Genomic DNA, 56,853 nt, shown 5'->3' with positions numbered 1-56,853 from the left:
CCAGAACTGACATCGGTATTACAAGCACGATCATCCAGGCTAGGTTGTAGACTATCAATTTTATAATAATCCATAGTCCCAATCCTTTCCCTACTAATCGGTCGGCGAATTTCATCAGGAACTGTAACAAGAAGATGCCGATGAGTGTAAATACCGAAAAAAGAAAAGGAGCCAGATGGTTTTTTAATATGTATTTTGTTAATATCATTTGTTATAAATTTATAGACATTCAAATTTACCAATAAATAAAGGCAGAATAAAAATTTTTTATCTACTAATTTACTTGAATCCCGCAGTTGTGAAAGTTAAATTTGAATCCATAAGATAATGGGCTTTGAGTCCCTAAAAGAAACTACCGGAGGAGTCGTGGATAATGTAATCAAATATTTGAATACGAATTTTGAAAATTCTTTGGAAGAACTAAAAGAATACCTGCGTATTCCGAGTATCAGCACATCATCAGAACATAGTAAGGATATGGTGAAATGTGCTGAGTTTCTGGCAAACAAACTGAGAAATATCGGTTTGACAAACGTCGAGGTATTCAGTACGGAAAAGCATCCAATCGTATATGGTCAATGGGTTGGGGCTCCGGATAAACCAACTGTTCTTATCTACGGTCATTACGACGTACAACCGGTCGATCCAATTGAAAAATGGTCTTTTCCGCCGTTCGAACCGAAGATTGAAAATGGAAAATTATGGGGGAGGGGAGCAAACGATAACAAAGGTCAACAATTTGCTCATTTAAAAAGTGTAGAAGCTTTTTTTAAGAACTATGGCGCACCGCCGGTTAATGTAAAATTTTTAATTGAAGGCGAAGAGGAAATCGGTAGTGGCAGTTTATCCAAATTTATTTCGAAACATAAAGAGCTTCTCTCATGCGACGCCATATTAATTTCCGACACAAGTATGTACGCTCCTGCAGTCCCGACAATTACATACGGTCTGCGAGGACTTCTTTATATGGAAGTCGAATTGATAGGGCCTAAAGCCGACCTTCATTCCGGAAGTTTCGGTGGAGCTGTTGTCAATCCAGTAAACGAACTGGCAAAAATCATTTCAAAATTGCACGATAAAAACGGACGAGTTACAGTGCCGAATTTTTATAAAGATGTAATGAAATTGACTGAAGCAGAAAAAGAAAATTTCAAACGCCTGAAATTTTCCGATGCAAAATTTGCAAGGGAGTTGGGAGTTAAAACTCTCTACGGCGAAAAAGGGTTCACCACACTGGAACGTCTATGGGTTCGACCAACTCTCGATTGTAACGGAATTGTTGGTGGATTTACAGGCGAAGGAGCAAAGACAATTATTCCATCGAGAGCCTCCGCAAAGATCAGCATGCGACTTGTACCGAATCAGAATCCTAAAAAAATCGCAGCAGATTTCACCAAGTATGTCAAAAGTCTGGCACACGAAGGAGTTATAGTAAACGTAAAGATGATTCATTACGGTTATCCAGTTGTTATTCCGCTTGAAGACAAAACTGTTCAAATAGCGGCCAAGGCAGTCTCGAAGGCTTTCGGTAAAAAAACTGTCTTTACTCGTGAAGGCGGTTCAATTCCTATTGTAGTCGAGTTTATGAATCAGTTAAAAGCCCCTGCAATTTTAATGGGATTAGGACTCGATACGGACAACATCCATTCACCAAACGAGCACTTTGTCCTTGATAATTTGAAAAAGGGGATGATTGCTTCTGCCTACTTTTTGAAAGATTTTTCGGAAATAAAAGGGTCATGAAATTAGTCAAATTATTGGTTCTCTCGCTAATATTAATTTCTGCTTGTACTTCCGAACAAAAAGAAGGAGGAGATGCTGCAACCTCATCCAGTAAAGAAAAAGAAATAAGAGAATACAATCTCGAAGTAGAAAAAGAAAGAACAAAAAACAGATTCCCGTGTGATACTATAGCGCTTGGTGAGTATATCATGGAAAATTATCCGCCCGGCACATATATACTTCAAAATGAACCATCAACAATTTACGGTATACCAAAACCGGCAGTTATTTATTTTAAGGACGGCGGAAATTTTGTTCTGACTCTGATTGTCCGTTCCAAAGAATCAGAAAGATTTGTAGAGAGAAAAAACGTACAGGGATACGAATCAAGTTTCATTAACCTCGACAGTACAAAACTCGGTACAGCATTCTTTTATTTGACCTTATTCGAATGCACCGACAACAACTTCGAAAAAATATGGGAAGCTGAAGTACCAATACACGGAGGCTTCAGTAAAATGTCGATTAAAACATGGCAGCCAAAAAATATTAAATATGTCGAGCTCTTTTATGAAGATGGGATAATTTCGGGACACAGAAAATATAATTTTTTCTTGATAGATGGCTGGCGCAAGCCACCACACTTGCTCGAAACCTACGTGGGTATTGTTCACAAAAGAACCCTTGCCAATATTAATAACGATAAATACCCAGATTATTATGAATACAGATTTATTGAGGACTCGCTCAAAATTCGTGTTCTGGATTCGATACCTTTCTACTGGAACGAAAATAAACAACTTTACGTTACAAAAGTAAATCCGCGCTGGTTTCGCAAATATTGACTGAGTATTAAACAAAAATGGTTGTGTATGTTTATTGGAACGAATAATCATTTAACAAAAAATATTAACGAAGAATATAAATTACTATACCATGGTGCAGGAGCCGTAAGCCTTGAGGAAAATATTACTAAGCTGGAAGGGAAAGAAACTCTGGATTTTTTACATAGAATTTCCACGAACAATCTTAAGGACTTAATCCCTGGCAAAAAAATAAATACACTTTTCTTGAATGATAAGGGGAGATTCATTGATCGAACCGTGTTACTTTATATTACAGATTTCTTCTGGCTGATTGGACAGCATGATCCGGACAAAAAGCTGTTGAACTGGATCAACAAGTATATTATTACTGAGGATATTAAAGCCGAAGACGTTACTTCTGAATATAAAATTATTACGGTTACTGGCGAGCAAAGTGCTTCGTATTTATCACTTATATTTGGACAAGAATTTCATTTAATCGATGATAACAATTTAATTATTACACAAACATCTGGATTCGATACAATATTGTTCAGAAATGTTGAAAAAGGAAATACTTTATATAAGATTGTAATAAAATCAAATCAGTACAAACAATTTTGTGAATATCTCCTTGAAAATAAAAGTGCATTCGACTTCGGCTTTGTCAGCGAAGATGCATTTAAATATTATCGTATCTTACATGGTATAGTTGGTAAGAATGAAATAACAATGGATTTTAATCCGCACGAAGTCGGACTAACTGGTGAAATTAGTTTTACAAAAGGGTGTTATATCGGTCAGGAAGTCATAGTCCGACTCGATACTTATGATAAAGTTCAAAGAAAGTTGGTCGGTATAAAAATCGAAGCGGAAATTCCTGATAAATCATACGAAGTTTACAATGCTGATGAATTAGCTGGAATTATTACAAGCGGCATCAATGTAGAAGGTAAATTTTATGGACTTGCAGTAATTAAGAAAAAATATTTAAACGACACTCCTCTTTATATCAAACACAAGGGAGAAGAATTTGAAATTGAGCTGAGGAAAATTGATTAATCGATGAAAATTTATACTAAAATCGGCGATAATGGTACAACATATTTACTCGGGGGTAAAAAAGTATTTAAAGACGATCTGAGATTAAATGCTTACGGAACAGTGGACGAGTTAAATTCTATTTTAGGATTAGCTATAACAGAAATTGAGAATTCGGAACTCATCGAAGTTTTACGCAGTATACAGGTCGAATTATTTGAGATGGGTACGGACTTGGCAACTCCTGCCGATTCAAATGTCAAAATAGATCGGTTCGAAATGGCAAGGTCTGAGCGCCTTGAAAGATTAATTGACAGTTTTGATGGTCGGCTACCTGTATTGAAAAATTTCATTTTGCCCGGTGGCAGTAAATCTGCAGCCTTGTTGCATTATGCCAGGACGGTTTGCAGAAGGGCTGAAAGAGAAGTTGCGGCATTAATGAAAACAGTTGAAATTGAGAATAATATTTTGGTATATTTGAATCGCCTTTCTGATTTGTTATTTGTATTAGCTCGATATTGTAATCAAATTAACGATACCCCAGAAATTATCTGGAAAAAATAATTTATGGGGGTGATATTGGCTTCGACGGAGCTATAGGTTCTTTGAACTGCACACCGTGTTGCCGTAGACACGTAAAACGACGGTAAAAAAAATAAATGGCGAATATAATTACGCTTTAGCTGCCTAATTAAAAAAAGGTAGCCGTTCTTCAAATTCTCTCGTACCGGGATTTGAACGAACGACGCTTAGGTACGATAGCCGAGCTGAGTGTCCGTGCAGGCGAGGCGAATTTTTAACGGACTGGTTTTGGGCGGAATTGTCTGTTTTTCCAACCGAAACGAGACAAAACCTAAACAGACTATGTGTGTAGACGTTCACTGAAATGTAGCTTCGGACCGGGGTTCGACTCCCCGCACCTCCACAATCCATTATTGTATTCCAAAACAAAATTCCTGCCTCAACGTCTAACAATCCAATAAATCAGGACGTATAATCGATGCGATTGCTCGAAAATCTTTTGTGGATTGTTATTGGAGGTGGAATTATTCTCTTTTTTGAATATTTCATTGCTGGTTTATTACTCTGTATAACAATTATAGGAATTCCTTTTGGCGTTCAACTAATCAAGATTTCTTTTCTTACACTCCTTCCGTTTGGCAAAGAAGTTGTACAAACAGAAAGGGGAAGTGGTTGTATATCAACATTTATGAATTTGTTGTGGATCTTAACTGGTGGAATACTAATCTCAATTACACATTTTATTTTTGCACTCCTTTGCGCAATAACAATAATCGGTATCCCTTTTACTACACAGCATCTAAAACTGGCGTCATTATCCCTTACTCCGTTTGGACATAATTATAAATGAAATAAGTCAGATACAAAATAAAATTCTAATGCAAGACTGAATGAATTTTTGAAAAAAGAATATAATTTTCTATAGAATCTATAAAATAGAACGAAAACAGTATTCTAATTTTTTGAGGATTAGCTAAAAAGTATGTTTATATTTTAATTTAACAAAAACAGATGTTCAAGTTATCTCAATACTTAGTATTCTTTATAAAAGACATTTATAAGCTATGTTAAAATTTCACGATGATTCTTCTTGCTGGTTATTAAACTTATTAAGAAGAAATTATGATTTAGTGTTCAGGGCAAGTAAGTCGCTTAATATTGAAAATCCAGTTTCGATCTTTCCAGCTCCCTTGCCAACTATTGTAATATCACCCATTAAATCAGTCGTTATTGTAAGTGCGTTTACCGAGCCCATTATTCCTGCTAATGGATGAGTCATTGGAACAAGTTCTGGTTTAACATAGGCTTTTATTCGACCATCCTTTTTTTCAATCGAACCGATTAATTTCCAGCGAGCATTTTTTCTTTTTGCTTCTTTAATATCTTCTTGGGTTATTTTCGTAATACCTTTGCATTTTACTTGATTGATATCGAGTTTAATGCCCATCAATACATTAGCCAGAATTGTTACTTTAGCCCGTGCATCGTAACCTTGTACGTCGTTTGTTGGATCGGCTTCTGCGTATCCGAGTTTTTGTGCCTCTTTGAGAGCTTCTTCATAACCCATGCCTTCTTCCATACGCGTAAGAATATAATTCGTTGTGCCGTTTAATATTCCTTTAAAAGCGCTTATATTATTTCCGGCAAGAGGACCTTTCACCAGGTTAATAACTGGAGTTCCGCTTAATACAGTACCTTCAATCATGAAACGTACACCATATTTATCTGCAAGTCGTTTCAATCTGTGGTAGGCAAGCGCGGCTGGTCCTTTATTACTTGTAACGATATGTTTCCTGTTCTTAAACGCAGTTTCGCAATGCTTAATGGCCGGTTGACCATTTTTCAGATTGGTGTATGCGAGTTCACAAACGACATTTGAATTAGATTTTTCGATTGTCTCAATTGCATCCCACTCAACTTTATCTTTAATAAATTTACCCTTTTCGTTTATTTCACGCAGTAATCTTTTAAGATTAAGTCCTTCGGGATTATATACTGTGCCGAATCTGATATCACTGACAGCAACAATTTCATAGTGGTAGTTATATTTTTTTGCCAGTTCATTTTTTTTGTTGATTAATATTTCACACAGCCCCTGCGCAACTGTGCCAAAACCAATTAAAGCAATTCTTTGTTTCATAATTGTTATTCTCTATTAATGATTGAGTGCAAAAATAAACTGAATTGTCCAATCTTCCAAAAAAGACACCGAGTATTTAGATATACATGTGGATGAATAATTATGCAATATTTTTTCAAAAAAAACTTGACATCTAATCAATTAACCCTTATAATTGCATTCGAGTTATGGCTGAAAATAAAAAACATATTAAAACCAATCAAATATCCGGCGGGCCACAAGCACACGCTAACAACAGCCTTTTTGTTTCTTTTAACTCATCTTTAGATACTAACCTTCTAGGGATTATCAATCTAATTATTATCAATATTATTAGCCTAGTGATTATACTAGGGTAATAATATTTAGTCAATCCCTAACCATAACATAAAATAACTTTTAAGATAATTTAGGGATTGACTAAACCCTAAAGGTATATCTAAAGTTATATTTCTTTACAAAGTTAGAGGATTGAAATGAGATCAGATTTAATTAAAAAAGGTTTCGACAAAGCACCGCATCGAAGCTTATTAAAAGCTACCGGTGTAATCAAATCGGATGAAGATTTTAATAAGCCATTCATCGGCGTGTGCAATTCTTATATTGATTTAGTTCCAGGTCATGTTCACCTTCAAGAATTTGGAAAAATAGTAAAAGAAGAAATTCGTAAGGCGGGCGGAGTGCCATTCGAGTTCAATACAATTGGTGTGGACGATGGAATAGCAATGGGGCATATCGGCATGCGTTATTCACTTGCAAGCAGAGAATTAATTGCCGATAGTGTTGAGACCGTTGCCGAAGCTCATCGACTCGATGGATTGGTTTGTATTCCGAATTGCGATAAAATCGTTCCAGGTATGTTAATGGCTGCCGTTAGACTTAATATACCTGCTATTTTTATTTCCGGTGGTCCAATGAAAGCCGGCTATACGCCATCAGGTAATGTCGTCGATCTGATCTCGGTTTTTGAAGGAGTTGGGAAGTATTCCACAGGTGAAATTAACGACGAGCAATTAAAAGAACTTGAAAACTTTGCATGCCCCACATGCGGCTCTTGTAGCGGTATGTTTACAGCCAACTCGATGAACTGTCTTATGGAAGCCCTTGGAATTGCTTTGCCTGGTAACGGCTCAATACTTGCCGTCGATTCTAAAAGACTTGAATTAGCAAAAGAAGCAGCACGTAAAATTATCGACCTGATAAATAAAGATTTAAAACCGAGAGATATTATTACCAAGAAATCGATACTTAATGCTTTTGCTTTAGACATGGCGATGGGAGGAAGTACAAATACAGTTTTGCATACTCTGGCGATTGCAAACGAAGCTGAAATCGATTTTGAATTAAATGAACTGAATAAACTGGCTCAAAAAGTACCATATATTTGCAAAGTATCTCCAGCAACAAAAAATGTCCATATGGAAGATGTAGACCGCGCAGGCGGGATATCTGCCATCCTCAAAGAAATTTCGAAGATAGAGGGATTGCTCTCTCTGGATTCCCCTACAGTTACAGGGAAAACACTTGGCGAGAACATTGCCAATGCAGAAATTAAAGACTTTAATGTAATAAGAACAATCGATAATCCTTTCAGCAAAACCGGTGGATTGGCGGTGCTGTTCGGTAATCTGGCTCCTTATGGAGCGGTTGTTAAAACTGGCGCTGTCGATCCAAATATGCTAGTCCATCGTGGACCTGCTGTTATTTTTAATTCACAGGATGAAGCTTTACAAGGAATAAGAGGCGGGAAAATTAAACCAGGTGACGTTGTCGTTATAAGATATGAGGGACCAAAAGGCGGGCCAGGAATGCCGGAAATGCTGGCTCCTACGAGCGAAATTATGGGAATGGGACTGGGAGATAAAGTCGCTCTGATTACTGACGGTCGATTCTCTGGAGGGACAAGGGGAGCTTGTATTGGACATGTTTCACCTGAAGCTGCCGATCGAGGTCCAATTGCAGCTTTAAGAAATGGCGATATAATTTCGATTGATATACCAAATTATAAATTAGAAGTGGAGCTCAGCCAGGAAGAAATCGAAAAAAGACTGGCTGAATTGCCTCCATTCATCCCCAAAATTAAAAAGGGTTATTTAGCCCGCTATTCAAGAATGGTTACTTCTGCTAATACCGGTGCAATATTAAATTTTAATGAAGATAAATGAAAGGGGTAATTATGAACACAAAAAAAAATAAAATGTCCGGTGCGGATATTTTCTTTGAATGTCTTAAGAGAGAAGGCGTAGAATATATCTTCGGGTATCCCGGTGGTGCTGTATTGCCTATCTACGAAAAACTCTATGACGTCGATTTCTTAAAACACATCTTAGTCAGACACGAACAAGGCGCCACACATATGGCCGAAGGTTATGCAAAAGCAACTGGGAAAGTTGGCGTTGTACTTGTAACTTCGGGTCCGGGTGCTACTAATACAGTCACAGGTATTACAGACGCTTATATGGACTCTGTTCCAATTGTCGTTTTTACAGGTCAGGTTCCCACACACCTGATTGGCAACGATGCATTTCAGGAAGCTGACATTTGCGGTATAACACGACCTATTACCAAGCACAACTTTCTTGTAAGAGATATTTCTGAACTTGCTTCTACAATAAAACAAGCATTTTATATCGCTTCAACTGGCCGACCCGGTCCTGTTGTAGTAGATTTACCGAAAAATGTAATTAACAGCATCACTGAATTTAATTACCCCGATAAAATAGAACTCAGAGGATACAAACCCAAGGTTTTCGGTCATCAGAATCAAATTAAAAAAGCCGCCATGATGCTTCAAAAAGCAAAAAGACCATTGCTTTATGTAGGCGGCGGAGTTATAATGTCAGGAGGACATCGGGAATTGTATCTCCTGGCAAAAGAAAATAATCTACCTGTTACAATGACTCTTCAAGGACTTGGTGCATTTCCTGGAACCGACCCTCAATCGCTTGGAATGCTCGGAATGCACGGCACTTACTGGGCAAATCAAGCGGTTAATCATTGCGACTTGCTCATTTCACTGGGAGCGCGTTTCGACGATAGAGTCACAGGAAAAGTTGATACATTTGCTCGCAATGCCTACAAAATTCACGTAGATATCGATCCTACTTGCATCGATAAAAATATTATTGTCGATTTGCCAATCGTAGGCGATGTTAAACATGTAATGGCAGAACTTGCCTCTGAAATTACACGTAAACCTGAACTGGATGAATGGTGGGAGCAGATCAATAAATGGAAGAGTGAATGCCCTCTCGAATACGATATGTCCGATGGTCGACTGAGAGCTCAATATGTAATTGAAAAATTGTCTGAACTTACGAAAGGCGAAGCGATTATTGTTACGGACGTAGGTCAAAATCAAATGTGGACGGCACAATATTACAAGTTCAATCATCCACGCTCACACATTACAAGCGGCGGACTTGGAACAATGGGCTTTGCCCTGCCTGCCTCAATTGGGGTAGCATTCGGCGTAAAAGACCGTCCTGTAATTTCAATCAACGGAGACGGCGGATTCCAGATGAATATTCAAGAATTGGTAACTGCCGTTTATTATAAACTGCCCATTAAAATAATTGTACTAAACAACAGTTTCCTCGGTATGGTACGACAATGGCAGGAACTTTTCCACGCCGAAAAATACAGTTTTACAGATCTCTCGGACAGCAATCCAGATTTTGTTAAAGTGGCCGAAGCTTTTGGCGTTAAAGCATATTCGACCGACAGTCCTCATAACGTAGAACACTTACTCAAGGAAATGCTCGACTATAACGATGGCCCCATAATGGTCGAATTCAAAGTTGCTAAAGAAGATATGGTATTCCCCATTGTGCCTGCGGGAGCTTCTATTAGCGATATGATTATTCGTAGATTAGATCCAAAGGAGATGGTCTAAAATGATGCACATAATATCTGCTCTCGTAGAAAATAAATTCGGTGCATTCAACAGAGTAGTAACAATGTTCAGCGCCAAAGGGTACAACATACATTCTATTTCCATTGGAGAAACAGAGGATCCCTCCATTTCCAGAATGACTATCGTAACAGAAGGTGAAGATAAAGTTATTGAACAGATTGTTAAGCAGTTGAATCGACTGATCGATACTATTAAAATTATCGACATGACCAATCAGCCGAAAGTGCAACGAGAATTGATGCTGATTACGGTTTATTATCAAAAAGGGACCCGTTCTGAAATTATTGATATTTGCGAAATCTTCAGAGGAAATGTAGTTGATATTAATAATAGAACAATTATGCTGGAAATTACCGGTCCACCAGAAAAAATTGATGCGGCTATAAATGTTCTCGAACCATTTGGAATAAAAGAGATTGCGCGTTCGGGAACAGTAGTGCTGCGCCGCGGTGAACAAATAAGAAAACTTACGAAAGAAAATGAAGGCGAACATAAAAAAATCAATGGAGATAAAAAATGAAAGTCTATTATGACCAGGATGCAAATCTGGATATCCTGAAAGGGAAAAAAATTGCTGTAATGGGATATGGTAGTCAGGGACATGCTCATGCTCTCAATCTAAAAGACAGTGGAATGGATGTCGGAATCGGATTGAGGAAATCTTCTGCAAGATGGAAAGAAGCCGAAGAAGCAGGTCTCAAAGTTTTTACAGTAGACGAAGCTGCTAAATGGGCTGACATTATTATGATTTTGTTACCAGACCAGAATCAGAAAGAAGTTTATGAAAGTCAAATTAAACCTTATTTAAGCGAAGGCAAAACTCTTGCTTTTGCTCACGGTTTTAATATTCATTATAAACAAATTGTGCCTCCTGAAAATATTGACGTTATTATGATTGCACCCAAAGGTCCAGGACACTTAGTACGCCGTACTTTTCAGGAAGGCAGCGGCACTCCATGTTTAATTGCAATTCAGCAGGATTTTTCTGGACAAGCGCGCAATAAAGCTCTGGCGTGGGCTAAAGGAATTGGCGGAACACGCGCTGGCGTTATCGAAACGACTTTCAAAGACGAAACCGAAACTGACCTTTTCGGTGAACAAGCGGTACTCTGCGGTGGTTCGGCTGAACTGATTAAAGCCGGTTTTGAAACACTCGTCGAAGCGGGCTATCCGGCTGAACTGGCTTATTTCGAATGTATGCACGAGCTAAAATTAATCGTCGACCTTTACTACGAAGGAGGTCTTAGTCGAATGAACTATTCCGTAAGCGATACGGCTGAATATGGAGGAATGACCAGAGGTCCTCGAGTAATTAATAGCGATACAAAAAAAGTAATGAAAGAAATACTGAACGAAATACAGAGCGGCAAATTCGCCGAAGAATGGATTGAAGAAAATAAAAAAGGTCAACCTACCTTAAATAAATTGAGAAAAGAAAATCAGGAGCATCCAATCGAAAAAATTGGAGCCAAATTAAGAAGTATGATGAGCTGGCTCAAAAAAAACTAAAAGGGGAAATTATGTATCGGATAGCATTATTACCGGGCGACGGCATCGGACCCGAAGTTGTAAATGCAGCAGTAAAAGTATTAAAAGCTGCAGGAGAAAAATTCAACACCGAGTTTGAATTTAAAACTGCACTTATTGGTGGCTCTTCTTATGACAGGTTCAAAACACCATTGACAGATGAAACTCTCGATATTTGTTATAGCTCCGATGCAGTTTTCCTGGGAGCCGTTGGAGGTCCTCAGTGGGAAAATCTTGAACATCATCTAAAACCAGAAGCGGCTTTACTAAAAATCAGAAAAGCTCTGGGACTCTTTGCCAATCTGAGACCTGCTCGGGTTTATAATTCCATGCTCGAGAATTCATCTCTAAAAGCCGATGTTCTTAGAGGCACAGATATATTGATACTCAGGGAACTTACGGGCGGCATCTACTTTGGCGAGCCTCGAGGTTATGACGACCAGAAAGGTTTCAATACAATGATTTATACAAAGGAAGAAGTTGTACGCATTGCGCATAAAGCATTTGAATTTGCAAGACAACGTAATAAAAAAGTTACTTCTGTCGACAAAGCCAATGTCCTAGAAGTATCGCAATTCTGGAGAAAAGTAGTAACAGAAGTTCATAAAGATTATCAGGATGTCGCCTTGAACCACATGTACGTCGACAATGCAGCAATGCAAATTGTAAGAGATCCCAAACAATTCGATGTGATTTTGACTTCGAATCTCTTTGGCGATATCTTGAGCGATATTGCCGCTATGATTACCGGTAGCCTTGGTATGTTACCTTCGGCAAGCCTCGGAACAAAATATGCGCTTTATGAACCTGTACACGGTAGTGCGCCCGACATTGCCGGTAAAGGTATTGCCAATCCAATTGCTGCCATTTCTTCAGCTGCGATGATGCTTAAATATTCTTTCCAGATGGACAAAGCTTCGGAGATTATCGAAAATTCAATCGAAAACGTTTTGTCGAAAGGATATAGAACTAAAGACATCTTTAAAGAAGGAACCAAACTTGTTTCTACAGAAGAAATGACAAATTTGATAATAGAAGAATTTGAAAAGATTGTGGCTACTCAAGCAATCAATGTTTTTACTTTATGAGATAGATATTAACGGAGTGTAAAATGAATGATAATAAAATATATATTTTCGACACAACTTTAAGAGACGGCGAACAGTCGCCCGGCGCATCTTTGAACGTTCACGAAAAAATTGAAATAGCACACCAGTTAGCAAAATTAAACGTGGACATAATTGAAGCGGGTTTTCCAATTTCATCGCCTGCTCAGTTCGAAGCCGTAAAGCGAATTGCTGAAGAAGTAAATTGCGTCATTGCAGCACTCTCGCGAGCAAATGAAAAAGATATAAAAGTTGCCGCTGAAGCTCTTGCACCTGCGCCACGCAAAAGAATTCATACTTTTGCAAGTACTTCCGACTATCATATACTCGGAAAATTCGGACACGAACGCTATGGCAGAACTCTCGAAGAAAAGCGACAAACAATTATCAAAATGTCATATGATGCTGTGACGTATGCAAAGACCTTTACAGACGATGTCGAGTTCTCGGCTGAAGATGCCGGCAGGACAGATATCGGTTACCTTGTCGATGTAATAGAAGCGGCAATCGAAGCTGGAGCAACAACGGTAAATATTCCTGATACGACAGGTTACACTCTTCCGTTTGAATTTGCCGCTAAGATAGCAGAATTGAGAAAGAGAGTTAAAAATATTGAGAAAGTAATTATTAGCGTTCATTGCCATAACGATCTGGGGCTTGCAGTCGCAAATTCGATTGCTGCAGTTCAAAGTGGAGCTCGTCAGGTTGAATGTACTATAAACGGAATTGGCGAAAGAGCTGGAAACGCTTCTCTGGAAGAATTCGTAATGGCGCTGAATGTAAGAAAAGACCTGCTTAATTTTTATACTGACGTAAACACTAAAGAAATTTACAATACAAGTAAAATGGTCTCGGCATTTACAGGACTTCTTGTACAACGTAATAAAGCTATTGTCGGAGAAAATGCCTTTGCACATGAATCGGGAATACACCAGGATGGAGTTCTGAAAAGACGCGATACTTATGAAATTATGACCCCAGAAAGTGTAGGAATACCTAAAAACAATATTGTACTGGGCAGACATTCAGGTAGACACGGACTTAAAGTTAGGCTTCAGGAACTCGGTTACAAAGTTAATGATGAAGAACTCCAGAATATCTACAAGGCATTTATCGAACTGGCAGATAAGAAAAAAGAAATATTTGACGACGATCTGAGAATGCTTATGGGTGACGAAATTCAAAAAGTAAATGAGAGTTATGAACTTGAGTACATCCAGGTTAATACAGGTTCAAATCTTATTCCGAATGCTGTCGTCAAGATAAATTATAACGGCGAGATCTATTCCGAGTCAGCAACTGGCGACGGGCCTGTCGACGCCGTATTCAATGCAATTGAGCGTGCTCTTTCGATCAGTTCAGAAGTCGAATCATACCAGGTGCGTTCTGTTACATCCGGACGCGAAGCTATGGGTGAGGTGATTATAAGGATTCGGAGCGGCAACAAATCGTTCATGGGAAGAGGCATTTCAACCGATATTATTGAAGCCAGTGCAAAAGCTTATTTAAATGCCCTCAATCAGAAAGAAAAATACTTCAGACAAACGTCAATCAAAAATAACGAATCAATTTCAGAAGTAATTTAATAAAGGAATAAATTATGGGTATGACTATAACCGAAAAAATTATGGCTAAGTCATCGGGTAAAAAAAGAGTAGAGCCTGGTGAAAGTATTTGGCTTAATGTAGATGTATTGATGACGCACGATGTGTGCGGACCTCCAACTATTGAAATCTGGAAAAGAGAATTCGGTGATAAAGCAAAAATATGGGATAAAGAAAAGCTGGTCATCTTTCCTGACCATTATATTTTTACGAAAAATCCTCAGGCAAATCGTAACGTTAATATTCTGAGAGAATTTGCCAGTGAATATGACGTCCCAAATTATTACGACGTAGGTACTGACCGATATAAGGGCGTTTGTCACATTGCACTTGCTGAAGAAGGATATAATTTACCCGGCACGGTTTTATTCGGAACCGATTCTCATACGTGTACTTCAGGTGCATTCGGTATGTTTTCAACGGGAGTAGGAAATACAGACGCTGCGTTTATCCTCGGTACCGGCAAAATTTGGGAAAAAGTACCTGAATCACTCAAGTTTATTTTTGAAGGTAAATTGCCAGAATATCTGACTGCCAAAGATTTGATCTTAATGATACTTGGTGATATTACTACAGATGGCGGCACATATAGAGCTTTAGAATTCGACGGCGAAGCTATCTTCTCGATGCAGATGGACGAAAGAATGACCTTGACGAATATGGCCATCGAAGCTGGTGCCATGAATGGCATAATTAAAGCAGATGAAATTACCGAAAAATATGTGAGAGAAAGAACCGATAAACCGTACGAAATTTTTGAAAGCGACCCCGACGCAAAATATCGAGAAATCTATCGTTATAATGTAAATAAAATCGAACCATTGGTCGCAAAGCCACATAGCCCCGATAATAGAGATACGGTCAGAAATGTTGCGGGCAGAAAACTTACCAAGTGTTATATTGGCTCGTGCACGGGCGGTAAACTCACCGATTTTTATAATGCTGCTAAAATTATTTTCGGAAGTGAAGTTAAAGTTCCTACTTTTATTGTACCTGGTAGCACTTACGTTGCCAAGCAACTCGAAGTGGAAACCATCAACGGAATTACATTGAAAGAAATATTTGAGAAAGCTGGCTGTATAATTGCTCAATCGTCATGCGCTGCTTGCCTGGGTGGACCTGCAGACACTGTTGGACGGGCTACGGACGGCGAGGTGATAATTTCGACTACCAACAGAAATTTCCCAGGCAGAATGGGTAGCAAGAAATCGGAAGTCTATCTGGCTTCACCATTGACCGTTGCTGCTTCTGCAGTAACAGGAGTAATAACCGACCCGAGAGAATTTTTATAAAATAATATTAGAGAATTAAAATGGAAAAAATAATAAAAGGTAGAGCATTTGTACTTGGAGACAATATTGATACCGACCAGATAATTCCTGCCGAGCATCTGGTCTATAGTTTAAGCGATCCGGAGGAAGCGAAAAATTATGGACGATTTGCACTTTCAGGAGTCCCTTTAAATCAGTCCGGGTTACCTGAAGGGGGAATTCCTTTTGTTGAAGAAAATCAGTATCAAACTAAATATCAGATTATAATTGGTGGTGCAAATTTTGGATGCGGATCTTCGCGCGAGCACGCACCTTTCGCGCTTCAAGTTGCAGGCGCTAAGGCAATTGTTGCCGAATCTTATGCGCGAATATTTTATCGCAATTGTGTTGATGGTGGCTTTGTTGTGCCCTATGAAACACCAGAAAAACTCAACGATAAAATAGAAACAGGAGATCAACTTGAACTCGATCTGAATGAGAATACATTGAAGAATTTATCTAAAAACGAAACTTATAAACTTCGACCGCTTGGCGATATTTTACCGATCATCGAAGCGGGAAATATTTTCGAATATGCCCGTAAAAATAATATGATTTAAACTAAGAGGATGAAATTATGCTAATAGAAATATTTGATACAACATTACGAGATGGAACACAGGGCGAAGGTGTAAACCTATCGGTTCAGGATAAACTCCTAATTGCTAAAAAACTCGATGAGTTCGGAATCGATATTATTGAAGGAGGTTGGCCAGGCAGCAATCCAAAGGACGAGGAATTTTTTAAGAAAGCAAAAGAATTGAACCTTCATCATGCACAGTTATGTGCTTTCGGCTCGACTGCCAGATCAGTTAAGAATGTTGAATCGGACTATAATTTGAATTCTCTAATTAATACTGAAACGCCTATTGTTACAATTTTTGGAAAAACCTGGAGACTCCATTCCGAAAAAGGTCTGGGTTTAACCGACTCTGAGAACGAAGAATTGATTTATAAATCCGTCAAATATTTGAAATCGCACGAAAGAAGGGTAATATTCGATGCGGAACACTTTTTTGACGGTTATAAGGATAGCCCCGAGTTTGCACTCAAAATGCTCGAAGCTGCTCTAAAAGGCGGTGCCGATACGCTGGTGTTATGCGATACAAACGGAGGTACATTACCTGAAGAGGTATATGAAATTACAAAAACTGTAAGGGAAAAATTTGACGTTAAAATTGGCATTCATGCTCACAACGACTCTGAACTTGCAGTGGCAAATTCGCTGGCTGCTGTAAGAGCCGGAGCTTGCCATGTGCAGGGTACAATCAATGGACTGGGTGAACGATGCGGCAATGCAAACCTCTGCAGTATCATTCCAAACCTGATTTTAAAAATGAACTATGATACCAATCAAAAATCAAATCTATCTAACCTAACTTCTGTTTCTAATTATGTTTATGAAATAATGAATCTCCATCCGAATACAAGAGCAGCATTTACAGGCAAATCTGCTTTTGCACACAAAGGTGGAGTTCACGTAAGCGCAGTTTTGAAAGAAAGTAGAATGTATGAACATATTGCTCCTGAGTTGGTAGGAAACAAACAGCGAGTTCTGGTTTCGGATTTATCGGGCCAGAGTAATGTCCGTTATAAAGCAAAAGAAGTTGGAGTAGACATCGGCGACGATAATGAACTGAGCAAGAAAATTGTCAATCATATAAAATCGCTTGAATACAACGGATATCAATTTGACGGTGCCGAAGCATCTTTTGAATTATTGCTCAGAGCCGAAACCAATGAATTTTCTCCTTTCTTTAAGGTACTAGATTCAAAAGTAAACGTTTTTTACGACGAAGAAGGTCATTCGAATGCCGAAGCAGTTCTCAAAATCGAAGTCAATGGAGAAATTGAACATACTGCCTCCGACGGTGATGGTCCTGTAAATGCGCTCGACAAAGCTCTGCGTAAAGCACTTATCAGATTTTATCCTGAAGTTGCCAACATAAAATTAGTTGACTACAAGGTTAGAGTTCTCGACGAAAAAGAAGGTACAGCAGCAAAAGTAAGGGTTATGATTGAATCGAGCGACGGTAAAGATGCCTGGGGAACAGTAGGTGTATCTACTAATATTATCGAAGCAAGTTTTAAGGCCTTAAGCGACAGTATAAATTATAAGCTTTTTCAGTATAACAAAAACAAACAATTAGCCGAAAAGTGAATCTGATTAAAAGGAAAATAAGCCTTCTTTGGGCTTATTTTCCGTTTAATTCTGAAAGTTCTTTCGAACGTTTTTCTGCATTCAATATCGCACTGGCAAAAATTTCGTCGAATCGATTTTCCTTCAATGTTTTTAAAGCAGCTTCAGTCGTACCCCCCTTTGAAGCAACTTTATTGATGAGCACATCGAGTTCGCTATCCGAATTATTCATTACATGAAAGGCTCCGTGCATAGTGTGCATTACTAATAAATTTGCCAGACTTTCGTCAAATCCCATTTTCTTTGCTGTTTCGGTCATTATTTTTACGATATAATAGAAATACGCAGGACCACTACCGCTCAGTGCTGTTACACCGTCCATCAGATTTTCATCTTCGATCATAAAAGTTCTGCCGGTCGTGTTAAGCAGGTTTTCCACTGTCGAAAGATGATGTACATTAGTTTCCGGAGTGGGAATGTAAACCGTAATACCCATTCCAAATTGAGCGGGCATATTTGGCATGGCTCTAACGATAAATTTATGCTCAAGTTTTTCCTTAAGAGTAACTAACCTTACTCCTGCTAAGATCGAAATCAATAGTGTATCTTGGGGTATTTTGCCTATTAAACTTTTAGCTAATCCCGTAAAGTCCTGGGGTTTTACGGAAAGTATTAATACATCGCTCTTTAATGTTTCATTTGATATTTGAGTGGTTACTTTGCCTAATTTTAATGAATTTAATTCTGCAGCGTGTTTGTCGTCCTTAGCAATTAATGTAAGGTCTTCAAAAGTGGTTTTGTGATATTGTAAAAAAGCACGTGCATAAGTCAAACCCATATTACCGCAGCCGAGTATTGTAATTTTCATTTTTCTACCGTAAAGATTATTAAACGGCGTAAATTTAGTAATTTTTCGAGAAATTTTATAAGTTTGTATCTCTTAAAACTACTAATGATTCAAAATAGCAGAAAAATCTATCTATATATTGCATTTTATTGAAAAGCGTTCTATATTTGATGCTCGCTTTTTGACTTTATGTGGATAGATATGTCTGGGCGGACGCCGGAGTTGGAGAGCCGGGGCGGACTGTAAATCCGTTGGCGAATGCCTTTGGGGGTTCGAATCCCTCGCCGCCCACTCGATTAAACTCGGTAATAATTATCGGGATTTTTTTTGCAGTTTAATGCTGTTCATTAAATTTTGATTTTCAATCTTCTGAAAAGCTGATTGAATGCGGGAGTAACTCAGTTGGTAGAGTCACAGCCTTCCAAGCTGTTGGTCGCGGGTTCGAGTCCCGTCTCCCGCTCACAAGTTTTTAATGCGAAAAACAGCTGGAAATTGTTCTTAAATAAATTTTGATGTAGCTTATCCGTTAACTGACGGAAGCAGGACATAGAATCAGCTATAAATTTTTCAAAATATTATTTTAAAATGATGCTGATGTAGCTCAGTTGGTAGAGCACTTCCTTGGTAAGGAAGAGGTCACCGGTTCAATCCCGGTCATCAGCTCTAATCAATATATATTTTTTTGTTTTAAAGGATTATTAATAAACCAAAGCAAATAAAATGGCCAAAGCAAAAAACATTAGACAGATAATTGTATTGGAGAGCTCTGCTGGAACTGGTTATCGTTACACAACAACCAAAAATAAACGGAACCACCCTGGCCGCGTAGAATACAAAAAGTACGACCCGGTCGTTAGAAAACACGTAATATTTAAGGAAACTAAATAATACGTCAGTAGCTCAATTGGCAGAGCAGCGGTCTCCAAAACCGCAGGCTGGGGGTTCGAGTCCCTCCTGACGTGCTAGACATAAAAATGTGCGATTATGAAAGAAAAAATTATCAACTTTGTCAATGATGTCGTCAAGGAGATGAAAAAGGTCACCTGGCCGACAAAAGAAGAATTGAAAGAGTCTACTGTGATTGTAGTTGTCGTATGTTTAATTTTAGCACTCTTTACATATGTTATTGATATGTCTCTTAATCAAATATTAAAAGGAATCTTTTAGAATTGGATACCCAGTTAGGTAAATGGTATGTAGTTAGAACTTTTTCGGGACACGAAAATAAGGTAAAAACTTTGATCGAAAACGAACTCCAGGACAATGAATATTTAAGAGCCCGAGTCTATGAAGTTTTGGTTCCAACCGAAAAAGTTTTCGAAGTTAAAGACGGGAAGAAAAAAACTAAAAAGAAAAATTTCTTTCCTGGCTATATACTATTGTGTGCCGACCTGGATGCTAAAGTTAAGGATTTTATCCTCAATACTCCTTCTGTAATGGGTTTTCTTGGCTCTCAAAAAACTCCAATTCCACTTCAACCCGATGAAGTAAAGAGAATTGTGGGGAGAATTACAAAAGACGAAGATGCCGAACGTACCGAAACATTATTTAGAGCCGGAGATTATGTTAAAATAATCGATGGACCTTTTAATAATTTTTCGGGAGTAGTTGAAGAAGTTAACGAAGAAAAAATGAAAATAAAGGTCATGGTTTCGATTTTCGGGCGTAAAACCCCCGTCGAAATTGACTTTGCTCAAGCAGAATTAGAGAAATAATTAAGGTAGAAAAATGGCAAAGAAAGTAGAAGGTTATATCAAGCTGCAAATTCCCGGAGGACAGGCAAACCCTTCGCCACCCGTAGGGCCTGCTCTTGGTCAAAAGGGCGTTAACATTATGGAATTTTGTAAACAATTTAACGCCAGAACAGCCGACAAGCAGGGGTTGATCATACCTGTTGTAATTACGGTTTATTCGGATAAATCATTTACATTTATAACAAAAACTCCTCCTGCTGCAGTGCTACTTAAAAAGGCATTGAAACTCGATAAAGGTTCGCCCGAACCAAATAAAACCAAAGTTGGAAAAGTTACCAAAGCGCAATTGCGCGAAATTGCAGAATTAAAAATGCCCGACTTAAATGCTAATGATATCGAACATGCAATGAGCATGATTGCTGGTACTGCAAGAAGTATGGGAATTACAGTTGAAGATTAACAAATAGTGGATGACGTTATGAAAGTTTCAAAAAGAATGAAAACTATAAAGGAAAAAGTCGAAGCCCAGAAAGAATATACTTTGAAAGAAGCTATTGATAAGTTAAAAGAACTCTCAAAGGTAAAGTTTGACGAAACTTTAGATTGTGCAATAAGATTGGGTGTCGATCCGAGACACGCCGACCAGATGGTCAGAGGCACGGTCTCGCTTCCTCACGGTACGGGAAAGGATGTCAAAGTTCTTGTTATTGCCAAAGCTTCTAAAGCAAAGGAAGCACTGGACGCTGGGGCCGATTATGCAGGATTTGAAGAATATCTCGAGAAAATTAAGGAAGGTTGGGCGGACGTCGACGTGATCATTGCAACTCCCGATTCGATGGCTGAGCTAGGAAAATTAGGAAAAATTCTGGGTCCCAAAGGTCTTATGCCCAATCCAAAAAGCGGTACTGTTACTCAGGATGTAGCTCAGGCTGTTAAAGAAGTTAAGGCTGGAAAAATCGAATTTCGTGTCGACAAAGCTGGTATTGTGCATACGGCACTCGGTAAAATTTCTTTTGATTCAGATAAACTAGTAGATAATGCCAGAGCTTTCCTCAATACAATTGTAAAGATGAAGCCCGCTTCTGCAAAAGGCCAGTATATTAAAAGTATTTATTTGTCTACTACAATGGGACCTGGTTTAAAAATTAGCAAAGACGAAGTAGCTTCCATCTAACAAAGATTACGCACTCACCCGTATATAATCTATACGGGTTTTATTTATAAATGCTTCTAAAGCCGAACGATGTAATAACTGATACGGGAGAATGATGAAAAAAGAGAAAAAATATGAGGTTGTAGAGCAGATTAAAGAACTTGTAAGTAATTCAAATGCAATCTATCTGGTAGACTATAAAGGAGTTAACGTTGAAGATATCAATAAACTCCGTTCTACATTCAGGAAAGAAGGTGTTACTTACAAGGTATTCAAGAATACGCTCTTCAAGAAAGCCCTCGAAAATTTAGGCGGTTACGAAAAGCTCTATGACCAATTAGTCGGAATGACTGGAGTGGCATTTGCTCGGGAAAATTACGTTGCCCCGGCAAAAATCATCAAAAAATATTTTGATGAAACTGGAAAATTCCAGTTCAAAGGATGCTACCTCGAGTCGAATTTTTATCCTGCCGACCAATTGAATACACTGGCTTCAATGCCGTCAAAAGAAGAATTGATTGCCGGAATTATCGGAAGTATAAACTCCCCGGCATCAGGAATCGTCGGCGCAATCAATGCTGTAATGCGCGACATAGTTAGTCTTGTTGACGAGATATCCAAGAAAAAAGCAGCATAATTTTTAAAGAAATAATTAAGAAATAGGAGATATAAAAATGTCAGAAAAAGTTGCAGAAATTGTTGAAAAAATCAAAGCCCTTACGCTTGTTGAAGCAGCTGAATTAAAGAAAGCTCTCGAAGATGAATTTGGTGTTACTGCCGCAGCTCCTGTTGTAATGGCAGCTGGAGTTGCTACTGGTGGCGATGCAGCACCTGCTGAAGAAAAAACTGAATTCGACGTTATTCTCGAAAATGCAGGTGCTACCAAGATTAACGTTATCAAAGTTGTCCGTGCTCATACTTCTCTTGGACTTAAAGAAGCGAAGGATTTGGTTGACAGCGCTCCAAAACCAATTAAAGAAGGCGTCTCTAAGGAAGAAGCCGAAAAAATCAAGAAGGAATTGGAAGAAGCTGGCGCTACTGTCACAATTAAGTAATTATACGATTTTCCTGGAAAATCATATTAATTTTCGAAGTGGTAAAACGGAATTGCCGGGTTACCACTTTCTTTCATTTAATGAAAGAGCTTAATAAATTATCGGAGGTTAGGATTGGAAAAACAAAAGATTAATAAAACTAACGGTCGCATAACGTTTGGTAAGATTTCGCCTGTTCTTAAAGTACCCGACCTATTGAACATACAACTTGAATCATTTGAAGAATTCTTGCAGCTTTCGGTGCCGCCTTCTCAAAGAGAAAACAAAGGACTGCAGGCTGTTTTCAATCAAAATTTTCCCATACTCGACAATAAAGAATTTTATCGACTCGACTTTATTGAATATCATATTGAAAAACCTCGTTTCTCGATTGCCGAGTGTGAGGAAAGGGGTTTAACTTATTCGGCTCCTTTAAAAGCCAAATTGCGTCTTTCGACAAGAGACAGTGAAACTGAAGAGTTTATCAATACAGTCGAGCAAGAAGTTTATCTGGGCAATCTCCCTTTTATGACAGAAAAAGGGACGTTTGTTATTAATGGAGCCGAACGTGTTATAGTCAGTCAGCTCCATCGTTCGCCGGGTGTCGCTTTCTCTCAAACGTTCCACCCAAACGGAACGCCAATTTATTCTGCTCGTATTATTCCATTCAGAGGTTCGTGGGTTGAATTTGCTACCGATATTAATAATGTGCTATATGTCTATATCGATCGAAGAAAAAAATTCCCTTCTACTACTCTTTTAAGAGCGCTCGGTTACGAAACTGACGAACAAATTCTTAATTTATTCAGCCTAATTGAAGAAGTTGCTGTTAAAAAACTTGACCCCGAAGTTCATTCTGGACGTATTGCCGCAGACGATGTAATCGATTTGCAGACCGGTGAAATTTATGTTTCGAAAGACGAACCATTGAACGAAGAGATAATCGATAATATTAAGAAGTCTTCGCTTCAAAAAGTAAAATTAATAACCTCCGAAACTTCGATAGAACAAGACCTTATTATAAATACACTCAAAAAAGATACGGCCAAAACAAAAGAAGAGGCTCTCTTTGCAATTTACAGACAATTAAGAACTGGTGAAGCTCCTGATCTCGAAACCGCACTGGGTCTTCTGGATAAACTCTTCTTCAGCGATAAAAGGTACGACCTTGGTGAAGTTGGCCGTTTTAGAATGAATGATCGACTTGGTCTCAATGTCGACGAAAGCATAAGAGTTCTTACCGTAGAAGATATCGTTGCAATTATGAAGAATATAATAATGCTCAAGAATGGAAATTTAAGCGTAGACGACATCGACCATTTGGGCAACAGACGTGTAAGAACAATTGGCGAGCAGCTGCAGCAACAATATAATATTGGACTTGCCAGAATGGCTCGTACGATTAAAGAACGCATGAATATGCGCGATAACGAGAATATGCAACCACAGGATCTGGTCAATGCCAGAACTATCAGTAGTGTAATTAATGCGTTTTTTGGTACGAACCAGTTATCCCAGTTCATGGATCAAACAAATCCTCTATCTGAAATTACTCATAAGAGGAGAATTTCTGCTCTTGGACCTGGTGGCCTTACTCGAGAACGTGCGGGTTTCGAAGTACGCGACGTTCACCACTCGCATTATGGACGACTCTGTCCAATCGAAACTCCCGAAGGTCCAAATATCGGTCTTATTTCTTCATTGACTATATATGCAAGGGTCAATCAATATGGTTTCCTTGAAACGCCATATCGAAAAGTAAAAGACGGCAAAGTAACCAACCAGATCGAATATCTCAGCGCAGATCAGGAAGATCAATATATTATTGCTCAGGCAAATGCTCCACTCGACGAACACGGTAGATTTATACTTGATAGAGTAAAATGCCGTTTTAAAGACGAATATCCTGTAGTGCCGCCGAGTGAAGTTCAATATATGGATGTTGCGCCAGCTCAAATCGTGAGTGCCGCTGCATCGTTAATCCCATTCCTCGAACACGACGATGCTAACCGTGCATTGATGGGTTCGAACATGCAACGCCAGGCTGTGCCGCTACTCGTTCCGGAAGCTCCAATCGTAGGTACCGGAATGGAATATAAAGTAGCACGCGATTCAAGAGCAGTAATTGTTGCTGAAAAAGACGGTGTAGTGGAATTTGCTGATGCAGAAAAAATTATTGTTTCTTATGATTCAGATCTGGACGAAGACGAAGCTCTTGTAAGTTTTGATAGCGAAAGAAAAGTTGAATATAAATTGACTAAATTTTCAGGCACTAACCAGGAAACATGCTTTAATCAAAAACCGCGAGTTGTTACTGGACAGAGAGTAAAAAAAGGCGATATACTGGCCGATGGTCCATCTGTTGAAAATGGAGAATTAGCTCTCGGCAGGAACATTTCCGTTGCATTCATGCCCTGGCGCGGATATAACTTTGAGGATGCTATTATTATCAGTGAACGACTCGTAGCAGACGACGTATTTACTTCAATTCATATAGAAGAATTTGAACTCCAGGTTCGTGAAACCAAACGTGGTCAGGAAGAATTAACCAGAGATATTCCTAACGTTAGCGAAGAAGCTACTAAGGATCTGGACGAAAACGGTATTATCAGAGGAGGCGCCGAAGTTAAAGAAGGCGATATTCTTATTGGTAAAATCACTCCAAAAGGCGAATCGGACCCAACACCTGAGGAAAAGCTGCTTAAAGCAATCTTCGGCGATAAAGCTGGCGATGTTAAAGATGCTTCTTTAAAAGCTCCTCCAGGACTCAAAGGTGTTGTCATTAAAACTCGTCTTTTTAGCAGGAAAAGGAAAGATGCTGACTCTAAGAAGCAAGAGAAAAAACAGCTCGATGCACTTGAGTCAGAATATCAGCGTAAAAAGGATGCTTATTATAATAAATTAGTCGAAAAGCTTACGACTTTGACGCTTGGAAAAACTACAACTGGAATTCGTGATCTCGACGGTAGTGTCGTGATACGAAGCGGAACGACGATCAAAGAATCGACTTTTTCAGATATCGATGATGTAACAAAACTCGATTATACAAAAGACTGGTTCGACAAAGCAAAAACAAATGAACTGGTTAAAAAACTTTACTCAAATTATTTTGATGTACTTGCTGAAATTGAGGAAGATTTCAAAAGAGAACGTCTCAAAATTCAATCTGGCGACGAATTGCCACCAGGAATTACACAATTAGCCAAAGTATATGTTGCCAAGAAGAGAAAGATTCAGGTTGGTGATAAAATGGCAGGAAGACACGGTAACAAAGGTGTCGTTGCCAAAGTAGTACCAGTTGAAGATATGCCTTATCATGAAGATGGAACACCCGTAGATATAGTTCTCAATCCTTTGGGCGTGCCTTCACGTATGAATATCGGGCAGCTTTACGAAACGGCTCTTGGCTGGGTCGGGAAAAAACTTGGTGTTAAATTTGAAACTCCAATTTTCGATGGTGCAGGTGTTAACGATGTAGAAGAATGGCTTAAGAAAGCTGGACTTCCCGAAGGAAGCAAAACCTGGCTCTATGACGGACGTACAGGAGAACGTTTTCACCAGAAAGTAACCTGCGGGTATATTTACATGATGAAACTCGGTCATATGGTCGACGACAAAATACATGCCCGCTCTATTGGACCTTATTCGCTCATTACTCAACAGCCATTAGGCGGTAAAGCACAATTTGGTGGTCAAAGATTCGGTGAAATGGAAGTATGGGCTCTCGAAGGATATGGCGCTGCTCACGTACTTCAGGAAATCTTGACGGTTAAAAGTGACGATGTAACTGGTAGAGCGAAAACTTATGAAGCGATTGTAAAAGGCGAAAACATTCCGGAACCAAATATTCCCGAAGCTTTCAATGTCATGATTAAAGAATTACAAGGTCTGGGTCTGAATATCAAAATTAATTGATTAACCGTGTGAGATTTATATTAATAAAAGTTTGAAGGAGAAATTATTTATGACATCTAAATTTCAAGAAACAAAAGTTAGAAATATAGAACGATTGACTATTAGCCTTGCTAGCCCTGATGATATATTATCGCGCTCACATGGCGAGGTGACTAAACCCGAGACGATCAATTACAGGTCGTTCCGCCCCGAAAAAGATGGTCTATTCTGCGAAAAAATATTCGGTCCTGTTAAAGATTGGGAATGCGCCTGCGGAAAGTATAAAGGGATAAGATATAAAGGGATTGTTTGTGATCGTTGCGGTGTTGAAGTTACTTTGAAATCGGTAAGAAGAGAACGGATGGGACATATTGCTCTGGCTGTTCCGGTTGTTCATATCTGGTTCTTCAAAGCCCTACCTTCGAAAATCGGTAATATTATTGGAATGACCACAAAAGAACTCGAACGAGTTATTTACTACGAATCGTATGTGGTACTTAATCCCGGACCTACTGGTCTTCAAAGAAAAGACTTGATTTCCGAAGATCAGTATTATGAGATAGTTCAGTCGCTGCCACACGATAATGATGCTCTCGAAGACGACGATCCGAAAAAATTCGTTGCTAAGATTGGCGGCGAAGCAATCAAAGAACTACTCAAAAGTATTGATATCGAAGCTACGTTTAAGGAATTAAAAGCACAGCTTGCAGATGAATCATCGCAACAGAAAAGGAATGACATTCTAAAACGACTACGCGTACTCGAAGCATTCAGAGAACGAGAAGGCAAAGTTCCTAATAAACCTGAGTGGATGGTACTGAGCGTAATTCCAGTTATACCGCCTGAACTCAGACCATTAGTACCTTTGGAAGGTGGACGCTTTGCCACGAGCGATTTGAATGACCTGTATCGTCGTGTTATTATAAGAAATAATCGTCTCAAAAGATTAATAGATATAAAAGCTCCCGAAGTAATTCTCAGGAATGAAAAGAGAATGCTTCAGGAAGCAGTTGATGCACTTTTCGACAATTCAAGAAGGTCAAGCGCAGTCAGAAGCGACGGTAACCGCCCGCTTAAATCTTTAAGCGATATGCTCAAGGGTAAGCAGGGACGATTCCGCCAGAATCTTTTAGGAAAAAGAGTCGATTATTCCGGACGTTCGGTCATTGTTGTCGGTCCAGAATTAAAACTTCACCAGTGCGGTTTGCCGAAGGATATGGCCGTTGAATTGTTCAAGCCATTTATCATTCGCAAGTTGATGGAGCGTGGACACTATAAAACAGTTAAAAGTGCAAGAAAAGCTGTCGACAGAAAAGAACCAATTATATGGGAAATACTGGAAAAATTAATCGAAGGTCATCCAGTACTGCTCAACCGAGCCCCCACATTGCACCGTTTGGGAATTCAGGCTTTTCAACCAGTCCTGATTGACGGCAAAGCAATTCAATTGCACCCGATGGTTTGTACGGCATTTAATGCCGACTTTGACGGCGACCAGATGGCAGTACACGTTCCACTGTCATACGAAGCTCAGCTTGAGGCATCGATTCTGATGCTCAGTTCTCATAACATCCTTTCGCCTCAAAATGGTATGCCAATCGTAATTCCAACTCAAGATATAGTTCTCGGATGTTATTACTTGACCAAATTCATGCCTGGAGCTAAAGGCGAAGGTATGATATTCGGTAGTATGGAAGAAGTGCTCATAGCATACAATTCAAAAGCTGTTGACCTTCACGCAAAAATTAAATTGAAATACGAAGGAGAATTAATTGAAACTACTGTAGGACGCGTTATTTTCAATCAGATAGTTCCAAGAGAAATGGGCTTTATTAACGAACTTCTGGTCAAGAAAATATTTAGCGGACTTATATATAAGATGTTTATGAAGCTTGGTAACGAAGTTACTGCCAAATTTATTGATGACGTTAAAGATTTAGGTTATAGATACGCCACGGCTGCAGGTATATCTATTAGTTTTAGTGATATGATTATTCCAGATGAAAAATCAAAATTAATTGAAGATGCAAATAAGAAAGTAATGGGAGTTCTCAGCGAGCACGAGCAAGGACTCATTACCGATGCAGAAAGATACAACAAGATTATTGATATCTGGACATTTACGACAAATAACGTTGCCCGTTCGTTGATGGAGAGACTAAAAAATGACCAGAATGGTTTCAATTCACTCCATATGATGGTCGATTCCGGCGCTCGTGGTTCGCAAGAACAGGTACGCCAGCTTGCCGGTATGCGTGGTCTTATGCAAAAACCACAGAAGAGTCTTTCAGGTCAATCCGGTGAAATTATAGAAAATCCAATTGTGGCTAACTTTAAAGAGGGGCTTTCTGTGCTGGAATATTTTATCTCCACGCACGGTGCTCGTAAAGGTCTTGCTGATACTGCTCTTAAAACAGCGGATGCAGGTTATCTTACAAGGAGATTAACAGACGTAGCTCAAGATGTAATTGTAACGGAAGAAGATTGTGGGACAATCCGTGGTGTATATATTACTGCATTGAAGGATGTTGAACTCGAACGAGAACCTCTTGCTGAACGTATCACCGGTCGCGTTGCTCAGGAAGACGTCTACGACCCAAGAACCGATGAACTGATCATCGAAGCCGGTGAAATGATTACGGAAGAGATTGCAGAAAGAATCGACGAAGCAAACATCGATCAGGTTTATATAAGAACCGTTCTTACATGCGAAGCACGCCAGGGAGTATGTGCAAAATGTTATGGAAGAAATTTGACAACAGGGCAGCTTGTGGAAATAGGAGAAGCAGTAGGAATTATTGCCGCTCAATCTATTGGCGAACCTGGTACCCAGCTTACTCTTCGTACCTTCCACTTTGGAGGTACATCATCTCGTATTGCAAGTCAGTCGCAGGTTGAAACAAACGTCGCAGGTAAAGTAAAATACGACAAAATAAATTTTGTAGAAAAAAATGATGTATTTGGACCAGTAAAAGTAGTTATCGGAAGACGTGGCGCAATTGGAATTTTTGATAACGACAACAGACAAATTAAGAGATACGAAATTCCTTACGGTGCCGAACTGATGGTCAACGACGGTCAGGAAGTTGAAAAGGGGACTCCTCTTTACAATCATGATCCTTATAACTCAGTTATTATATCAGATATAGGCGGTACAGTCGTATTTGTCGACTTGGTCGATAATATTACTTATCAGCAGGTAGCAGATGAACAAACAGGACACGTCCAAAAAGTAGTTATTGAATCAAAAGATAAAAATCTTACACCGAGTATTTTAATTAGAGATTCCAAAGGCAACGAAAAAGTATTTAATTTACCTACAAGAGCATATCTCTCTGTTGAGGAGGGAGAAGTGATCCAAGCTGGAACCGTACTGGCTAAGATTTCGAAATCGGCGGCAAAGACGCGAGATATTACAGGTGGTTTACCAAGAGTAACCGAACTTTTTGAAGCCAGAAGTCCACACGATCCTGCAATAGTATCCGAAATCGAAGGACGTGTTAAATTTGGAGCCAGGAAACGAGGCTCACGCGAAATAATTGTGGAATCATTTGACGGCTCTATCCAAAAAGTTTATTCCGTACCTTACGGAAAGCATGTGCTGGTTCAAGAAGGTGATGAAATTCCAGCAGGTGAAAAGATTACCGATGGTCCAGTTAATCCTCACGACATACTTAAAATTAAGGGTCCAAATGCCGTGCAGGAATATCTTGTAAACGAAATTCAGGACGTCTATCGCCTTCAAGGCGTAAAAATAAACGACAAGCATATTGAAGTAATAGTTAAACAAATGCTCCAAAAACTAAGAATAATTTCGTCAGGAGATACTAATTTCATTGAAGAAAGCCTTGAAGACAGAAATAAAGTAATCGAGGAGAACGAAAGAATCAAGAATATGGTCTATATCATTGACCCAGGACAGTCACGTTTCAAAGAAGGACAATTGATTCCACGTTCTAAGTACAGAGATATTAATGCAGACCTTACCAGGAAAGGGAAGAAACCGATGAAGGTACGCGATGCCGAACCAGCTACTTTTGACAATATATTGTTAGGCATTACCCAGGCTGCCCTTTCTACAGAAAGCTTTATTTCAGCTGCATCGTTCCAGGAAACTACAAAAGTACTTACAAATGCGGCCGTTGAAGCAAGGGTTGACAACTTGATTGGCCTTAAAGAAAATGTCGTTATGGGGCACTTAATTCCAGCTGGTACGGGTTTGAAAAAATATAGAAATATAATCTTAACAAGCGAAGAAGAAAAAGAAAAAGAAGAACAAAAAGTTGAAGAAAAAGAATCGATAAATTAATATTTGCTATAGACTTAACTTGACAATTGAAATATTTATCGATAAATTTTGAGTCTGAATTTTTATTAAAATGAAATAGACGTGGAGGATTTACGTGCCAACGATAAATCAGTTGGTTAGAAAAGGAAGAGAGGTAGTGACCTCTAAAAATAAAGCTCCTGCTTTAGAAGCTTGTCCTCAAAAGCGTGGAGTTTGTACCAGAGTTTATACTACTACACCCAAAAAACCAAATTCTGCACTCAGAAAGGTAGCCAGAGTAAGGTTGAGTAATGGTATTGAAGTTACTGCTTATATTCCGGGCGAAGGACACAACCTTCAAGAACACTCTATAGTCTTGATAAGAGGAGGCAGAGTTAAGGATTTGCCCGGTGTCAGATATCACATTATTCGAGGCACGCTCGACACCAGTGGTGTGGAGGATAGAAAACAAGGTAGGTCGAAATACGGAACTAAAAAACCAAAAGCTAAATAGTTATGAGAAAGAGAAGAGCAGAAAAAAGATATCTTAAACCGGACCCACGTTATAATGACGTGCTGGTATCTAAGTTTATTAATTATATTATGTGGGATGGTAAAAAATCCACGGCAAGAAGAATTGTGTACGAAAGTTTTGATATTATTGAAGAACGTACAAAAAAGTCAGCCTTAGAAGTTTTCAAAAAAGCAGTTCAAAATGTATCTCCATTAGTGGAAGTAAGAAGCCGTAGAGTTGGTGGTGCTACTTATCAGGTGCCAATGGAAGTAAGGCCCGAAAGAAGGGTAGCTCTTGCATTGAGATGGTTGAGAACGTATGCGCGTGAACGTAAAGATAAGTCGATGGCTCTTAAATTAGCTGCCGAACTAATTGCTGCTTCTAACGGCGAAGGAAACTCTGTTAAGAAAAAAGATGACACACATAGAATGGCAGAAGCTAATAAAGCCTTTGCCCACTTTAAATGGTGAAAAGGAGTAAGCTGATAAATTATGTCGAAAAGAGTTGAAATAAGTAAGGTTAGGAATATCGGCATTATGGCTCATATTGATGCCGGTAAGACGACGACGACGGAAAGGATTTTGTTCTATACTGGGAAAGTCCATCGTATCGGTGAAGTGCATGATGGAGCCGCTACAATGGACTGGATGGAACAGGAAAAAGAAAGGGGAATTACGATTACCAGTGCAGCTACCACTACAATGTGGGCTGGGCATCAAATAAATATTATTGATACACCTGGACACGTTGACTTTACAGTTGAAGTAGAGCGGTCTTTGAGAGTTTTGGATGGCGCCATCGCTTTATTCTGTGCGGTTGGCGGAGTCGAGCCTCAATCGGAAACGGTTTGGAGACAAGCTGACAAATATGGTGTACCAAGGATAGCTTTTGTAAATAAAATGGACCGTGTGGGTGCTGATTTTCATAATGCAGTTCAAATGATGCGAGATCGTCTCGGTGCAAATGCAGTTCCAATTACTTTGCCGATTGGCGAGGGTGATTTGTTTAGCGGAATTATCGATCTGATGACTATGAAAGCACGTATGTTCCATGAAGAAACTCTCGGAACAACGTACGAAGATGTTGAAATACCACAAGACTTGAAGCCTGTGGCAAATAAATATCGTACACAAATGCTCGAAGCAGTGTCTGAAGTCGACGATACTTTACTTGAAAAGTATATCGAAGGCAAAGAAATTACTCCTGAAGAAGTCCTCCGTGTTTTAAGGGAGGCAACTATTAAACTTAAAATTGTACCTGTCCTTTGTGGATCTTCGTTTAAGAATAAGGGCGTTCAGATGTTGCTTGATGCTGTTGTTAATTTCTTGCCCTCTCCACTCGATCTCGGTAATCTTGTAGCACATCACGTACATAAAAATGATCGTGTTGAAAGAAGAATTGATGAAAATGAAAAGTTCGCCGCTCTCGCATTTAAGATAATGACGGATCCGTATGTCGGTAAACTGACGTTTATTCGTGTCTATACCGGGACGCTTAAATCTGGTTCTTATGTCTATAACTCGGTGTCGGATAAGAAAGAAAGAGTAGGTAGAATATTGCAGATGCACGCAAATCATCGCGAAGATATGGAAGAAATACGTGCAGGTGACATTGCGGCTATCGTTGGCCTTAAAAACACGCGTACCGGTGATACACTTTGTACAGAAGATGACCCAATTATGCTCGAAAAGATGGCATTCCCCGAACCGGTAATCGAAATTGCCATCGAGCCCAAAACAAAATCCGATCAGGACAAGCTTTCGGATGCGCTGGCAAAATTATCAGATGAGGATCCTACATTTAGAGTTAAAGTAGACCAGGAAACTGGACAGACTTTGATCAGTGGTATGGGAGAATTACACCTTGAGATTTTGGTTGATAGAATGAAAAGAGAATTTAAGGTGGAAGCTAATATAGGTAAACCGCAGGTTGCTTACCGTGAAACTATCACTAAAACTGTCCAGGCGGAAGGTAAATTTATCAAGCAATCGGGAGGTAGAGGTAAATATGGCCATGTATGGCTGGAGTTATCACCAAATGAACCAGGTAAAGGATTTGAATTTGAAAATGCAATTGTTGGAGGTGTAGTACCTAAAGAATATATCAATCCTGTTATTAATGGTATACAGGATGCGATGAAAAATGGAGTATTGGCTGGCTATCCAGTAGTCGACGTCAAGGCTAAATTGTATGATGGCTCTTATCATGAAGTTGACTCGGACGAAATTTCTTTCCGTGTTGCAGCTTCGATGGCTTTCAAAAACGGTGCTCTAAAAGCAAATCCGATTTTACTGGAGCCAATTATGCAGGTTGAGGTTATTACGCCCGAAGAATATTTGGGCGATGTCATGGGAGATTTGAACTCAAGAAGAGGAAAAATAGAAGGTTTTTCAACAAGAAAAGATGCTCAGGTTATTAGAGCCCAAGTGCCCTTAGCACAAATGTTTGGATACGCTACTGTATTGAGATCCATGACCCAGGGACGTGCTATTTACACAATGCAATTTTCCCATTATGCTGAAGTTCCTAAGTCGGTGGCAGAAGAAATTATGGAAAAATCTCAATCGAAAAAGTCAGTTGAAGAATATTAATTAAATAAATTAAAATGAATATAAAATAACAAGGAGAGTAACTCGATGGCAAAAGAAAAATTTGATCGTAGTAAACCTCACGTCAATATTGGAACGATCGGACACGTAGACCATGGCAAAACAACATTGACTGCAGCAATAACCATGGCTCTGGCAAAAAGAGGGTTATCCGAAGCTCGTACTTTTGATAGTATTGATAATGCACCCGAAGAAAGAGAGAGAGGTATTACTATAGCAACGGCACACGTTGAATATTCTACAGAAAATCGTCACTATGCACATGTTGACTGCCCAGGTCACGCTGATTACGTCAAAAACATGATCACAGGTGCCGCTCAGATGGACGGTGCGATTCTTGTTGTTGCCGCTACCGATGGTCCGATGCCTCAAACAAGAGAACATATTCTTCTTGCTCGTCAGGTAGGCGTACCCAGAATAGTCGTATTCTTGAATAAAATTGATATGGTTGATGACCCCGAATTGATTGAACTGGTTGAAATGGAATTAAGAGAACTTCTCAGTAAATATGAATTCCCCGGCGATGAAATTCCTATAGTCAGAGGTTCTGCATTGAAGGCTCTTGAAGCTGGTACTGAAAATGCTCCTATTGATGATCCAAGATACCAATGCATCTGGGACTTAATGAAAGCTGTTGATGAATATATTCCAATACCACAAAGAGATATAGATAAGCCATTCCTTATGCCAGTTGAAGACGTTTTCTCAATTACAGGTCGTGGAACAGTTGCAACTGGAAGAGTTGAAAGAGGTCAGATAAAGTTAAATGAAGAAGTTGAATTGATTGGTCTCGGTCAGCACAAAAAGACTGTTGTTACTGGTATTGAAATGTTCCGTAAAGAACTTGATTCAGCTATTGCAGGCGATAACGCAGGATTGTTGTTAAGAGGTATCGATAAGAAAGAAATTGAAAGAGGTATGGTTCTCGCTAAGCCAGGTTCTATTACACCTCATAAGAAATTCGAAGGTGAAGTTTACATCCTGTCGAAAGAAGAAGGTGGTCGTCATACACCATTCTTCAACGGATATCGTCCACAGTTCTACTTTAGAACAACAGACGTTACAGGCGTTGCAAAATTGCCCGAAGGTACAGAAATGGTTATGCCTGGCGACAATGTTAGATTGTCGGTTGAATTGATTTCTGAAATTGCAATGGAAGAAGGTCTCCGCTTTGCTATCCGCGAAGGTGGTAGAACTGTTGGCGCTGGTGTTGTTACAAAAATTATAGAATAGTTATTTGAATAATAGATTAAGGGAAAGAGGAATCTTTCCCTTCTTTTTGCCTCGAAAGGCAAAGTACATTTAAGATATGATTTGTAAAAAGGAGAATTAAAAAAGTGCCCGGTCAAAAAATTAGAATTAAGTTGAAATCTTATGATCATATTCTGATTGATAAGTCAACTGAGAAAATTATTAAAACTGTAAAAAGCACGGGAGCTGTGGTCTCCGGACCAATACCGTTGCCGACAAAAAGAACTGTTTTTACCGTTTTGCGTTCGCCACACGTCGATAAAAAATCGCGTGAACAGTTCGAGATTAGGGCTCATAAAAGAATTATCGATATTCATAATTCAAACAATAAAACAGTTGATGCGCTGAGCAAGTTAGAAATTCCTGCCGGCGTCGATATTGAGATAAAGTTATAGGAAATTAAAAATGCCTGGATTGATAGCTAAAAAAATCGGAATGACTAACATTTTTAGTGAAGACGGTCAAGTAATACCAGTAACCGTTCTCGAAGCAGGTCCGTGTAAAGTATACGGTTTAAGGACTGTTGAAAAAGACGGTTATGAAGCGCTTCAGCTTGGGTTTGGTTCAAAGAAAGAAAAGAAAGTTAACAAACCCCAACTCGAAGTCTACAAAAAGCTCGGTCTTGTTCCGCCCCGATTCGTTAAAGAATTTAAAAACTTCGATATTACTCAATTTAAAGTCGGAGACGAAATTAAAGTTGATCTTTTCCAGCCTGGCGATAAAGTAAAAGTTACGGGTAATAGCAAAGGCAAAGGTTTCCAGGGTGTTGTAAAACGCCACGGATTTGGAGGTGTCGGTTCCTCTACTCACGGCCAAAGTGATAGAGAAAGAGCACCCGGATCAATTGGAGCTAGCTCTTTCCCATCCCGCGTTTTCAAAGGACAGAGAATGGCTGGAAGAATGGGCGGAAAACAGGTTACGATTAGAAATTTAAAAGTTGTAAAAGTTATACCGGAGCAGAATATAATTATGATAAAAGGTGCTGTGCCCGGTGCGGTTAATTCAATAGTTGCTATCAATAAATAAATGACGATCGAAAAATGAAAGTAGATGTTTATAAAATAGACGGTACAAAATCAGGCGAGCAGATAGAACTCTCGAAAGATATTTTTGAAATTGAACCGAACGACCATGTTCTCTATCTTGCTGTTAAAGCTTATTTAGCTAATCAAAGACAGGGGACTCACAAAGCCAAAGAAAGAAGTGAAGTAAGGGGTGGAGGTAAAAAACCGTGGCGCCAAAAAGGACGCGGAGGAGCAAGAGCGGGTTCGATACGCTCTCCACTCTGGGTCGGTGGCGGTCGAGTATTTGGACCAAAACCTAGAAATTACAGACAAAAATTAAATAAGAAGGTTGTTCAACTGGCGCGTAAATCTGCCCTTTCTTACAAATCGAAAGCTAATCAGATTATTGTTGTTGAGGATTTTGATTTCGAACAACCAAAGACAAAAAATTTTGTTGAAATTCTTAAAGCCTTGAATTTGAACGGCAAAAAGACTCTCTTACTTACTAACGGAACTTTGAAAAACGTTTATAAATCCGGTAGAAATATCGATAGAGTTTCGATTGTAGAGGCTAACAAAGCTTCCGTTTATGAATTGCTAAACAATCAAGTTTTGATGCTACAAAAGAGCGCTGTTCAATTGCTTGAAAGTACATTTAATTAAAATTTGGTATTGATATGAAAAGCATACTTATAAGACCTTTGATTACAGAAAAAATGACCTCGATTCAGGAAAAACATCCGAACAAATTTGGATTTATCGTGTCGGTCGACGCTAATAAAATTGAAATTGCTAAAGCTGTTAAAGAAAAGTTTAATGTCGACGTTGTTGCGGTCAATACGATGAGATATAAAGGAAAAAGAAGAACTCAGTTTACAAGGAGAGGTCGATTTGAAGGCAGAACGCCAAAATTCAAAAAGGCAATTGTGACGCTAAAAGAAGGTCAAAAAATAGATATATTCGGCGAAGTATAATCTGAGAGAATCGGAGTAAACTAAATGGCTATTAGAAAATTAAAACCAATTACACCAGGAACGAGATTTATGAGTGTCTCTTCATTTGAAGAGATTACTAAAACAGAACCAGAAAAATCGTTGTTGGCTCCACTGAAAAAATCCGGCGGACGCAACAATCTGGGACGTGTAACAGCACGGCATCGTGGTGGTGGACATAAACGACAATATAGAATAATCGATTTTAAACGCGATAAGCACGGTATTCCAGCTAAAGTCTTCTCGATAGAATACGATCCGAATAGAACAGCAAGAATCGCATTGTTACATTATGCAGATGGAGAAAAAAGATATATCATTGCTCCAGACGGCTTGAAAGTAGGTGATACTGTAATGTCGGGTAGCGGAGCTGAAATTAAAGTTGGAAACGCACTTCCACTTAAAGAAATCCCGATTGGTAGTTTTGTTCATAACGTTGAATTAAAGCCAGGTAAAGGCGGTCAATTAGGTCGTTCTGCAGGCGTATCGCTCCAATTGATGGCTCGCGAAGGTAAATACGCTCAATTGAAAATGCCTTCAGGTGAAGTAAGAATGATTAATGTGGAATGCATGGCCACTTATGGTACAGTTGGAAATGCAGATCATGAAAATATTAGCATCGGAAAAGCTGGTAGAAGCAGATGGCTTGGTATAAGACCTCATGTGAGAGGTGTTGCGATGAACCCGGTTGACCATCCTATGGGTGGTGGTGAAGGTAAAACATCAGGTGGTGGACATCCTGTTTCGCCCTGGGGTCAAAAAGCCAAAGGTCTTAAAACAAGAAAAAAGAAAAATCCTTCTAATAAATATATTGTAAAGAGAAGAAAATAGAGTAAGCTATGCCAAGATCAGTCAAAAAGGGTCCTTATATTGATGTCAAATTACTCAGGAAAATTAGGCAGTTAAACGAGACTAATCAAAAAAAGATAATTAAAACCTGGTCTCGTGCATCTACAATTTCTCCTGAATTTGTAGGCCATACAATTGCCGTTCATAACGGTAATAAAATGATCCCGGTTTATATTTCTGAAAATATGGTCGGTCACAAGTTGGGTGAATTTGCGCCCACACGAATTTTCAGAGGACATCCAGGAACAAAAGCAGAAAAAGCATCTAAAGCAAAGTAAAAATTAAGAATGTAATTGAGGTTTGGAATAATGGAAGCAAAAGCGACACACAAATATATCGGATCCTCGCCACGTAAAATGAGGTTGGTTGTCGATTTGATTAGAGGTAAATCAGTCGAACAAGCTATCGAGATTCTTCATTTTTCGCCCAAACATGCTTCAGTTGATGCTGAAAAAGTGTTACGTTCGGCTGTTTCTAATCTAATGAATAAAGATGAAAATACGAGCCACAATATTTCAGATCTTTACGTCAAAGAAGCTTATGTCAATCAGGGTCCAACTTTGAAAAGAATTATGCCTGCACCAATGGGCAGGGCTTACAGAATCAGAAAAAGATCAAATCATTTAACAATTGTTGTTGCAACAAAAAAGTAATCGGAGGAAGATTTGGGTCAGAAGACACATCCAATCGGTTTTAGAGTCGGAATAATTAGAGGCTGGGAATCGAACTGGTTCGAAAATAAGAGTTACGCCCCAAAATTAATGGAAGACTACGAATTACGGCGTTACATCAGAAAAAGACTTCAAAATGCAGGTGTATCTGCCATTAAGATCGATCGAACCTCGAAGAATGTTATATTGACAATTCATACTTCGCGCCCCGGCGTTGTTATTGGTAAGAGCGGTAAGGAAATTGCCCAGCTGGAAGAAGAATTGAAAAAGATTACTCAAAAAGAAGTCAAAGTCCAGATTTCGGAAATTAAGAGACCCGAATTAGATGCTTATCTTGTGGCCGAAAACATTGCAAAGCAGATTGAAGGAAGAATCTCTTTTAGAAGAGCAATGAAAACCGCAATTACTGCAGCAATGAGGATGGGTGCTGAAGGAATTAGAGTGATGTGCTCTGGAAGACTGGGCGGTGCCGAAATGGCTCGTACTGAACAATACAAAGAAGGCAGGATCCCACTTCATACTATAAGAGCTGATATCGACTATGCACAGGCTACTGCTCAAACAATATACGGCTCTATCGGTGTAAAAGTCTGGATCTGCCGTGGAGAAATTTTAGGTAAACGTTCATCCGAATAGGAGTTTAATTCCATGTTAATGCCAAAAAGAGTAAAATATCGTAAATCGCAAAGAGGTAGAAGAAGAGGTAAAGCAACCAGAGGACACCTTGTTAATTTTGGTGATTATGGCCTCAAGGCGCTTGAGCCAGCCTGGATTACAAGTCGTCAAATAGAAGCTTGTCGTGTTGCTCTGTCACGTAAAATGAAACGTGATGGTAAAGTCTGGATTCGTATCTTTCCCGATAAACCCGTCAGCAAAAAACCTCTCGAAACAAGAATGGGTAAGGGAAAGGGAGCTCCTGAATTCTGGGTGGCAGTTGTAAAACCGGGTAGAATTTTGTTTGAAATTAACGGTGTCGACAGAGAAACAGCTCACGAAGCTTTACAATTGGCTGCTCACAAGCTTCCAATTAAAACTAAAATTGTACAGAGAATCGATTTAGAATCATAAGGATTGATAAAATGAAGATTTATCAAATCAGAGAAATGTCAACAGAAGAAATTCAGAGAAGAATTCTGGAAGAGCATAAGAATTTAATCGATCTGAGATTTCAGCACGAACTGAAAAATTTAACAAACACAGCGCTGCTCAGAACCACACGCAAAGATATTGCCAAAATGAAAACGGTTCTTAAAGAGCGCCAGCTTCAGGAAGCAAAACAGAACGAATCAAAGGAAAATAAATAAGGAGCAAAAAGTTTTCCATGCAGACAAGAAATTATAGAAAAGTTAGGATCGGAACCGTAATTAGTAATAAGATGGATAAAAGTATCATCGTTGCGATTGAAAGACGTGTGGCGCATCCATTGTATAAGAAATATTTCAAAAAGACCACTAAGCTGATGGCTCATGACGAAAAAAATGAATGTGGCATCGGCGACAAAGTAAAAATAATGGAAACACGCCCTCTTAGTAAAAGAAAAACATGGCGTTTAGTAGAAATTATCGAAAAAGCTAAGTAAATAGAAAAAGCTCGACGGAGATCTGGGAATTATGATACAAGAAGAAACAAATTTAGTTGTTGCGGACAATTCGGGTGCGAAAAAAATCCGATGTATCCGCGTACTGGGAGGCAGCGGCAGAAGATATGCCAGTGTTGGCGATATTATTGTCGTTAGTGTAAAAGCAGCCATTCCAGGAGGTGCAGTGAAAAAAGGCGATGTGTCGCGTGCCGTTGTTGTTCGCACTAAAAAGGAAGTGCGTAGGAAAGACGGCTCCTATATCAGATTCGACGACAATGCGGCCGTATTGCTCAACAATCAGGGCGAACCGAGAGGTACTCGTATCTTCGGGCCTGTTGCAAGAGAATTAAGAGACAAAAAATTTATGAAAATAATTTCTCTGGCTCCAGAGGTTCTATAAGAGGATTGATGCTATGAAACTTAAAAAAAATGACAACGTAATTGTTATAACTGGTAACTACAAAGGGAAAACCGGTAAAATTCTGAAAGTTTTTCCCGCTGAAAATCGGGTGATTGTTGAAGGCGTCAATTTACGTAAGCGGCATACGAAGCCTTCTCAAAAAAACCCGCAGGGTGGAATTATCGAAAAAGAAGCTCCTATTCATGCTTCTAATGTAATGATTCTCGACCCTAAGACAAACGAGCCGTCGCGTATAGGAGCTAAAATCATAATCGATGAAAAAACTGGTAAGAAAAAAAGCGTTAGAATTAGCAAAAAAAGCGGCGAAATGCTGAGATAAAAATTTCGATAAGTTAAACGTCAAAAAGGATTGATATTTAAGATGGCAAAACAAAAAACTGAAAAACAGGAAAAAGCAGTAAAAAAAGCTGCTAAAGCCGGTGCCGAAAAGGAAACTGTTGTTGAAGAAAAAATTCCGGCTCGACTCAAAGAAAAATATATAAAAGAGATTGCTCCTAAGTTGATGCAGCAGTTTGGCTATAAAAACATTATGCAGGTTCCACGTCTGGCAAAAATTGTTATTAATATGGGTGTCGGTCAGGCTGTTCAGGACCCGAAAATTCTCGACGAAGCAGTTAAGGACCTTGAAACTATTACGGGTCAAAAAGCTTCGATCAGAACAGCCAGAAAGTCGATTTCGAACTTCAAGCTCAGAGAAGGAATGAAAATCGGTGCTAAAGTTACACTGCGCAGAGAAAGGATGTATGAGTTTCTCGATAGACTGATTACAATAGCATTTCCTCGTGTAAGAGATTTCAGAGGCATATCCGACAAATCCTTCGATGGCAGAGGTAATTATACACTCGGGATTAAAGAACAAATCATCTTTCCCGAAATTAATATCGACAAGGTAAGCAGAGTATTGGGTATGGATATTACTTTTGTTACGACCGCCAAAACAGACAAAGAAGCTTATGAGTTGTTGAGTGCATTTGGAATGCCATTTAGAAAAAAAGAAAATAATTAAAGGGAAGTCATGGCAAGAAAAAGTTTAATAGCACGTGAAGTTAAAAGAGCAAAACTGAGAGAAAAATACGCTCAAAAGAGAAAAGAATTGAAACAGAAAGGTGATTACGAGGCATTGCAGTTGCTACCACGTAATTCTGCTCCAACAAGAGCACACAATCGCTGCATGATAAGCGGCCGTCCCAGAGGATATTACAGAAAATTTGGAGTTTCCCGTCTCGTCCTCAGGGAAATGGCATTGAGAGGCGAAATTCCCGGTTTAAAGAAATCAAGTTGGTAATAGAAGGAGAATAAAGTAATGTTGACAACCGACCCGATTGCAGATTTTTTAACAAGAATACGAAATGCAATTAAAGCCAGAAAAAAATACGTCGATATTCCTTCTTCGAAGTTGAAAGAAGGATTGGCAGAAATATTAAAAGCTAACAAATACATTAAAGATTATAATGTCATCGAAGATAACAAACAGAACATTTTGCGTATTCATCTTCAGTACATTAATGGAATTCCTTCAATAACTGGCTTGAAAAAAGTCAGTAAACCGGGTCTTCGTATTTATGCCGGAAAAGATGAGCTCCCAAGAGTGATGAATGGATTGGGAATATCGATAGTTTCAACGTCAAAAGGTTTAATGACGGATAAACAAGCAAGAAAAGAATCAGTGGGCGGAGAAGTAATCTGCCAAGTTTGGTAATAATTGAGAGGTCTAAAAGTGTCACGAATAGGTAAAAAACCGATTCCAATTAAAGACGTTACCGTTACAAAAAATGGTAATCTTTTGAAGATTAAAGGTAAACTCGGCGAACTCCAGATGGAGATTCATCCGAATATTAACGTCGAAGTTACAAAAGAAGAAATTATCGTAACACGACCTAACGACGAGAAACAAAATAGAGCGCTTCACGGTCTAACCAGGTCGTTAATTAATAATATGGTTGTTGGAGTTACCGAAGGATTTTCGAAAACACTCGAAATCGTAGGTGTTGGTTATCGTGCCGAAGCAAAAGGCAACGGAATTTTATTGACACTCGGTTATTCGCATCCAATTTTCTTTATTCCACCGGAAGGAATTAAAATCGAAGTCGTAACTCCTAATCAATTGAAAATTTCAGGAAGCGATAAAGAACTTGTGGGACTCGTAGCAGCCAAAATTAGATCTTTCAGGAAACCCGAACCTTACAAAGGCAAAGGTATTAAATATTCAAACGAAGTTATCATAAGAAAGGCAGGCAAAACGGCCGGCAAATAATTAGGAGAGTGTGAAAAATGTTTTTAAAAGACACTACAAGAAGATTAAGAAAACGAATTAGAATCAGAAAAAAAATACACGGAACTCCTGAGTGTCCTCGTTTGAGTGTGTTTAAGAGTCTCAAACATATATATGCGCAATTAATCGACGATACTACAGGAACTACATTAGCTGCAGCTTCAACTTTATCTAAAGAGATTGCTGAGGAATTGAAAGGAGTAAAAGGAAAAGTTGAGAAAGGAAGAATTGTAGGAAAGTTGCTTGCAAAGATTGCAACCGAAAAGGGAATTACTGCAGCGGTATTTGACCGAAACGGCTATCCCTATCATGGCAAAGTAAAAGCGGTTGCGGAAGGCGCACGCGAAGGTGGTTTGAAATTCTAATGGGATTGCCGGATCGTCTAAAGGTAGGACAGCGGCCTTTGGAGCCGTATGTGGAGGTTCGAATCCTCCTCCGGCAGCTAAAAATAAGGTAATTCAAAAGGAGTGAAAATTGAACTTCAAATCGAAAAAAGTTAGCGGATTGGAAAACTTAAAAGAAAAAATCGTTCATATTAACAGAGTTGCCAAAGTCGTTAAAGGTGGTCGTCGCTTTAGTTTTAATGCTATTGTTGTAGTCGGCGATGGCAATGGACATGTTGGCGTTGGCCTGGGTAAAGCTAATGAAGTTACAGATGCTATCTCCAAAGGCATTGAGGATGCTAAGAAGAATGTATATAAAGTTCCTGTTATCAATGGTACGGTACCACATGAAATTATCGGAAAATTTGGAGCAGGCAAAGTTCTCATTAAACCAGCATCTCAGGGTACCGGGCTGATCGCTGGCGGCGGTGTAAGAGCAGTCCTCGAAGCTGCAGGTGTTCAGGACGTTTTGACCAAATCGCTTGGTTCATCTAATCCGCATAATCAGGTTAAAGCTACACTGGCTGCTTTATTGAATTTATGGGATGCTCGCTCGGTAGCTTTCAAAAGAGGTATGAAACTTAACGAGTTGTTCAGTGCAGAGTGAGGTTGACATGGCAAAGAAATTAAAAATTACACAAATACGAAGCATAATTGATCGTCCGAAACCACAAAAGCTTACTATCGAAGCTCTCGGTTTAGGAAGACCGAATTATCAGGTAATTCATAACGATACTCCTCAAATCAGAGGAATGGTAAGAAAAGTGTCTCATTTAGTAAAAGTAGAAGAAATAGAAGATTAACAGGGTGATACATGGACATCTTAAGTAATTTAAAACCTGCTAAAGGTTCTAACAAAAGGGAAAAAAGAATTGGAAGAGGTGAAGGTAGCGGACACGGTGGAACTGCTACTCGTGGTATGAATGGACAACGCTCGAGGTCGGGTGCAAAATTCAAAATCTGGTTCGAAGGTGGTCAGATGCCTTTGCAGCGCAGAGTGCCTAAACGTGGCTTCAAGAGTCCTTTTAAATTGACTTACCAGGTTGTTAATCTCGACCGAATTCAAAAATTAGTTGACGAAAATAAAATTGCAGGAGATGTTATTACTCCTTCAGTTTTGTATCAAAATGGTTTGATTTCGAAAGCTGCTGCTCCATATAAAATTTTGGGCAGCGGGGAAATTAAATCCAAAATAAATATTGAAGCTCACGCATTTAGCGCTTCGGCTAAACAAAAAATTGAATCAGTCGGTGGAACCATAAAAGAGATTAAAGCTTAATGGCAACTTTTCAAGAAACTTTCCGGAATATTTTTAAGATTCACGAGCTGAGGCAAAGGATCCTTTATACTTTAGCATTGCTTGTGATCGTAAGAATAGGCGCTCACATCACTTTGCCGGGTATCGATTCTCACTTGCTCGGCTCGGCTATGTCAAATTCTACTTCCGACAATCTCTTCGGATTATACGATTTGTTTGTCGGCGGCGCTTTCAGAAATGCAGCCCTGTTCGCTCTTGGTATAATGCCTTACATTTCAGCTTCGATTATTCTACAGCTGGCTGGAGCTGTTGTTCCTTATATTCAAAAACTTCAGCGTGAAGGAGAAGAAGGCAGAAAGAAAATTACTCAATGGACACGTTACGGAACAGTAATTATTTCTGCTTTTCAAGCCTGGGGCGTAACGATTCATCTTCTCAATATGAATTTTAACGGAGTACCTGTTGTCCCCGAAGAAGTTAGAGGGATTGGGTGGACATTCTCAACCATTGTATTTCTTGTTGCCGGCACAATTTTCATTATGTGGCTCGGCGAACAAATTACAGACAAAGGAATTGGCAACGGTATTTCTCTCATAATATTTATAGGTATTATCGACAGATTTCCTTATGCTCTACTCGACGAGTACAGATTACTTGCAGCAGGTCAGCGTAATCTCGTAATTGAAATTGTTATTCTTGCTTTTATGTTACTTGTTATTTCAGGTGTAATACTTGTTACTCAAGGCACAAGAAGAATTCCAGTGCAGTACGCAAAAAGAGTTGTTGGAAGAAAAGTTTATGGAGGCGTTACTCAATACATTCCTCTAAGAGTAAACACTGCAGGTGTAATGCCAATAATTTTTGCTCAGTCGATTATGTTTATTCCAAGTACACTCTTTTCATTTTTCCCGAATAACGAATTTATTGCGTCGATTGCGGGTTATTTTAATTATCAGTCGTTTACTTATTCTTTTATTTATGCTTTGATGATAGTCTTTTTCACCTATTTCTATACAGCAATTGCATTTAATCCGCAGGAAGTAGCAGAAAATATGAAAAAACAAGGCGGCTTTATTCCAGGTATACGACCTGGCAAGCAAACCGCCGAATTTATAGATAATATATTGACAAAAATAACTTTACCGGGTTCAATCTTTCTTGCTATTGTGGCAATACTGCCGGCATTTGTAGCAAAATTCGGCGTATCGGGAAGTTTTGCTTCATTTTTTGGAGGAACCAGTTTGTTAATTATTGTTGGCGTGGCACTCGACACACTTCAACAAATCGAGTCGCATCTGTTAATGCGCCATTACGATGGTTTTATGAAATCCGGTAAAATAAGAGGCAGAAGATTTTAATATTTTTTTTAGTGAATTGTGATTATAATAAAGACCAAGAAAGAAATTGATTATATAAGAGAAAGTTCTCAGATAGTTGCAGAAGTTCTTCAATTACTGAAAAATTATGTTAAACCGGGCATAACGACGCTCGAGCTCGATAAAATGGCTGAGGACTACATACTCAGCAATAATGCCCGTGCAGCATTTAAAGGATATTCGCAGGTCGGGTCGTTCGATTTTCCCGGCTCAATTTGTTCTTCGATTGATGATGAGGTTGTTCACGGAATACCGGGCAACAGAGTTCTTAAAGAAGGTGAAATAATTTCTATCGACGTCGGTGTAGAAAAGAACGGTTATTATGGAGATGCAGCTTTGACTGTAGCTGTTGGAAATATTTCGGAAGAAAAAAGAAAATTGATGGAAGTAACGGAGAAGTCACTCTATCTTGCTATAGAAGAAGCACGTGCCGGCAATAGAATTGGCGATATTGGTTATGCAGTTCAGTCGTACGTTGAAAGTTTTGGATATTCGGTTGTGCGTGATTTATGTGGACACGGCGTCGGTAAGCATTTGCACGAGGATCCCCAAATTCCTAATTACGGAAAAAAGGGAAGCGGTGCAATTTTGAAGAATGGTATGACAATTGCAATTGAACCGATGATAAATCTGGGAACTCATAAAGTTTTCGTAGAAGAAGATGGATGGACTGTAAAAACAATGGATGGTAAGCCGTCGGCTCATTTCGAGCATACCATTGCAATAATTGACGGTAAACCGGAAATATTAACTAAGTGCTGAATTATATGGCTAAACAAGGAGCAATAAAGATTGATGGAGTAGTAACTGAAACGTTACCCAATGCTCATTTCAAGGTTAGACTTGACAATGGGCATGAGATCCTTGCGCATATTTCCGGTAAAATGAGAATGCATTTTATTAAAATTCTGGTGGGAGATAAAGTAGCAGTTGAATTATCTCCTTACGATCTTAATAAAGGAAGAATAACATACAGATATAAATAAATGGAGCTACTATGAAGGTAAGAGCCTCTGTAAAAAAAATGTGCGAACATTGTAAAGTGATAAAAAGAAAGGGTGTAGTTCGAGTTATTTGCAAAAATCCTAAACATAAACAAAGACAAGGATAGGAGGAAGAGATTTGGCTCGTATAGCTGGAATTGATTTACCGAAACAAAAAAAATCGTTCATTGGATTAACCTATATTTATGGTATAGGTCGTAAGACCGCTTTGGATATATTGTCTAAAGCAGGCATCGATCCCGATAAGAAAATTGCTGAGCTTTCCGAAGAAGAAATTGCAAAGATTCGTGCAATCATGACTTCTGACTATAAAGTTGAAGGTGCTCTCAGGAGTGAAGTTCAGCAAAACATCAAACGCTTAATGGATATCGGTTGCTATCGCGGTTTGAGGCATCGTCGTGGTTTGCCTGTAAGAGGACAGAGAACGAGAACAAATGCAAGAACAAGAAAAGGTAAAAGAAAAACAGTAGCCGGAAAGAAAAAAGCACCGGCTAAGAAGTAATAATTAATTACGGAGATTCAAATTGGCTAAGGCAGGAAAAAAGACAAAAAAGAAAGTTCACGTTGATTCGGTCGGAGTAGCTCACATTAAAGCTTCGTTCAATAACGTGATTGTTACAATAACAGATATTTATGGCAATACAATTTCGTGGTCTTCTGCCGGTAAAAACGGTTTCAAAGGCTCAAGAAAAAATACTCCCTTTGCTGCTCAGGTTACCGCAGAAGCTGCTGCCAAAGAAGCTTACGACTTAGGTCTGCGCAAAGTAGACGTCTTAATTAAAGGTCCAGGTGCAGGCAGAGAAGCGGCCATAAGAGCTCTCAGCACCGCAGGACTGGAGATCCTTTCGATTAAGGATATTACTCCGATTCCGCACAACGGATGCAGACCACCAAAACGTAGAAGAGTATAACAGGAGAAAATTTAGATGGCAAGATATACTGGTCCAAGTTGCAAATTATGCAGAAGAGAAAGACAAAAACTATTTCTTAAAGGTTCTAAATGTCATTCCGAACGCTGCCCACTCGAAAAGAAAAATTATATTCCTGGTCAGCACGGTTTATCGCGCAGAGCCAAATTTTCCGAGTATGGCGTTCAGTTAAGAGAAAAACAAAAAGTAAAACGTATTTACGGATTGCAAGAAACACAATTCAAGCTCTATTTCTTCAGAGCAACACGTCAAAAAGGAATTACTGGCGCTAACCTTGTGAAATTGCTCGAAAGACGTCTGGACAACGTTGTTTATCGACTCGGTTTTGCACCTTCGAGAAAGGCAGCGCGACAATTAGTACTTCACAGGCATTTTACTGTTAACGGCAAAATTGTCGATATCCCATCGTATTTGCTCTTACCCGGTGATGTTGTTGCTGTTAGAGAAAAGAGCAAAAAACTTGACATTATCCATAACTCACTCAGAAGAACTAAAGATAATGCATATAGTTGGCTTTCTATCGACAAAGCTTCCCTCTCGGGTACTTTTATGAATATCCCCGAAAGAGAAGAGATTCCATTGAATGCCAACGAACAATTAATTGTCGAATTGTATTCTAAGTAATTTTATAATAATAGAGGATATATTAAATGAGCTATCCGTTAATTAAAATGCCCGATGGCGTAGTACAAGAAGAATCCTCCAAAAGTGCTACATTCGGAAGATTTACTATTCAACCTTTAGAGAGAGGATTTGGCGTTACATTAGGTAATTCGTTGAGAAGGGTATTATTATCCTCACTTCCGGGAGCTGCGATTACTGCCATTAAAATTGAAGGCGTGCTTCATGAATTCTCTACTATTCCAGGTGTTCAGGAAGATGTTACCGAAATTATCCTGAATCTCAAAAAAGTGCGTATGAGACTTCTCGATAAAAAGGCAACAGGCTGTCATGTATCGATAACCGGTGAAGGCGACTTCAAAGCAAAAGATATTCAAAAGGCATGCCCCGAAGTTGAAATTCTGAATCCAGATCTACATATCGCTCACTTAAATAAAGATGCTAAGTTAAATATTGAACTTCGTTTCGGCATTGGCAAAGGTTATGTGTCAGCGCAGGAACAGAAGACTCCTGATATGACTATCGGTACAATCCCAATTGACTCAATTTATACTCCAATTGTAAATGTCAAATACGACGTCGAGAACGTTCGTATCGGTGAACGTAACGACTATGAAAAACTTACTCTCGAAATTACTACCGATGGTTCAATTACTCCCGAAGAAGCACTTTCGACTTCGGGCAAGATTTTAAGAGACCACATTCAAATGTTCATTAATTTTGAAACTGAACCAGAAGAAGTAAAAGAAGAAACCGAAAGAGATGAAGAAGCTGAAAGATTGAGAAAAATTCTTTCAACAAGCGTTGACGATCTTGAATTGAGTGTAAGGTCTCATAATTGTCTCAAAACTGCCAATATCAAAACGCTCGGCGATTTAGTACGCCGCGACGAAAACGAAATGCTCCGTTTCAGAAATTTTGGACGCAAATCACTGGCAGAATTAAAAGAAATTGTTGAAAATTACGGGCTCCATTTTGGTATGGATGTCGATAAATATCTGTCAGAAAAAACCGATAAAAAATAATCATTAAAACTGCGAAGGTTCAATAATGAGACACAGAGTTAAAGGAAGAAAATTAAAAAGAACTTCGGAACACAGACTGGCTACTTTGAGAAATTTAGCTACTTCTCTGCTGAAACATAAAAAGATTAAAACTACTCTTGCAAAAGCCAAAGAGTTGCGCACTTTTGTAGAACCAATTATCACGAAAGCTAAGGTCGATACAGTCGCAAACCGCAGATATGTAGCTGCCGATATAAAAGATAAGGAAGTTGTAAAAGAACTCTTTACCTCGATTGTTAATAAAATTGGCGATAGGCCAGGCGGCTATACAAGAATTATTAAACTGGGTCAACGTAAAGGCGACGGTGCAGAACTAGCTTATATCGAATTGGTCGACTTCAGTGACATTGTAAAAGAAAAAGCTTCGAAAAAGAAAACTGAAAGTAAGACTAAAGTAGAAGAGAAAAAAGCAGAAGAAGTAAAGACCGACGAAGAAGTAAAAAAAGCTGAACCTCAGTCCGAAGTTAGCCAGGAACCCAAAGCTGAAGCCGGTGAAGAAACTTCTTCGGAAGAAAAGAAAGAAGAAAATTAGTCGATTCTCATACCAAATTTTAGATGCGTCCGGATTTCTGAATGGTTTCCGGACGTTTCTTTTTTAAATCATTGTTTCGGGTTTATGAAAAAAATAGAATTTGTTACGTCGGTTTTCAATATTAATGAAATACCGAAAGACGACTTGCCCTGCGTGGTGCTTTGTGGAAGATCTAATGTAGGGAAATCATCTTTTATCAATACTTTGTTTTATCCATTAAAAGTAGCACGAACAAGTTCAACTCCCGGCAAAACACGTTCAATTAACTATTATCTCGTAGAAAGAAAATTTTACATCGTTGATTTGCCAGGATTCGGCTATGCTAAAGTATCTAAAAGCGAGAAAAATTACTGGGAAAACCTCATCATTAATTTCTTCGACACTAATAAAAATATATCGACTGTTTTTCATTTGATCGATGCCCGTCATAAACCGCAACCGCTCGATTTAATGCTCAACGAATTTGTTCATTCAAGAGAGTTACCATATTTCTTGATAATGAACAAAGTGGATAAATTGAAACAATCTGAAATTACGGATGCAAAGAAAACTATTAAAGAAATATTTCCAGAAATTATTTTCGGAACAAACGCTTTCATCTTTTCAGCTGTTAAACATACCGGCAAAAAAGAAATAATAAAACTGCTTACATCTCTCTACTTATCATGAAAATTTCAGAAAACTTTATTATTATTGAATCAAAATTGTAAAAATTCTGAGCTAAGAGATGGGTATATCGTCGAAGTACAAAAAAAGAATTCTGACATTTATGTTAATACCCATCCTTTTAACCATCCTTTTTCTTACCGATGATTTTTTAACGAGAATTATTACCAGTTTAATTCTGGTAATATATATTGGATTTATAATTTTTCTACGTGATAACACTAAAGAAGTGTCCGAAGAGACTCACGATGAACCAATCCCATCATCAAGAACAGAAGAGTCGCTCGATCTCAATACAGATCATCAAACAGATGAGGGAGAAGGATTTAAGATTGTTTCGAATGTCAAAAGGATCGAAGTATTGACTACGGAAAATATGCGTGCCTATTTCCCTCCTAATAAAGGTCACCGTGAAGTTTTTAAACCATCCGATATCAAAGAAAATTTTCAAAAGATTGCGCTGGAAGAACTGCCGAAAGACGTTAGCCACGACGAACAATTCGGTTTCCTTCTTGAAAAAATATTGAGCGTATTGAAAGACGCCTTCATAGCTCACACGGCAGCATTTTTCTGGTACAACAAAAAACGACAACGTCTGACGCTCGAACGGTACGTGTCGAGTTCCTCAGCAATAACGCGTCAAAAGTTCGATCTCGAAGACGATATTCTCGGTAAGATAATTCAAAATGAAGAACCTGAACTATTGACTGACATTTCACCTAATGCAGAATCCGACGTTATCCGTTATTACAACGTTCCTCAGGGCATTAAAAGTTTTGTCGGTGTGCCTCTCTTCTACGGAAAAAATCTAACTGGGCTACTCGTACTTGATTCAAAAGATAAAGACGCTTTCGGTATTGAACAAATTTATTCTCTTGGAAAAATTGTAAGAGTCATCTCAATTATCATATCGCTTTTTGAAGACAAATTCTCGGAATCGCAAGCCGAACAGCGACTTAAAGCCCTGACAGAAATTTTGGAGAAAGACAGAAAATTCGAATCGGAAAAAGACATTTTTGAAGTGCTCGATAAAACAGTCGAAAAATTGCTTGACTGGGATGTCTTTACGTTTGTTCTTTATAATCCACTCGAACAAAAATTTAAGACTTCGCGTATTATCAACAAAACCTCATTGAAATACGTTGGCGAAAATCTGGAAGTGGAACTCAAAGATACGCTGGTCGGAAAATCAATTATGAGTTCTATTCCAGTTAAAATTGACGACACTACTCAAATAGACCTGCCACGATTTAACAGGAATGAGGACGTAAGTTTCGACGGCTCGTTTTTGGCGATACCGCTTATCTACGACGAGCAAAATTATGGAGTGTTATGTTTCGAGAGCCTCAAAAAAAATTATTATTCGAACAGTGAAGTTACATTTGTCAAGAATGCTACTAAAATTTTTGCATTTATTCTTTATTCACACGCATCGATTAATGTATTGAAAAACTTACTTGCCCACGATGTCGAGACAAAAGTTTTAAATTACCAGTCGTTTATAGAACGTTTAACTGTTGATCTGGTTCGTAGCAAAGAACTTGCATTGCCTGGTGCACTTGCCCTAATTAAAATCGATGATTTTATCGAAGAAGATTCGCTCTTCGATGGTAATCCATTTCCAAAAGTTTTGAAAGCTATCTCACAAATGATCCGTGATGAAATGACACCAATGAATTTAATTGGTCGTTTAAGTGAAAGGGTTTTTGCCGTTTACTTTTTCAATACGGCACCTAAAGACGTTTTCCTGTGGGCTGAGAAACTTCGTATTAAAGTGGCACGTAAGCCAATTTCGGTAGTTTCGAAACAGACAACTTTTACAATCTCGGTGGGTGTTGCTTCCACAACAAACAAAACGGATGTTGGTGAAATATTGTCCAATGCCGAGTTGGCGCTCAATAAAGCCCTCGAAAAAGGAGGGAACACCGTAAAAAGTTTGTGACAGTTTGTGGAAAATTTTATTGTAATAGTTTTAGACGGCGTAGGCATCGGAGAACTGCCAGATGCTTCAAGATACGGCGATCAGGGCAGCAATACTCTGGCAAACATGGCTGAATACGTGGGCGGCTTGAATTTGCCCAATCTCCAAAAGCTCGGTCTGGGCAATATCGAGTCGGTCAAAGGAATCGAGCCAGTTGACTCACCGTTAGCTTCTTTCGGTAAAATGATGGAAGTATCCATCGGTAAAGATTCAACAACAGGCCACTGGGAACTGGGCGGATTACATATTGATAAAGAATTTCCTCTCTATCCAAATGGATTTCCTCAATCTATTATCAATAAATTTATCGAAGAAACTGGAGTCGAAGGAGTTCTTGGTAACATTCCCGCTTCAGGCACAGAAATTATCGAAAGGTTAGGAGAGGAACATTTGAGAACTTCATTCCCAATAGTTTATACTTCTGCCGATTCCGTATTTCAAATTGCAGCTCACGAAGAAGTAATACCATTAGATAGACTTTATGAAATCTGCGAAATCGCAAGAAAAAATGTATTAACAGGTAAAGATGCAGTTGCGCGTGTTATTGCTCGTCCTTTTATCGGCACACCGGGAAAATTTACACGAACGACAAATCGAAAAGATTTCTCTCTCGATCCTTTCGGATATACCATTCTCGATTACTTATATTATAATAAAATTGATACGATTGCTATTGGTAAAATAAACGACTTATTTAATTACAGGGGAATAAAAATTGGTTACAAAACCAGATCAAATTCGGAAGGAATGGATAGGCTCCTGCAGGTGAGTGCGAATGTCAAATCTTCGTTTATTTTTGTAAATCTGGTCGACTTCGATGTCTACTATGGTCACCGAAACGACCCGTATGGTTTTGCAAGTGCTCTGAAAGAATTCGACGAATTTTTGCCGTTGCTCTTAAATCAGCTTGATTCCAGCGATCGTTTAGTCATTACTGCAGATCACGGAAACGATCCTACGACTCCGAGCACAGACCACAGCAGAGAATACGTTCCTTTACTTTTTTATTCAAAAGATGAAATAGCGCGCAATCTTGGTATTAGAAATACATTTGCAGACGTAGCCCAAACTGTAGCCCATTATTTCAAAGTTAACAACGATTTGAAAGGAAAAAGCTTTTTGTATGAATAAAGATAATTTAACGGAATTAATTTCATGTGCGGCACAACTTAACAAAGACAACACGGTAACATTAAGCGAATATGCCATTAAGCAAATTAATGATAAAAAAATTACCGAATTTTTTGTTACAATATTTTACGATGCAAGAAAGCTTGCAATACTCGAAGGTTATTCAGAAGAGCTTTTTGACAGAATTCAAAAAACTCAGGGAATTCCATATTCCACAGTTTATGATTTTTTAAGGACGAAGGGAAGTTTAAAAAAGGAAAATTTCGGGAAGGAATTCGTTTGGTATGAACATGGAAAATAAGAGAGAACATTATTTAATCGATACTGATATTTTGATAGAATACCTTGAGAGCGATGCAAGTGAGGATTCGATACTGGAAATTCTGATGAGACGAGGTATTTGTTTTACTACGGTAATAAATTCGGCTGAACTTTTTTTCAATTCGAACAACCAGGTGCGGGAAGAAGCGGTGAAACGTCTGCTCTCGGCGTTGAAAGTACTTGGCTTAAATTCAAGATATAGTTTGAACATTTCAAAATTTTTTAATAAAGTTGCGGGCGTCCGTGAAGCTTTAATTTGTTCTGTGGCATTAAACAACAAATTGCCATTGGTCACAAGACAGGTAGAAAAGTATTCGAATTCTGGCATCGAAATAATAGACGCGGCAAAAATTAAAACAGGGAGGTAGTTCTGCTACTCGGAAAGGTAATAGGAACAGTTTGGTCAACACGCAAGGACGAAAATCTTGTGGGCGCAAAATTTCTGATTGTCCGTGAATTGAATCTCGACTTAACGCCAAAAACATCAACGATAATAGCTGTCGATTCGGTGGGTGCAGGCATCGGCGAAACGGTTTTAGTAGCGCAGGGTAGTTCGGCACGACAAACAACTTTTACCAAAAACAAACCCGTTGACGCAGTAATTATGGCTATCGTCGATAAACTTGACGTCGCAATTAGCGATAATAAGTAGGTATTCTTTCTATGCACCTTGGAAAAGTAATTGGAACAATATGGGCTACAAGAAAATACGACGCCATTACAGGTTATAAAATGCAACTAATTCAACCTGTTAACTACAATCTGGAAAATATCAGTAGTCCTATTATAGCGCTCGATACTGTAGGTGCCGGACCTGGTGAAATTATTTTTTACGTAACCGCAAGCGAAGCTGTTATTCCGCTCGATGTAGAAATGGCTCCTGTCGACGCTTCGATTGTAGGTATTGTGGATTCTATTAATACTGATAAATAGATAGGGGAGAGGAACCTTGAAAATCACAAAACAATTTACAAACCGTGAAAGTATTTCTCTCGACAAATACCTGCAAGAAATCGGTAAAGTTGAATTGCTTACTCCAGAAGAAGAAATTGAACTTGCGATTAAAATAAAAAAAGGTGACCAGAAAGCTCTGGAAAAACTGGTCAAAGCAAATCTGAGATTTGTAGTCTCTGTTGCAAAGCAGTATCAAAATCAAGGCTTGTCACTTGGTGATTTAATTAACGAAGGTAATCTGGGATTGATTAAAGCAGCCAAGCGTTTCGATGAAACTCGTGGCTTTAAATTTATTTCATATGCAGTCTGGTGGATTCGTCAATCGATTCTTCAGGCGCTTGCCGAACAATCGAGAATTGTACGACTTCCACTCAATAGAGTAGGTGCACTCAATAAAATTGGTAAAGCCTACAGCAACCTGGTTCAGGAATTCGAAAGAGAACCGAATGCCGAAGAATTAGCTGAACAATTGAACATGGATGTTTCGGAAGTAGCAGACGCTATTAAAAATGCCGGCAGACATGTTTCAATGGACGCTCCTTTCAGTCAAGGTGAAGAAAATAGTCTGCTCGACGTCTTACCAAATGATGAAGTACCTTCGCCCGACCAAACCTTAATGTCGGAATCCCTGAAAAAAGAAATTGAAAGAGCGCTTTCAACATTGACCGATAGAGAAGCTGAAGTTATAAAACTTTATTTCGGACTCAACGGCGAACATTCTCTTACACTTGAAGAAATTGGCGAAAAGTTTAATCTTACGCGTGAGAGAGTTCGTCAGATTAAGGAGAAAGCAATTCGCCGTCTCAGACATACATCCAGGAGTAAAAACTTAAGAGCATATCTGGGATAATAATCGAATGTTCGGAAAAATAGTTATATCTCTTTTACTCATCTTTTCTATTATGATGACAGGGTGTGCTTCCACTTCATCTTCTGTAAGATACAATAAATCGACGGAGAAAAAAGAAGAAGTAAGTAAAAATCCAAGATTCACTTCAGAAGAGGATTCAAAAATTGATTCAGTAAGTTTGAGCACACCTGTTCAGAATAAGGAAATAGACGAATTTGACGAATTCCCCGAGGAGATAAATTCAGTAGACGTTAAGGAATTTATCGATGATTATAGAACATCGATAAGCTCCGAAGTGCCTCTTTCCTTCAGAGAAAAATTACTTCTCGAAGTCATAAAATATATTGATGCTCCATATAAATACGGTGGTAACTCCGATAGAGGCATCGATTGCTCGGCATTTACAAAGCAAGTATTGAGTGCTTTCTCAGTGGATTTACCTCGCACAGTCAGGGAACAATTCACGATAGGTATGAGTGTGGCTGAAAATGAATTGAAATTTGGTGACCTTGTGTTTTTCAATACTTCGAGGCGAGCTTACCCCGGCCATGTGGGAATTTATCTCGGGAACAGGGAATTTATCCATTCAAGTAGAACTTTAGGAGTGACAGTCTCTTCTCTCGACGAAACTTATTATAAAAAAAGATATGTCGGTGCCCGTCGACTTCCCCTCGCTCAATAACTTTTTGTGACCATTGCAATAATTTACACATTCCATTAATTTGTTGTACGTATTTAAAATATCATAGGAGTTGAAAATGGACTACAGAATTGAATCTGACAGCATGGGAGAAATTAAAGTCCCTTCAGACAAATACTACGGAGCGCAAACGGCAAGGTCGTTACAAAATTTTAAAATCGGGGGTGAACGATTTCCATTCGAATTAATTAGAGCGCTCGCAATTGTAAAAAAAGCCGC

70 protein-coding genes, 5 tRNA genes and 1 other RNA gene (2 of these 76 only partly in view) are annotated in these 56,853 nt (G+C 38.9%); 73 read left to right on the top strand and 3 right to left on the bottom strand.

From position 1 onward, the window contains the following. Positions 1-208 carry the start of an LptF/LptG family permease gene (locus ACUN8G_RS10650; protein WP_437347457.1) on the bottom strand. 1,148 nt of this gene lie to the left of the window's left edge, so only the first 208 of its 1,356 coding nucleotides appear in the window; it begins with the start codon at positions 206-208; its stop codon lies beyond the left edge, outside the window. Between the two features lie 158 nt (positions 209-366). Between ACUN8G_RS10650 and ACUN8G_RS10645 the strand changes: the two genes are divergently transcribed. The 6 genes from ACUN8G_RS10645 (at position 367) to ACUN8G_RS10620 (ending at position 4,941) form a co-directional block, all read left to right on the top strand. Continuing rightward, complete coding sequence (locus ACUN8G_RS10645) at positions 367-1,743, top strand: dipeptidase (protein WP_437347458.1); 1,377 nt, start codon at positions 367-369, stop codon at positions 1,741-1,743. Then, positions 1,740-2,567 (top strand): hypothetical protein, encoded by an 828-nt coding sequence (locus ACUN8G_RS10640; RefSeq protein ID WP_437347459.1) that lies wholly within the window; start codon positions 1,740-1,742, stop codon positions 2,565-2,567. The genes ACUN8G_RS10645 and ACUN8G_RS10640 overlap by 4 nt, the downstream gene beginning before the upstream one ends. 27 nt (positions 2,568-2,594) lie before the next feature. Then, positions 2,595-3,590: a CAF17-like 4Fe-4S cluster assembly/insertion protein YgfZ gene (gene ygfZ, locus ACUN8G_RS10635; protein WP_437347460.1), complete on the top strand. Its 996-nt coding sequence runs from the start codon at positions 2,595-2,597 to the stop codon at positions 3,588-3,590. A gap of 3 nt (positions 3,591-3,593) precedes the next feature. Continuing rightward, positions 3,594-4,133: a cob(I)yrinic acid a,c-diamide adenosyltransferase gene (locus tag ACUN8G_RS10630; RefSeq protein WP_437347461.1), complete on the top strand. Its 540-nt coding sequence runs from the start codon at positions 3,594-3,596 to the stop codon at positions 4,131-4,133. Positions 4,134-4,138: 5 nt separating this feature from the next. Beyond that, positions 4,139-4,497, top strand: a transfer-messenger RNA (tmRNA) gene (ssrA, locus tag ACUN8G_RS10625). A 72-nt stretch (positions 4,498-4,569) separates the two neighbouring features. Next, positions 4,570-4,941, top strand: a complete 372-nt coding sequence (locus tag ACUN8G_RS10620; protein WP_437347462.1) for a YccF domain-containing protein — start codon at positions 4,570-4,572, stop codon at positions 4,939-4,941. Positions 4,942-5,211: 270 nt separating this feature from the next. Here the strand turns inward: ACUN8G_RS10620 and ACUN8G_RS10615 are convergent, their stop codons facing one another. Continuing rightward, positions 5,212-6,231 (bottom strand): homoserine dehydrogenase, encoded by a 1,020-nt coding sequence (locus ACUN8G_RS10615; RefSeq protein WP_437347463.1) that lies wholly within the window; start codon positions 6,229-6,231, stop codon positions 5,212-5,214. A 455-nt stretch (positions 6,232-6,686) separates the two neighbouring features. Here ACUN8G_RS10615 and ilvD point away from each other — a divergent pair, with 455 nt between their 5' ends. From ilvD to cimA, 9 genes are read left to right on the top strand one after another with little or no spacing between them, the layout of a single operon-like run. After that, a complete protein-coding gene (gene ilvD / locus ACUN8G_RS10610) occupies positions 6,687-8,375 on the top strand; it encodes a dihydroxy-acid dehydratase (protein WP_437347464.1) in 1,689 nt (562 codons plus the stop codon). A gap of 11 nt (positions 8,376-8,386) precedes the next feature. Further along, the gene (gene ilvB / locus ACUN8G_RS10605; RefSeq protein WP_437347465.1) at positions 8,387-10,105 is read left to right on the top strand and encodes a biosynthetic-type acetolactate synthase large subunit; all 1,719 of its coding nucleotides are present in this window, start codon (positions 8,387-8,389) and stop codon (positions 10,103-10,105) included. Position 10,106: 1 nt separating this feature from the next. Then, the gene (gene ilvN / locus ACUN8G_RS10600) at positions 10,107-10,646 is read left to right on the top strand and encodes an acetolactate synthase small subunit (RefSeq protein ID WP_437347466.1); all 540 of its coding nucleotides are present in this window, start codon (positions 10,107-10,109) and stop codon (positions 10,644-10,646) included. Beyond that, positions 10,643-11,635 carry a ketol-acid reductoisomerase gene (gene ilvC / locus ACUN8G_RS10595; RefSeq protein ID WP_437347467.1) on the top strand — a complete coding sequence of 331 codons (993 nt, stop codon included), beginning with the start codon at positions 10,643-10,645 and terminating at the stop codon, positions 11,633-11,635. The genes ilvN and ilvC overlap by 4 nt, the downstream gene beginning before the upstream one ends. A gap of 11 nt (positions 11,636-11,646) precedes the next feature. Next, positions 11,647-12,741 carry a 3-isopropylmalate dehydrogenase gene (gene leuB / locus ACUN8G_RS10590; protein ID WP_437347468.1) on the top strand — a complete coding sequence of 365 codons (1,095 nt, stop codon included), beginning with the start codon at positions 11,647-11,649 and terminating at the stop codon, positions 12,739-12,741. Positions 12,742-12,764: 23 nt separating this feature from the next. Then, entirely contained in the window at positions 12,765-14,345 is a 1,581-nt protein-coding gene (locus tag ACUN8G_RS10585) for a 2-isopropylmalate synthase (protein ID WP_437347469.1), read from the top strand. A gap of 14 nt (positions 14,346-14,359) precedes the next feature. Continuing rightward, on the top strand, positions 14,360-15,655 hold the full coding sequence (locus tag ACUN8G_RS10580) for a 3-isopropylmalate dehydratase large subunit (protein ID WP_437347470.1): 1,296 nt from the start codon (positions 14,360-14,362) through the stop codon (positions 15,653-15,655). Between the two features lie 20 nt (positions 15,656-15,675). Then, a complete protein-coding gene (locus ACUN8G_RS10575) occupies positions 15,676-16,233 on the top strand; it encodes a LeuD/DmdB family oxidoreductase small subunit (RefSeq protein WP_437347471.1) in 558 nt (185 codons plus the stop codon). 17 nt (positions 16,234-16,250) lie between these two features. Next, positions 16,251-17,834, top strand: a complete 1,584-nt coding sequence (gene cimA, locus ACUN8G_RS10570) for a citramalate synthase (protein WP_437347472.1) — start codon at positions 16,251-16,253, stop codon at positions 17,832-17,834. 34 nt (positions 17,835-17,868) lie between these two features. Here the strand turns inward: cimA and proC are convergent, their stop codons facing one another. Then, positions 17,869-18,681, bottom strand: a complete 813-nt coding sequence (proC, locus tag ACUN8G_RS10565; protein WP_437347473.1) for a pyrroline-5-carboxylate reductase — start codon at positions 18,679-18,681, stop codon at positions 17,869-17,871. A 186-nt stretch (positions 18,682-18,867) separates the two neighbouring features. Between proC and ACUN8G_RS10560 the strand changes: the two genes are divergently transcribed. The 58 genes from ACUN8G_RS10560 to fumC form a co-directional block, all read left to right on the top strand. Then, positions 18,868-18,951, top strand: a tRNA-Tyr gene (locus tag ACUN8G_RS10560). Between the two features lie 96 nt (positions 18,952-19,047). Beyond that, positions 19,048-19,120, top strand: a tRNA-Gly gene (locus tag ACUN8G_RS10555). A gap of 130 nt (positions 19,121-19,250) precedes the next feature. Beyond that, positions 19,251-19,323 (top strand) — tRNA-Thr (locus ACUN8G_RS10550). 57 nt (positions 19,324-19,380) lie between these two features. Next, the gene (rpmG, locus tag ACUN8G_RS10545) at positions 19,381-19,548 is read left to right on the top strand and encodes a 50S ribosomal protein L33 (RefSeq protein WP_014854911.1); all 168 of its coding nucleotides are present in this window, start codon (positions 19,381-19,383) and stop codon (positions 19,546-19,548) included. A 1-nt stretch (position 19,549) separates the two neighbouring features. Further along, positions 19,550-19,622 (top strand) — tRNA-Trp (locus ACUN8G_RS10540). Between the two features lie 22 nt (positions 19,623-19,644). Beyond that, positions 19,645-19,827 (top strand): preprotein translocase subunit SecE, encoded by a 183-nt coding sequence (gene secE, locus ACUN8G_RS10535; RefSeq protein WP_445480938.1) that lies wholly within the window; start codon positions 19,645-19,647, stop codon positions 19,825-19,827. Between the two features lie 2 nt (positions 19,828-19,829). Continuing rightward, positions 19,830-20,375: a transcription termination/antitermination protein NusG gene (gene nusG / locus ACUN8G_RS10530; RefSeq protein ID WP_437347474.1), complete on the top strand. Its 546-nt coding sequence runs from the start codon at positions 19,830-19,832 to the stop codon at positions 20,373-20,375. Between the two features lie 13 nt (positions 20,376-20,388). Then, complete coding sequence (rplK, locus tag ACUN8G_RS10525) at positions 20,389-20,814, top strand: 50S ribosomal protein L11 (protein ID WP_437347475.1); 426 nt, start codon at positions 20,389-20,391, stop codon at positions 20,812-20,814. A gap of 18 nt (positions 20,815-20,832) precedes the next feature. Further along, positions 20,833-21,528, top strand: a complete 696-nt coding sequence (gene rplA / locus ACUN8G_RS10520) for a 50S ribosomal protein L1 (protein ID WP_437347476.1) — start codon at positions 20,833-20,835, stop codon at positions 21,526-21,528. Positions 21,529-21,622: 94 nt separating this feature from the next. After that, complete coding sequence (rplJ, locus tag ACUN8G_RS10515) at positions 21,623-22,144, top strand: 50S ribosomal protein L10 (RefSeq protein ID WP_437347477.1); 522 nt, start codon at positions 21,623-21,625, stop codon at positions 22,142-22,144. Positions 22,145-22,181: 37 nt separating this feature from the next. After that, entirely contained in the window at positions 22,182-22,562 is a 381-nt protein-coding gene (gene rplL / locus ACUN8G_RS10510) for a 50S ribosomal protein L7/L12 (RefSeq protein WP_437347478.1), read from the top strand. Positions 22,563-22,676: 114 nt separating this feature from the next. Continuing rightward, entirely contained in the window at positions 22,677-26,456 is a 3,780-nt protein-coding gene (rpoB, locus tag ACUN8G_RS10505) for a DNA-directed RNA polymerase subunit beta (RefSeq protein WP_437347479.1), read from the top strand. A 49-nt stretch (positions 26,457-26,505) separates the two neighbouring features. After that, a complete protein-coding gene (gene rpoC / locus ACUN8G_RS10500) occupies positions 26,506-30,744 on the top strand; it encodes a DNA-directed RNA polymerase subunit beta' (RefSeq protein WP_437347480.1) in 4,239 nt (1,412 codons plus the stop codon). A gap of 94 nt (positions 30,745-30,838) precedes the next feature. Next, a complete protein-coding gene (gene rpsL, locus ACUN8G_RS10495; protein WP_041355685.1) occupies positions 30,839-31,216 on the top strand; it encodes a 30S ribosomal protein S12 in 378 nt (125 codons plus the stop codon). Between the two features lie 2 nt (positions 31,217-31,218). After that, positions 31,219-31,686, top strand: a complete 468-nt coding sequence (gene rpsG, locus ACUN8G_RS10490) for a 30S ribosomal protein S7 (protein WP_437347481.1) — start codon at positions 31,219-31,221, stop codon at positions 31,684-31,686. Between the two features lie 21 nt (positions 31,687-31,707). After that, positions 31,708-33,807 (top strand): elongation factor G, encoded by a 2,100-nt coding sequence (gene fusA / locus ACUN8G_RS10485; protein ID WP_437347482.1) that lies wholly within the window; start codon positions 31,708-31,710, stop codon positions 33,805-33,807. A 45-nt stretch (positions 33,808-33,852) separates the two neighbouring features. Then, positions 33,853-35,058: an elongation factor Tu gene (tuf, locus tag ACUN8G_RS10480; RefSeq protein ID WP_437347483.1), complete on the top strand. Its 1,206-nt coding sequence runs from the start codon at positions 33,853-33,855 to the stop codon at positions 35,056-35,058. A gap of 104 nt (positions 35,059-35,162) precedes the next feature. Continuing rightward, on the top strand, positions 35,163-35,471 hold the full coding sequence (gene rpsJ / locus ACUN8G_RS10475) for a 30S ribosomal protein S10 (RefSeq protein WP_014854898.1): 309 nt from the start codon (positions 35,163-35,165) through the stop codon (positions 35,469-35,471). Positions 35,472-35,481: 10 nt separating this feature from the next. Continuing rightward, positions 35,482-36,102: a 50S ribosomal protein L3 gene (rplC, locus tag ACUN8G_RS10470; RefSeq protein ID WP_437347484.1), complete on the top strand. Its 621-nt coding sequence runs from the start codon at positions 35,482-35,484 to the stop codon at positions 36,100-36,102. A 14-nt stretch (positions 36,103-36,116) separates the two neighbouring features. Then, complete coding sequence (gene rplD / locus ACUN8G_RS10465; protein ID WP_437347485.1) at positions 36,117-36,743, top strand: 50S ribosomal protein L4; 627 nt, start codon at positions 36,117-36,119, stop codon at positions 36,741-36,743. A gap of 14 nt (positions 36,744-36,757) precedes the next feature. Then, the gene (rplW, locus tag ACUN8G_RS10460; protein WP_437347486.1) at positions 36,758-37,054 is read left to right on the top strand and encodes a 50S ribosomal protein L23; all 297 of its coding nucleotides are present in this window, start codon (positions 36,758-36,760) and stop codon (positions 37,052-37,054) included. A gap of 24 nt (positions 37,055-37,078) precedes the next feature. Next, complete coding sequence (rplB, locus tag ACUN8G_RS10455; RefSeq protein ID WP_437347487.1) at positions 37,079-37,903, top strand: 50S ribosomal protein L2; 825 nt, start codon at positions 37,079-37,081, stop codon at positions 37,901-37,903. A gap of 8 nt (positions 37,904-37,911) precedes the next feature. Further along, positions 37,912-38,199 carry a 30S ribosomal protein S19 gene (gene rpsS / locus ACUN8G_RS10450; protein WP_437347488.1) on the top strand — a complete coding sequence of 96 codons (288 nt, stop codon included), beginning with the start codon at positions 37,912-37,914 and terminating at the stop codon, positions 38,197-38,199. A 30-nt stretch (positions 38,200-38,229) separates the two neighbouring features. Then, a complete protein-coding gene (gene rplV / locus ACUN8G_RS10445; protein WP_437347489.1) occupies positions 38,230-38,574 on the top strand; it encodes a 50S ribosomal protein L22 in 345 nt (114 codons plus the stop codon). 12 nt (positions 38,575-38,586) lie between these two features. Further along, on the top strand, positions 38,587-39,228 hold the full coding sequence (rpsC, locus tag ACUN8G_RS10440; RefSeq protein WP_437347490.1) for a 30S ribosomal protein S3: 642 nt from the start codon (positions 38,587-38,589) through the stop codon (positions 39,226-39,228). A 12-nt stretch (positions 39,229-39,240) separates the two neighbouring features. After that, on the top strand, positions 39,241-39,660 hold the full coding sequence (gene rplP / locus ACUN8G_RS10435; RefSeq protein ID WP_437347491.1) for a 50S ribosomal protein L16: 420 nt from the start codon (positions 39,241-39,243) through the stop codon (positions 39,658-39,660). 11 nt (positions 39,661-39,671) lie between these two features. Next, positions 39,672-39,896, top strand: coding sequence for a 50S ribosomal protein L29 (gene rpmC, locus ACUN8G_RS10430; RefSeq protein WP_437347492.1), 225 nt, complete (start codon positions 39,672-39,674; stop codon positions 39,894-39,896). Between the two features lie 17 nt (positions 39,897-39,913). Further along, entirely contained in the window at positions 39,914-40,171 is a 258-nt protein-coding gene (gene rpsQ, locus ACUN8G_RS10425; RefSeq protein ID WP_437347493.1) for a 30S ribosomal protein S17, read from the top strand. Positions 40,172-40,202: 31 nt separating this feature from the next. After that, positions 40,203-40,571 (top strand): 50S ribosomal protein L14, encoded by a 369-nt coding sequence (gene rplN / locus ACUN8G_RS10420; protein ID WP_437347494.1) that lies wholly within the window; start codon positions 40,203-40,205, stop codon positions 40,569-40,571. Between the two features lie 13 nt (positions 40,572-40,584). After that, complete coding sequence (gene rplX, locus ACUN8G_RS10415; RefSeq protein ID WP_437347495.1) at positions 40,585-40,911, top strand: 50S ribosomal protein L24; 327 nt, start codon at positions 40,585-40,587, stop codon at positions 40,909-40,911. Positions 40,912-40,953: 42 nt separating this feature from the next. Then, positions 40,954-41,598 (top strand): 50S ribosomal protein L5, encoded by a 645-nt coding sequence (gene rplE, locus ACUN8G_RS10410; RefSeq protein ID WP_437347496.1) that lies wholly within the window; start codon positions 40,954-40,956, stop codon positions 41,596-41,598. A 9-nt stretch (positions 41,599-41,607) separates the two neighbouring features. Then, positions 41,608-41,877 (top strand): 30S ribosomal protein S14, encoded by a 270-nt coding sequence (gene rpsN / locus ACUN8G_RS10405; protein WP_437347497.1) that lies wholly within the window; start codon positions 41,608-41,610, stop codon positions 41,875-41,877. Positions 41,878-41,895: 18 nt separating this feature from the next. Next, a complete protein-coding gene (gene rpsH / locus ACUN8G_RS10400) occupies positions 41,896-42,291 on the top strand; it encodes a 30S ribosomal protein S8 (protein WP_437347498.1) in 396 nt (131 codons plus the stop codon). Positions 42,292-42,309: 18 nt separating this feature from the next. Next, the gene (rplF, locus tag ACUN8G_RS10395; RefSeq protein ID WP_437347499.1) at positions 42,310-42,846 is read left to right on the top strand and encodes a 50S ribosomal protein L6; all 537 of its coding nucleotides are present in this window, start codon (positions 42,310-42,312) and stop codon (positions 42,844-42,846) included. Positions 42,847-42,863: 17 nt separating this feature from the next. After that, entirely contained in the window at positions 42,864-43,229 is a 366-nt protein-coding gene (gene rplR, locus ACUN8G_RS10390) for a 50S ribosomal protein L18 (RefSeq protein ID WP_437347500.1), read from the top strand. Between the two features lie 6 nt (positions 43,230-43,235). Continuing rightward, a tRNA-Gln gene (locus ACUN8G_RS10385) sits at positions 43,236-43,306 on the top strand. Positions 43,307-43,338: 32 nt separating this feature from the next. Further along, positions 43,339-43,854: a 30S ribosomal protein S5 gene (gene rpsE, locus ACUN8G_RS10380; protein ID WP_437347501.1), complete on the top strand. Its 516-nt coding sequence runs from the start codon at positions 43,339-43,341 to the stop codon at positions 43,852-43,854. A 7-nt stretch (positions 43,855-43,861) separates the two neighbouring features. Beyond that, positions 43,862-44,050, top strand: a complete 189-nt coding sequence (rpmD, locus tag ACUN8G_RS10375; RefSeq protein WP_437347502.1) for a 50S ribosomal protein L30 — start codon at positions 43,862-43,864, stop codon at positions 44,048-44,050. Positions 44,051-44,061: 11 nt separating this feature from the next. Continuing rightward, positions 44,062-44,526: a 50S ribosomal protein L15 gene (gene rplO, locus ACUN8G_RS10370; RefSeq protein WP_437347503.1), complete on the top strand. Its 465-nt coding sequence runs from the start codon at positions 44,062-44,064 to the stop codon at positions 44,524-44,526. After that, positions 44,526-45,863 (top strand): preprotein translocase subunit SecY, encoded by a 1,338-nt coding sequence (secY, locus tag ACUN8G_RS10365; protein ID WP_437347504.1) that lies wholly within the window; start codon positions 44,526-44,528, stop codon positions 45,861-45,863. Before rplO ends, secY begins: the two co-directional genes overlap by 1 nt. An 18-nt stretch (positions 45,864-45,881) precedes the next feature. Beyond that, positions 45,882-46,643, top strand: coding sequence for a type I methionyl aminopeptidase (map, locus tag ACUN8G_RS10360; RefSeq protein ID WP_437347505.1), 762 nt, complete (start codon positions 45,882-45,884; stop codon positions 46,641-46,643). Between the two features lie 5 nt (positions 46,644-46,648). After that, positions 46,649-46,867, top strand: a complete 219-nt coding sequence (infA, locus tag ACUN8G_RS10355; RefSeq protein ID WP_437347506.1) for a translation initiation factor IF-1 — start codon at positions 46,649-46,651, stop codon at positions 46,865-46,867. Positions 46,868-46,878: 11 nt separating this feature from the next. Then, positions 46,879-46,992, top strand: coding sequence for a 50S ribosomal protein L36 (gene rpmJ / locus ACUN8G_RS10350; RefSeq protein WP_437347507.1), 114 nt, complete (start codon positions 46,879-46,881; stop codon positions 46,990-46,992). 11 nt (positions 46,993-47,003) lie between these two features. Next, positions 47,004-47,387, top strand: coding sequence for a 30S ribosomal protein S13 (gene rpsM / locus ACUN8G_RS10345; protein WP_437347508.1), 384 nt, complete (start codon positions 47,004-47,006; stop codon positions 47,385-47,387). Positions 47,388-47,409: 22 nt separating this feature from the next. Beyond that, positions 47,410-47,796 (top strand): 30S ribosomal protein S11, encoded by a 387-nt coding sequence (rpsK, locus tag ACUN8G_RS10340; RefSeq protein WP_437347509.1) that lies wholly within the window; start codon positions 47,410-47,412, stop codon positions 47,794-47,796. 15 nt (positions 47,797-47,811) lie between these two features. Continuing rightward, on the top strand, positions 47,812-48,438 hold the full coding sequence (rpsD, locus tag ACUN8G_RS10335) for a 30S ribosomal protein S4 (protein ID WP_437347510.1): 627 nt from the start codon (positions 47,812-47,814) through the stop codon (positions 48,436-48,438). A gap of 26 nt (positions 48,439-48,464) precedes the next feature. Next, positions 48,465-49,460: a DNA-directed RNA polymerase subunit alpha gene (locus ACUN8G_RS10330; protein ID WP_437347511.1), complete on the top strand. Its 996-nt coding sequence runs from the start codon at positions 48,465-48,467 to the stop codon at positions 49,458-49,460. Positions 49,461-49,485: 25 nt separating this feature from the next. Next, positions 49,486-50,031 carry a 50S ribosomal protein L17 gene (gene rplQ, locus ACUN8G_RS10325; protein ID WP_437347512.1) on the top strand — a complete coding sequence of 182 codons (546 nt, stop codon included), beginning with the start codon at positions 49,486-49,488 and terminating at the stop codon, positions 50,029-50,031. Between the two features lie 84 nt (positions 50,032-50,115). Next, positions 50,116-50,700 (top strand): ribosome biogenesis GTP-binding protein YihA/YsxC, encoded by a 585-nt coding sequence (yihA, locus tag ACUN8G_RS10320; RefSeq protein ID WP_437347513.1) that lies wholly within the window; start codon positions 50,116-50,118, stop codon positions 50,698-50,700. Positions 50,701-50,758: 58 nt separating this feature from the next. Continuing rightward, the gene (locus ACUN8G_RS10315) at positions 50,759-52,639 is read left to right on the top strand and encodes a sensor domain-containing diguanylate cyclase (RefSeq protein WP_437347514.1); all 1,881 of its coding nucleotides are present in this window, start codon (positions 50,759-50,761) and stop codon (positions 52,637-52,639) included. Positions 52,640-52,645: 6 nt separating this feature from the next. Beyond that, complete coding sequence (locus tag ACUN8G_RS10310) at positions 52,646-53,809, top strand: phosphopentomutase (protein ID WP_437347515.1); 1,164 nt, start codon at positions 52,646-52,648, stop codon at positions 53,807-53,809. Then, positions 53,802-54,110 (top strand): hypothetical protein, encoded by a 309-nt coding sequence (locus ACUN8G_RS10305; protein ID WP_437347516.1) that lies wholly within the window; start codon positions 53,802-53,804, stop codon positions 54,108-54,110. The genes ACUN8G_RS10310 and ACUN8G_RS10305 overlap by 8 nt, the downstream gene beginning before the upstream one ends. Further along, a complete protein-coding gene (locus tag ACUN8G_RS10300; RefSeq protein WP_437347517.1) occupies positions 54,100-54,498 on the top strand; it encodes a PIN domain-containing protein in 399 nt (132 codons plus the stop codon). The genes ACUN8G_RS10305 and ACUN8G_RS10300 overlap by 11 nt, the downstream gene beginning before the upstream one ends. Before the next feature lie 2 nt (positions 54,499-54,500). Next, a complete protein-coding gene (locus ACUN8G_RS10295; RefSeq protein ID WP_445480941.1) occupies positions 54,501-54,782 on the top strand; it encodes a EutN/CcmL family microcompartment protein in 282 nt (93 codons plus the stop codon). A gap of 11 nt (positions 54,783-54,793) precedes the next feature. After that, positions 54,794-55,063, top strand: a complete 270-nt coding sequence (locus tag ACUN8G_RS10290; RefSeq protein ID WP_437347518.1) for a EutN/CcmL family microcompartment protein — start codon at positions 54,794-54,796, stop codon at positions 55,061-55,063. A 16-nt stretch (positions 55,064-55,079) separates the two neighbouring features. Beyond that, positions 55,080-55,934 carry a sigma-70 family RNA polymerase sigma factor gene (locus tag ACUN8G_RS10285; RefSeq protein WP_437347519.1) on the top strand — a complete coding sequence of 285 codons (855 nt, stop codon included), beginning with the start codon at positions 55,080-55,082 and terminating at the stop codon, positions 55,932-55,934. 7 nt (positions 55,935-55,941) lie between these two features. After that, positions 55,942-56,616 carry a C40 family peptidase gene (locus tag ACUN8G_RS10280; protein WP_437347520.1) on the top strand — a complete coding sequence of 225 codons (675 nt, stop codon included), beginning with the start codon at positions 55,942-55,944 and terminating at the stop codon, positions 56,614-56,616. Positions 56,617-56,692: 76 nt separating this feature from the next. After that, positions 56,693-56,853: the beginning of a class II fumarate hydratase gene (gene fumC, locus ACUN8G_RS10275; protein ID WP_437347521.1), read on the top strand. 1,234 nt of this gene lie beyond the right edge of the window; only the first 161 of its 1,395 coding nucleotides appear in the window; the start codon lies at positions 56,693-56,695; its stop codon lies off the right edge, out of view.

The sequence above is a fragment of the Melioribacter sulfuriphilus genome (genome assembly GCF_052656625.1).
Note: the sequence above shows the minus strand (reverse complement) of the source record. Positions and strands in the feature narration are given on the sequence as shown.

Bases quoted from the DNA above. Each gene is read 5' to 3' on its own strand.
- ACUN8G_RS10640 (WP_437347459.1), top strand. From the start codon at position 1,740: ATGAAATTAGTCAAATTATTGGTTCTCTCGCTAATATTAATTTCTGCT.
- ygfZ (WP_437347460.1), top strand. From the start codon at position 2,595: ATGTTTATTGGAACGAATAATCATTTAACAAAAAATATTAACGAAGAA.
- ACUN8G_RS10630 (WP_437347461.1), top strand. From the start codon at position 3,594: ATGAAAATTTATACTAAAATCGGCGATAATGGTACAACATATTTACTC.
- ACUN8G_RS10620 (WP_437347462.1), top strand. From the start codon at position 4,570: ATGCGATTGCTCGAAAATCTTTTGTGGATTGTTATTGGAGGTGGAATT.
- ACUN8G_RS10615 (WP_437347463.1), bottom strand. From the start codon at position 6,231: ATGAAACAAAGAATTGCTTTAATTGGTTTTGGCACAGTTGCGCAGGGG.
- ilvD (WP_437347464.1), top strand. From the start codon at position 6,687: ATGAGATCAGATTTAATTAAAAAAGGTTTCGACAAAGCACCGCATCGA.
- ilvB (WP_437347465.1), top strand. From the start codon at position 8,387: ATGAACACAAAAAAAAATAAAATGTCCGGTGCGGATATTTTCTTTGAA.
- ilvN (WP_437347466.1), top strand. From the start codon at position 10,107: ATGATGCACATAATATCTGCTCTCGTAGAAAATAAATTCGGTGCATTC.
- ilvC (WP_437347467.1), top strand. From the start codon at position 10,643: ATGAAAGTCTATTATGACCAGGATGCAAATCTGGATATCCTGAAAGGG.
- leuB (WP_437347468.1), top strand. From the start codon at position 11,647: ATGTATCGGATAGCATTATTACCGGGCGACGGCATCGGACCCGAAGTT.
- ACUN8G_RS10585 (WP_437347469.1), top strand. From the start codon at position 12,765: ATGAATGATAATAAAATATATATTTTCGACACAACTTTAAGAGACGGC.
- ACUN8G_RS10580 (WP_437347470.1), top strand. From the start codon at position 14,360: ATGGGTATGACTATAACCGAAAAAATTATGGCTAAGTCATCGGGTAAA.
- ACUN8G_RS10575 (WP_437347471.1), top strand. From the start codon at position 15,676: ATGGAAAAAATAATAAAAGGTAGAGCATTTGTACTTGGAGACAATATT.
- cimA (WP_437347472.1), top strand. From the start codon at position 16,251: ATGCTAATAGAAATATTTGATACAACATTACGAGATGGAACACAGGGC.
- proC (WP_437347473.1), bottom strand. From the start codon at position 18,681: ATGAAAATTACAATACTCGGCTGCGGTAATATGGGTTTGACTTATGCA.
- rpmG (WP_014854911.1), top strand. From the start codon at position 19,381: ATGGCCAAAGCAAAAAACATTAGACAGATAATTGTATTGGAGAGCTCT.
- secE (WP_445480938.1), top strand. From the start codon at position 19,645: ATGAAAGAAAAAATTATCAACTTTGTCAATGATGTCGTCAAGGAGATG.
- rplK (WP_437347475.1), top strand. From the start codon at position 20,389: ATGGCAAAGAAAGTAGAAGGTTATATCAAGCTGCAAATTCCCGGAGGA.
- rplA (WP_437347476.1), top strand. From the start codon at position 20,833: ATGAAAGTTTCAAAAAGAATGAAAACTATAAAGGAAAAAGTCGAAGCC.
- rplJ (WP_437347477.1), top strand. From the start codon at position 21,623: ATGAAAAAAGAGAAAAAATATGAGGTTGTAGAGCAGATTAAAGAACTT.
- rplL (WP_437347478.1), top strand. From the start codon at position 22,182: ATGTCAGAAAAAGTTGCAGAAATTGTTGAAAAAATCAAAGCCCTTACG.
- rpoC (WP_437347480.1), top strand. From the start codon at position 26,506: ATGACATCTAAATTTCAAGAAACAAAAGTTAGAAATATAGAACGATTG.
- rpsG (WP_437347481.1), top strand. From the start codon at position 31,219: ATGAGAAAGAGAAGAGCAGAAAAAAGATATCTTAAACCGGACCCACGT.
- fusA (WP_437347482.1), top strand. From the start codon at position 31,708: ATGTCGAAAAGAGTTGAAATAAGTAAGGTTAGGAATATCGGCATTATG.
- tuf (WP_437347483.1), top strand. From the start codon at position 33,853: ATGGCAAAAGAAAAATTTGATCGTAGTAAACCTCACGTCAATATTGGA.
- rplC (WP_437347484.1), top strand. From the start codon at position 35,482: ATGCCTGGATTGATAGCTAAAAAAATCGGAATGACTAACATTTTTAGT.
- rplD (WP_437347485.1), top strand. From the start codon at position 36,117: ATGAAAGTAGATGTTTATAAAATAGACGGTACAAAATCAGGCGAGCAG.
- rplW (WP_437347486.1), top strand. From the start codon at position 36,758: ATGAAAAGCATACTTATAAGACCTTTGATTACAGAAAAAATGACCTCG.
- rplB (WP_437347487.1), top strand. From the start codon at position 37,079: ATGGCTATTAGAAAATTAAAACCAATTACACCAGGAACGAGATTTATG.
- rpsS (WP_437347488.1), top strand. From the start codon at position 37,912: ATGCCAAGATCAGTCAAAAAGGGTCCTTATATTGATGTCAAATTACTC.
- rplV (WP_437347489.1), top strand. From the start codon at position 38,230: ATGGAAGCAAAAGCGACACACAAATATATCGGATCCTCGCCACGTAAA.
- rplP (WP_437347491.1), top strand. From the start codon at position 39,241: ATGTTAATGCCAAAAAGAGTAAAATATCGTAAATCGCAAAGAGGTAGA.
- rpmC (WP_437347492.1), top strand. From the start codon at position 39,672: ATGAAGATTTATCAAATCAGAGAAATGTCAACAGAAGAAATTCAGAGA.
- rpsQ (WP_437347493.1), top strand. From the start codon at position 39,914: ATGCAGACAAGAAATTATAGAAAAGTTAGGATCGGAACCGTAATTAGT.
- rplN (WP_437347494.1), top strand. From the start codon at position 40,203: ATGATACAAGAAGAAACAAATTTAGTTGTTGCGGACAATTCGGGTGCG.
- rplX (WP_437347495.1), top strand. From the start codon at position 40,585: ATGAAACTTAAAAAAAATGACAACGTAATTGTTATAACTGGTAACTAC.
- rplE (WP_437347496.1), top strand. From the start codon at position 40,954: ATGGCAAAACAAAAAACTGAAAAACAGGAAAAAGCAGTAAAAAAAGCT.
- rpsN (WP_437347497.1), top strand. From the start codon at position 41,608: ATGGCAAGAAAAAGTTTAATAGCACGTGAAGTTAAAAGAGCAAAACTG.
- rpsH (WP_437347498.1), top strand. From the start codon at position 41,896: ATGTTGACAACCGACCCGATTGCAGATTTTTTAACAAGAATACGAAAT.
- rplR (WP_437347500.1), top strand. From the start codon at position 42,864: ATGTTTTTAAAAGACACTACAAGAAGATTAAGAAAACGAATTAGAATC.
- rpmD (WP_437347502.1), top strand. From the start codon at position 43,862: ATGGCAAAGAAATTAAAAATTACACAAATACGAAGCATAATTGATCGT.
- rplO (WP_437347503.1), top strand. From the start codon at position 44,062: ATGGACATCTTAAGTAATTTAAAACCTGCTAAAGGTTCTAACAAAAGG.
- secY (WP_437347504.1), top strand. From the start codon at position 44,526: ATGGCAACTTTTCAAGAAACTTTCCGGAATATTTTTAAGATTCACGAG.
- infA (WP_437347506.1), top strand. From the start codon at position 46,649: ATGGCTAAACAAGGAGCAATAAAGATTGATGGAGTAGTAACTGAAACG.
- rpmJ (WP_437347507.1), top strand. From the start codon at position 46,879: ATGAAGGTAAGAGCCTCTGTAAAAAAAATGTGCGAACATTGTAAAGTG.
- rpsD (WP_437347510.1), top strand. From the start codon at position 47,812: ATGGCAAGATATACTGGTCCAAGTTGCAAATTATGCAGAAGAGAAAGA.
- ACUN8G_RS10330 (WP_437347511.1), top strand. From the start codon at position 48,465: ATGAGCTATCCGTTAATTAAAATGCCCGATGGCGTAGTACAAGAAGAA.
- rplQ (WP_437347512.1), top strand. From the start codon at position 49,486: ATGAGACACAGAGTTAAAGGAAGAAAATTAAAAAGAACTTCGGAACAC.
- yihA (WP_437347513.1), top strand. From the start codon at position 50,116: ATGAAAAAAATAGAATTTGTTACGTCGGTTTTCAATATTAATGAAATA.
- ACUN8G_RS10315 (WP_437347514.1), top strand. From the start codon at position 50,759: ATGGGTATATCGTCGAAGTACAAAAAAAGAATTCTGACATTTATGTTA.
- ACUN8G_RS10305 (WP_437347516.1), top strand. From the start codon at position 53,802: ATGAATAAAGATAATTTAACGGAATTAATTTCATGTGCGGCACAACTT.
- ACUN8G_RS10300 (WP_437347517.1), top strand. From the start codon at position 54,100: ATGGAAAATAAGAGAGAACATTATTTAATCGATACTGATATTTTGATA.
- ACUN8G_RS10290 (WP_437347518.1), top strand. From the start codon at position 54,794: ATGCACCTTGGAAAAGTAATTGGAACAATATGGGCTACAAGAAAATAC.
- ACUN8G_RS10280 (WP_437347520.1), top strand. From the start codon at position 55,942: ATGTTCGGAAAAATAGTTATATCTCTTTTACTCATCTTTTCTATTATG.